General features: G+C 70.6%; 59 protein-coding genes. 42 read left to right on the forward strand and 17 right to left on the reverse strand.

What is annotated here, in order from left to right:
• Positions 1–756: 756 nt before the first annotated feature.
• From ACIRQ7_RS35915 to ACIRQ7_RS35940, 6 genes are all read left to right on the forward strand, one after another.
• A complete protein-coding gene (locus ACIRQ7_RS35915) occupies positions 757–1,518 on the forward strand; it encodes a hypothetical protein (RefSeq protein ID WP_404266702.1) in 762 nt (253 codons plus the stop codon).
• Positions 1,515–1,988, forward strand: coding sequence for a helix-turn-helix domain-containing protein (locus tag ACIRQ7_RS35920; RefSeq protein WP_404266703.1), 474 nt, complete (start codon positions 1,515–1,517; stop codon positions 1,986–1,988). The genes ACIRQ7_RS35915 and ACIRQ7_RS35920 overlap by 4 nt, the downstream gene beginning before the upstream one ends.
• 240 nt (positions 1,989–2,228) lie before the next feature.
• On the forward strand, positions 2,229–2,711 hold the full coding sequence (locus ACIRQ7_RS35925; RefSeq protein WP_404266704.1) for a hypothetical protein: 483 nt from the start codon (positions 2,229–2,231) through the stop codon (positions 2,709–2,711).
• Positions 2,712–2,739: 28 nt separating this feature from the next.
• A complete protein-coding gene (locus ACIRQ7_RS35930) occupies positions 2,740–3,090 on the forward strand; it encodes a hypothetical protein (RefSeq protein ID WP_404266705.1) in 351 nt (116 codons plus the stop codon).
• Positions 3,091–3,138: 48 nt separating this feature from the next.
• The gene (locus ACIRQ7_RS35935) at positions 3,139–3,327 is read left to right on the forward strand and encodes a hypothetical protein (RefSeq protein WP_404266706.1); all 189 of its coding nucleotides are present in this window, start codon (positions 3,139–3,141) and stop codon (positions 3,325–3,327) included.
• A gap of 27 nt (positions 3,328–3,354) precedes the next feature.
• Entirely contained in the window at positions 3,355–3,741 is a 387-nt protein-coding gene (locus ACIRQ7_RS35940; RefSeq protein WP_404266707.1) for a hypothetical protein, read from the forward strand.
• A gap of 264 nt (positions 3,742–4,005) precedes the next feature.
• Here ACIRQ7_RS35940 and ACIRQ7_RS35945 read toward each other — a convergent pair whose 3' ends face one another.
• Both ACIRQ7_RS35945 and ACIRQ7_RS35950 read right to left on the reverse strand, forming a co-directional pair.
• Positions 4,006–4,263 carry a hypothetical protein gene (locus ACIRQ7_RS35945; RefSeq protein ID WP_404266708.1) on the reverse strand — a complete coding sequence of 86 codons (258 nt, stop codon included), beginning with the start codon at positions 4,261–4,263 and terminating at the stop codon, positions 4,006–4,008.
• Positions 4,253–4,489, reverse strand: coding sequence for a hypothetical protein (locus ACIRQ7_RS35950; RefSeq protein WP_328743655.1), 237 nt, complete (start codon positions 4,487–4,489; stop codon positions 4,253–4,255). The genes ACIRQ7_RS35945 and ACIRQ7_RS35950 overlap by 11 nt, the downstream gene beginning before the upstream one ends.
• 405 nt (positions 4,490–4,894) lie before the next feature.
• On the opposite strand from ACIRQ7_RS35950, the gene ACIRQ7_RS35955 reads away from it, so the two are divergent.
• Positions 4,895–5,314 carry a hypothetical protein gene (locus tag ACIRQ7_RS35955; protein WP_404266709.1) on the forward strand — a complete coding sequence of 140 codons (420 nt, stop codon included), beginning with the start codon at positions 4,895–4,897 and terminating at the stop codon, positions 5,312–5,314.
• A gap of 382 nt (positions 5,315–5,696) precedes the next feature.
• Here the strand turns inward: ACIRQ7_RS35955 and ACIRQ7_RS35960 are convergent, their stop codons facing one another.
• The 3 genes from ACIRQ7_RS35960 to tpg (ACIRQ7_RS35970) form a co-directional block, all read right to left on the reverse strand.
• A complete protein-coding gene (locus ACIRQ7_RS35960) occupies positions 5,697–5,966 on the reverse strand; it encodes a hypothetical protein (protein ID WP_404266710.1) in 270 nt (89 codons plus the stop codon).
• Positions 5,963–6,637, reverse strand: a complete 675-nt coding sequence (locus ACIRQ7_RS35965) for a hypothetical protein (RefSeq protein WP_404266711.1) — start codon at positions 6,635–6,637, stop codon at positions 5,963–5,965. Before ACIRQ7_RS35965 ends, ACIRQ7_RS35960 begins: the two co-directional genes overlap by 4 nt.
• Before the next feature lie 208 nt (positions 6,638–6,845).
• Positions 6,846–7,451 carry a telomere-protecting terminal protein Tpg gene (gene tpg / locus ACIRQ7_RS35970; protein WP_404266712.1) on the reverse strand — a complete coding sequence of 202 codons (606 nt, stop codon included), beginning with the start codon at positions 7,449–7,451 and terminating at the stop codon, positions 6,846–6,848.
• A gap of 194 nt (positions 7,452–7,645) precedes the next feature.
• Here tpg (ACIRQ7_RS35970) and ACIRQ7_RS35975 point away from each other — a divergent pair, with 194 nt between their 5' ends.
• Positions 7,646–7,864 carry a hypothetical protein gene (locus ACIRQ7_RS35975; RefSeq protein ID WP_404266713.1) on the forward strand — a complete coding sequence of 73 codons (219 nt, stop codon included), beginning with the start codon at positions 7,646–7,648 and terminating at the stop codon, positions 7,862–7,864.
• 163 nt (positions 7,865–8,027) lie between these two features.
• On the opposite strand, the gene tpg (ACIRQ7_RS35980) is transcribed toward ACIRQ7_RS35975, so the two are convergent.
• From tpg (ACIRQ7_RS35980) to ACIRQ7_RS36000, 5 genes are all read right to left on the reverse strand, one after another.
• Positions 8,028–8,585 (reverse strand): telomere-protecting terminal protein Tpg, encoded by a 558-nt coding sequence (gene tpg / locus ACIRQ7_RS35980; protein ID WP_404266714.1) that lies wholly within the window; start codon positions 8,583–8,585, stop codon positions 8,028–8,030.
• A 6-nt stretch (positions 8,586–8,591) separates the two neighbouring features.
• Complete coding sequence (gene tap / locus ACIRQ7_RS35985) at positions 8,592–10,697, reverse strand: telomere-associated protein Tap (RefSeq protein ID WP_404266715.1); 2,106 nt, start codon at positions 10,695–10,697, stop codon at positions 8,592–8,594.
• 270 nt (positions 10,698–10,967) lie between these two features.
• Positions 10,968–11,831, reverse strand: a complete 864-nt coding sequence (locus tag ACIRQ7_RS35990; protein ID WP_404266716.1) for a DciA family protein — start codon at positions 11,829–11,831, stop codon at positions 10,968–10,970.
• Positions 11,832–11,842: 11 nt separating this feature from the next.
• Positions 11,843–13,348 (reverse strand): transcriptional regulator, encoded by a 1,506-nt coding sequence (locus tag ACIRQ7_RS35995; protein WP_404266717.1) that lies wholly within the window; start codon positions 13,346–13,348, stop codon positions 11,843–11,845.
• Between the two features lie 758 nt (positions 13,349–14,106).
• Positions 14,107–14,415: a helix-turn-helix transcriptional regulator gene (locus ACIRQ7_RS36000; RefSeq protein ID WP_404266718.1), complete on the reverse strand. Its 309-nt coding sequence runs from the start codon at positions 14,413–14,415 to the stop codon at positions 14,107–14,109.
• Between the two features lie 114 nt (positions 14,416–14,529).
• Here ACIRQ7_RS36000 and ACIRQ7_RS36005 point away from each other — a divergent pair, with 114 nt between their 5' ends.
• A complete protein-coding gene (locus ACIRQ7_RS36005; protein ID WP_404266719.1) occupies positions 14,530–15,180 on the forward strand; it encodes an HAD family hydrolase in 651 nt (216 codons plus the stop codon).
• 4 nt (positions 15,181–15,184) lie between these two features.
• Positions 15,185–16,021 carry a DUF1932 domain-containing protein gene (locus ACIRQ7_RS36010; RefSeq protein ID WP_404266720.1) on the forward strand — a complete coding sequence of 279 codons (837 nt, stop codon included), beginning with the start codon at positions 15,185–15,187 and terminating at the stop codon, positions 16,019–16,021.
• 7 nt (positions 16,022–16,028) lie between these two features.
• Here the strand turns inward: ACIRQ7_RS36010 and ACIRQ7_RS36015 are convergent, their stop codons facing one another.
• From ACIRQ7_RS36015 to ACIRQ7_RS36025, 3 genes are all read right to left on the reverse strand, one after another.
• Complete coding sequence (locus tag ACIRQ7_RS36015) at positions 16,029–16,598, reverse strand: guanylate kinase (protein WP_404266721.1); 570 nt, start codon at positions 16,596–16,598, stop codon at positions 16,029–16,031.
• Positions 16,595–17,635 carry an AAA family ATPase gene (locus ACIRQ7_RS36020; RefSeq protein WP_404266722.1) on the reverse strand — a complete coding sequence of 347 codons (1,041 nt, stop codon included), beginning with the start codon at positions 17,633–17,635 and terminating at the stop codon, positions 16,595–16,597. Before ACIRQ7_RS36020 ends, ACIRQ7_RS36015 begins: the two co-directional genes overlap by 4 nt.
• A 185-nt stretch (positions 17,636–17,820) precedes the next feature.
• A complete protein-coding gene (locus ACIRQ7_RS36025) occupies positions 17,821–18,558 on the reverse strand; it encodes a GntR family transcriptional regulator (protein ID WP_404266723.1) in 738 nt (245 codons plus the stop codon).
• Positions 18,559–18,755: 197 nt separating this feature from the next.
• Here ACIRQ7_RS36025 and ACIRQ7_RS36030 point away from each other — a divergent pair, with 197 nt between their 5' ends.
• The 30 genes from ACIRQ7_RS36030 to ACIRQ7_RS36175 all read left to right on the forward strand — a co-directional run bounded on the left by ACIRQ7_RS36030 (position 18,756) and on the right by ACIRQ7_RS36175 (position 38,827).
• The gene (locus ACIRQ7_RS36030) at positions 18,756–19,163 is read left to right on the forward strand and encodes a hypothetical protein (protein WP_404266724.1); all 408 of its coding nucleotides are present in this window, start codon (positions 18,756–18,758) and stop codon (positions 19,161–19,163) included.
• Between the two features lie 699 nt (positions 19,164–19,862).
• Positions 19,863–20,108 (forward strand): hypothetical protein, encoded by a 246-nt coding sequence (locus tag ACIRQ7_RS36035; protein ID WP_404266725.1) that lies wholly within the window; start codon positions 19,863–19,865, stop codon positions 20,106–20,108.
• Between the two features lie 139 nt (positions 20,109–20,247).
• The gene (locus ACIRQ7_RS36040) at positions 20,248–20,454 is read left to right on the forward strand and encodes a hypothetical protein (RefSeq protein ID WP_404266726.1); all 207 of its coding nucleotides are present in this window, start codon (positions 20,248–20,250) and stop codon (positions 20,452–20,454) included.
• Positions 20,455–20,549: 95 nt separating this feature from the next.
• The gene (locus ACIRQ7_RS36045) at positions 20,550–20,741 is read left to right on the forward strand and encodes a hypothetical protein (protein WP_404266727.1); all 192 of its coding nucleotides are present in this window, start codon (positions 20,550–20,552) and stop codon (positions 20,739–20,741) included.
• Between the two features lie 178 nt (positions 20,742–20,919).
• Positions 20,920–21,114, forward strand: a complete 195-nt coding sequence (locus tag ACIRQ7_RS36050; RefSeq protein ID WP_404266728.1) for a hypothetical protein — start codon at positions 20,920–20,922, stop codon at positions 21,112–21,114.
• 112 nt (positions 21,115–21,226) lie between these two features.
• Positions 21,227–21,679, forward strand: coding sequence for a hypothetical protein (locus ACIRQ7_RS36055; protein WP_404266729.1), 453 nt, complete (start codon positions 21,227–21,229; stop codon positions 21,677–21,679).
• 2 nt (positions 21,680–21,681) lie between these two features.
• Positions 21,682–23,862 (forward strand): hypothetical protein, encoded by a 2,181-nt coding sequence (locus tag ACIRQ7_RS36060; protein ID WP_404266730.1) that lies wholly within the window; start codon positions 21,682–21,684, stop codon positions 23,860–23,862.
• A 165-nt stretch (positions 23,863–24,027) separates the two neighbouring features.
• A complete protein-coding gene (locus tag ACIRQ7_RS36065; RefSeq protein WP_404266731.1) occupies positions 24,028–25,509 on the forward strand; it encodes a hypothetical protein in 1,482 nt (493 codons plus the stop codon).
• 32 nt (positions 25,510–25,541) lie between these two features.
• Positions 25,542–25,679: a hypothetical protein gene (locus ACIRQ7_RS36070; RefSeq protein ID WP_404266732.1), complete on the forward strand. Its 138-nt coding sequence runs from the start codon at positions 25,542–25,544 to the stop codon at positions 25,677–25,679.
• 131 nt (positions 25,680–25,810) lie between these two features.
• On the forward strand, positions 25,811–26,308 hold the full coding sequence (locus ACIRQ7_RS36075; protein WP_404266733.1) for a hypothetical protein: 498 nt from the start codon (positions 25,811–25,813) through the stop codon (positions 26,306–26,308).
• Positions 26,295–26,732: an RRQRL motif-containing zinc-binding protein gene (locus ACIRQ7_RS36080; protein ID WP_404266734.1), complete on the forward strand. Its 438-nt coding sequence runs from the start codon at positions 26,295–26,297 to the stop codon at positions 26,730–26,732. The genes ACIRQ7_RS36075 and ACIRQ7_RS36080 overlap by 14 nt, the downstream gene beginning before the upstream one ends.
• Positions 26,733–26,842: 110 nt before the next feature.
• Positions 26,843–27,076 carry a hypothetical protein gene (locus ACIRQ7_RS36085; protein ID WP_404266735.1) on the forward strand — a complete coding sequence of 78 codons (234 nt, stop codon included), beginning with the start codon at positions 26,843–26,845 and terminating at the stop codon, positions 27,074–27,076.
• Complete coding sequence (locus ACIRQ7_RS36090) at positions 27,069–27,638, forward strand: hypothetical protein (protein WP_404266736.1); 570 nt, start codon at positions 27,069–27,071, stop codon at positions 27,636–27,638. Before ACIRQ7_RS36085 ends, ACIRQ7_RS36090 begins: the two co-directional genes overlap by 8 nt.
• Positions 27,639–27,654: 16 nt before the next feature.
• Positions 27,655–28,317: a hypothetical protein gene (locus ACIRQ7_RS36095; RefSeq protein WP_404266737.1), complete on the forward strand. Its 663-nt coding sequence runs from the start codon at positions 27,655–27,657 to the stop codon at positions 28,315–28,317.
• A gap of 96 nt (positions 28,318–28,413) precedes the next feature.
• Entirely contained in the window at positions 28,414–28,830 is a 417-nt protein-coding gene (locus tag ACIRQ7_RS36100) for a hypothetical protein (RefSeq protein ID WP_404266738.1), read from the forward strand.
• A 117-nt stretch (positions 28,831–28,947) separates the two neighbouring features.
• Positions 28,948–29,433, forward strand: a complete 486-nt coding sequence (locus ACIRQ7_RS36105) for a Pycsar system effector family protein (protein WP_404266739.1) — start codon at positions 28,948–28,950, stop codon at positions 29,431–29,433.
• 37 nt (positions 29,434–29,470) lie between these two features.
• Positions 29,471–30,037 carry a hypothetical protein gene (locus tag ACIRQ7_RS36110; protein WP_404266740.1) on the forward strand — a complete coding sequence of 189 codons (567 nt, stop codon included), beginning with the start codon at positions 29,471–29,473 and terminating at the stop codon, positions 30,035–30,037.
• A 50-nt stretch (positions 30,038–30,087) separates the two neighbouring features.
• On the forward strand, positions 30,088–30,756 hold the full coding sequence (locus ACIRQ7_RS36115; RefSeq protein WP_404266741.1) for a hypothetical protein: 669 nt from the start codon (positions 30,088–30,090) through the stop codon (positions 30,754–30,756).
• An 87-nt stretch (positions 30,757–30,843) separates the two neighbouring features.
• Positions 30,844–31,467, forward strand: a complete 624-nt coding sequence (locus ACIRQ7_RS36120; protein ID WP_404266742.1) for a hypothetical protein — start codon at positions 30,844–30,846, stop codon at positions 31,465–31,467.
• Between the two features lie 74 nt (positions 31,468–31,541).
• Complete coding sequence (locus ACIRQ7_RS36125; RefSeq protein WP_404266743.1) at positions 31,542–32,114, forward strand: hypothetical protein; 573 nt, start codon at positions 31,542–31,544, stop codon at positions 32,112–32,114.
• A gap of 44 nt (positions 32,115–32,158) precedes the next feature.
• Positions 32,159–32,956, forward strand: coding sequence for a hypothetical protein (locus ACIRQ7_RS36130; protein WP_404266744.1), 798 nt, complete (start codon positions 32,159–32,161; stop codon positions 32,954–32,956).
• Between the two features lie 14 nt (positions 32,957–32,970).
• Positions 32,971–33,387 (forward strand): NUDIX domain-containing protein, encoded by a 417-nt coding sequence (locus tag ACIRQ7_RS36135; RefSeq protein WP_404266745.1) that lies wholly within the window; start codon positions 32,971–32,973, stop codon positions 33,385–33,387.
• A gap of 387 nt (positions 33,388–33,774) precedes the next feature.
• Positions 33,775–34,455 carry a GGDEF domain-containing protein gene (locus ACIRQ7_RS36140; protein WP_404266746.1) on the forward strand — a complete coding sequence of 227 codons (681 nt, stop codon included), beginning with the start codon at positions 33,775–33,777 and terminating at the stop codon, positions 34,453–34,455.
• The gene (locus ACIRQ7_RS36145; protein ID WP_404266747.1) at positions 34,452–34,913 is read left to right on the forward strand and encodes a hypothetical protein; all 462 of its coding nucleotides are present in this window, start codon (positions 34,452–34,454) and stop codon (positions 34,911–34,913) included. Before ACIRQ7_RS36140 ends, ACIRQ7_RS36145 begins: the two co-directional genes overlap by 4 nt.
• A complete protein-coding gene (locus tag ACIRQ7_RS36150) occupies positions 34,910–35,470 on the forward strand; it encodes a WhiB family transcriptional regulator (RefSeq protein WP_404266748.1) in 561 nt (186 codons plus the stop codon). The genes ACIRQ7_RS36145 and ACIRQ7_RS36150 overlap by 4 nt, the downstream gene beginning before the upstream one ends.
• Before the next feature lie 2 nt (positions 35,471–35,472).
• A complete protein-coding gene (locus ACIRQ7_RS36155; protein WP_404266749.1) occupies positions 35,473–35,877 on the forward strand; it encodes a hypothetical protein in 405 nt (134 codons plus the stop codon).
• Entirely contained in the window at positions 35,859–36,104 is a 246-nt protein-coding gene (locus tag ACIRQ7_RS36160; RefSeq protein WP_404266750.1) for a hypothetical protein, read from the forward strand. The genes ACIRQ7_RS36155 and ACIRQ7_RS36160 overlap by 19 nt, the downstream gene beginning before the upstream one ends.
• 63 nt (positions 36,105–36,167) lie before the next feature.
• Positions 36,168–36,758, forward strand: coding sequence for a hypothetical protein (locus tag ACIRQ7_RS36165; protein WP_404266751.1), 591 nt, complete (start codon positions 36,168–36,170; stop codon positions 36,756–36,758).
• 444 nt (positions 36,759–37,202) lie between these two features.
• Complete coding sequence (locus ACIRQ7_RS36170; protein WP_404266752.1) at positions 37,203–37,979, forward strand: ParA family protein; 777 nt, start codon at positions 37,203–37,205, stop codon at positions 37,977–37,979.
• Complete coding sequence (locus ACIRQ7_RS36175; RefSeq protein ID WP_404266753.1) at positions 37,976–38,827, forward strand: hypothetical protein; 852 nt, start codon at positions 37,976–37,978, stop codon at positions 38,825–38,827. Before ACIRQ7_RS36170 ends, ACIRQ7_RS36175 begins: the two co-directional genes overlap by 4 nt.
• 157 nt (positions 38,828–38,984) lie before the next feature.
• Here ACIRQ7_RS36175 and ACIRQ7_RS36180 read toward each other — a convergent pair whose 3' ends face one another.
• A complete protein-coding gene (locus ACIRQ7_RS36180; RefSeq protein ID WP_404266754.1) occupies positions 38,985–39,416 on the reverse strand; it encodes a hypothetical protein in 432 nt (143 codons plus the stop codon).
• A 422-nt stretch (positions 39,417–39,838) separates the two neighbouring features.
• On the opposite strand from ACIRQ7_RS36180, the gene ACIRQ7_RS36185 reads away from it, so the two are divergent.
• Together ACIRQ7_RS36185 and ACIRQ7_RS36190 are read left to right on the forward strand one after the other, a co-directional pair.
• A complete protein-coding gene (locus ACIRQ7_RS36185; RefSeq protein WP_404266755.1) occupies positions 39,839–41,284 on the forward strand; it encodes a replication-relaxation family protein in 1,446 nt (481 codons plus the stop codon).
• 330 nt (positions 41,285–41,614) lie between these two features.
• Positions 41,615–41,836, forward strand: a complete 222-nt coding sequence (locus tag ACIRQ7_RS36190) for a hypothetical protein (protein WP_404266756.1) — start codon at positions 41,615–41,617, stop codon at positions 41,834–41,836.
• Positions 41,837–42,048: 212 nt separating this feature from the next.
• Here the strand turns inward: ACIRQ7_RS36190 and ACIRQ7_RS36195 are convergent, their stop codons facing one another.
• From ACIRQ7_RS36195 to ACIRQ7_RS36205, 3 genes are all read right to left on the reverse strand, one after another.
• Complete coding sequence (locus ACIRQ7_RS36195; RefSeq protein WP_404266757.1) at positions 42,049–42,267, reverse strand: hypothetical protein; 219 nt, start codon at positions 42,265–42,267, stop codon at positions 42,049–42,051.
• 457 nt (positions 42,268–42,724) lie between these two features.
• Positions 42,725–43,012, reverse strand: a complete 288-nt coding sequence (locus ACIRQ7_RS36200; protein ID WP_404266758.1) for a hypothetical protein — start codon at positions 43,010–43,012, stop codon at positions 42,725–42,727.
• The gene (locus tag ACIRQ7_RS36205) at positions 43,012–45,534 is read right to left on the reverse strand and encodes a Helicase associated domain protein (protein WP_404266759.1); all 2,523 of its coding nucleotides are present in this window, start codon (positions 45,532–45,534) and stop codon (positions 43,012–43,014) included. The genes ACIRQ7_RS36200 and ACIRQ7_RS36205 overlap by 1 nt, the downstream gene beginning before the upstream one ends.
• Positions 45,535–45,897: the final 363 nt, after the last annotated feature.

Below are 45,897 nucleotides of genomic sequence, written 5' to 3' on the forward strand. Positions count from 1 at the left end.
TGAGAGGCCGAACAGAGGTGGGGGAGGGTGAAGGTGGTGAGGTTGGATAGATGCTTCAGTTATAGCGGTAGATTAAGACTGGAATGAGGATGCACCACCTGTGAGGCAGCAAAAGGAAGTGGCGAAAGGATAGAGAGATGCGGGACGCAATCGAAAATGGAGAGGGACGGAATTGGTGAATGACGACTACGAAAATGGTGAAAAAGGGTGGCGTAAAAGCCTCTGAAGCGCAGGAGGAAAGGAGACCGTGGGCGAATGTGCAAGGGGCCCGGAGTAGCGCTGGGGGCCTTCGCAGGGTCGGTGGGAGTCGGAGCGGATCGTCGGTTGACGGCCTGGCTCTTGTTGGTGTTCGAGCTTAGAGGTGTGGGGACGGCCGGCCGTCGGTGGTCAGGGAGGGCTGGCGGAGCCGCAGTTGATGGCGCACAGCGGCCGAAGACGGGTCAGGGGAGGGCCGTTCGCGCGGACCTCAGCCACCTAATACTTACCAAACCAAGAACCTGCTGGTCAGAGGGGTGTGGATGTATCGATCTGTCCCGCCAGCCGGTACACATCGTCGCCGCTATGTATCGACTGAGGGGGCATATCGAGGGCTAAAGGTCAGCCAGGCCGACAGTTTTGAGCGCAAAACGTCAGCGAGGCCGACTTTTCGCAGTCGTTGCGTCGGGCGCTCTGACGCAACGAGCAAGGGGCGTGTTGTGTCCCCCCTGGGAGGACACAACACGCCGGAACGTCAGTGAGACCGACATATATGTCGGCGTGGCTGACATACTTCTGCCGTCCAAGATCAGCGAAGTGGAGAGCAGCCTCGTGCCACCCGAGCCACAGCGCCGCCGTCCCGTACCGAAGCGCGCGCCGCGCCGCCCCCCGCAGCTGCCCCTTGATGATGAGATCCAGGCGTGGTCCAAGCCGGTCAAACCGGTTGAGAATCTCGACTCTTTGACGAAGCGCTACCCGCGGCGCAACATCTCGGTGAGCAGCGAGCGTAAGTCGCTGGAGGTCTACGACACCCCAGAGCGCCCGAAGGCGTTCGCCATGGACTCGCTGGAGTTCTTCTTCCTGATCGCGCAGTACTTCCGCGAGGCCCTGCCACTGCGGGTGATCATTCTGATGATCGCGTGCCAGAAGGCCGGCGGGCAGATCGAGCTGACGCAGGAGGAGATGGCGACGGTGCTGGACGTTCACCGAGGGAAGGTCAACGAGGCGCTGCAGGAGGTGATGAGCCATGGCATCGTCTACAAGGTGCGCCGTGGCGTCTACCAGTTCAACCCGCCCTACTCGTACCGTGTAGCGGAGTTCATCCCGGGCACCGAGCTGGTCGAGGCCGAGTACGTGCAGGTAGATCAGGACAAGACGCTCGAGAAGATCCGCGAGGATGAGAGCCTGCCGGATCTGGTGCGGTTCCCGTCGCTGGAGCACATGCGCGAGGCGATCGAGGAGCTGCGGAAGAAGCGGGCCGAAGCGCGCGCTGCACGCCGGCTGGCCCGTGCGCAGCGCCAGGAGGAGGGATCAGCCCAGTGAGTACCTTGAAGTGGTCGGCGACCAACGCCGACGGCCTTCTCGCCGACCTGGACCTGCCGCCCGCCGCCTACCGGGCTCTGCTCAAGCTGCGAGGGCGCAGCGAGCCGGGAGGCCGCATCGCGATGGACCAGGCCACCCTCGGTGAACTGCTCGGACTGAGCCGCCCCAGCGTGAATGCCGCACTGCGGAGTCTGGAGCTCGCCAAGCTCGTCAAGAAAGTGCGCAACGGCGTCTACCAGATCAACCCGATGCTGGCCGGCTACACCTGCCCCGAGGATGCCGAGGCCGCCGTCAAAGCGATGCCCAAGGCCGATCGTCTGGACAACAGGGGGTACCTGGCGAGTTACCACAAGGCCGTCGCCGCCTACCAGGATCAGCTCGCCGAGCAGCGCAAGAAGCGGGCTGCGCTCGCCGCCGCGAAGAAGGCCGCTGCGGGTAAGCGCCGCGGCTCACTGCACGCTGTCGGTTGACCCGGCCGCCCGCCCGGCCGGGTGCCACGAAATCAGCGGCGCTGACCTCTCGCGGAGGGGGCAGCGCCGCTTTCGTGTGCGGGCGTGGTGTGTCAGCTTCGGGCCACACGATTCCCGCAGGCGGGAAACGCGCAGGTCGGGAGGCGTGCAAAAAGAATCATGAGTGACCCCCTTGCGCGCCCACGGCTGTATGAACTTCAATACGTGTATTGAAGTTCATACAGCTACGGGAGGACTGCCGTGTTACTCGCCCTCGTCACCGCCACCATCGCCGTCGTCGGCACGCTGCTCGGCTCGTTCGTCAGCGGCCGGTTCCAGGAGCGGGCGGCCGAACGGTCCGTGCGCGTCAGCCACGGCGAGACGATGCGGCGGGACCGCCTGGAGGCCGTCACCGCCCTGGCCTGTGCCGCCAGCGACCACCGGCGCACGATGTGGATGCGCGGCGACGCCGTCCTCAAGGGCGCCGATGCCGAGCTGGTGCAGTCGCTGCGCAGGGAGAGCCACCAGACCCGCTCCCAGGTCACCCGGCCGTTGGTCGCGATGCGCGTCCTGATCACGGACCCGGCCGTACGGGCCGCGGCCGACCACATGATCACGCTGACCTACGCGCTGCGCGACGCGTACGGCACCACCGAGCAGCTGAGCGCCGCCCGCGAGGCCGCGATGGTGGCCCACGACCAGTTCGTGGACGTCGCTGCCGGCTACCTCGCCCGTACCGCCTGAGCCCCGCCAGCCGAGAGGAGCACCCGTCATGGAGAGCACGTCGTCCACGGAGGTCGTGAAGGCCGCCGACATCACCGCCATCGAGACCAGCGCCGACCGGGGCGCCGTCAACAGCGAACTCGCCTACCTGGCGCCGGCGGCGGCCGCCGCACTCGGGTTGCTCGCCGACGCCATCAAGCGGGGCACCGCCGACCGCGAGAGCGTCGTGCAGGCCCTGAAGGAGGCGGCCGTCCACGAGCGGTTCGCCGACGTCCTGGACGCCGCGTCCGAGGACGTCATGGACGAGACCGAGGACCCGTACGACTTCGACGCACGCTTGGACGCCGACAACTTCTCGGGCGCGGCCTCCGAGGTCCGCGACCTCTTCCGCTGGCTGTAGCCGCCCCACCGCCCGCCACCCCACCCGCCACGACGAGGAGACAACACCTTGTTCGCCGGAACCGCCGAAGAACTCCGCGCCCGCCAGGCGCAGGCCCGCGAGCTCGCGATGCAGGCCGCCGCGCTGCTGGACCAGATCGACGCCCTGGGCGTGGGCGAGGGCGCCGGGCAGTTGCACACTGCTGGCGGCGTCATCCGCAACCGGCCCGGCCAGGGCTGGACCGTCGCCGACCGCTGACCGATCTGCCCGAGGAAGGAGACCGCGGTGAACGAACCCGCGCACCCCGACCACCACCAGGAGCAGCTCCTGGTCCCGCTCGCCGCCGAGGACGTCGCCGTGCTCGGCGGCGACGGGGAGCAGCTGGCCGCGCTGTTCGCCGCCGCACTGCACGGGCTGGCGCTGCTGCGCACGGGCCGCGCGAGCGCCGCCGAACTCGAGGCCGCCATCGAGGGCACCACCGGGCTGCTGGAGCGGCTGGAGGCCGTACGGGACGCCTCCCTGCGCCAGCCTGCCGCCAAGGACATCTCGCACGCCGCCCTGGCGAAGGCGATGCACGTGGAGAGCCGCGCGACCGCGCAGTCCCGCCGGCGCACGCTGCTGAGGAAGCCGGTGGGCGAGCTGGAGCGGTGGGCCACCGGGAGCGCCGACTGACCGCATGCAGCGGCGCCGTGCAGCAGACGAACGACCGTTTGCTGCACGGCTCCGCTGCTTGTGCAGCATCGGCCGCTACCCGAGCAGCACCCGTGTGGTGAGTGGGGCCGGCCTTCGCGTGTCATCGCTCTCCAGCACCCCAACAACCCGCGCCCAGCCGCCGAGCAGCACCACCCACCAACCCCGCCCCCACACCCCGCTGCACCCGCAGCAGACACAGCAGCGCCCCGGACCGCGCAGATCCGGGGCGCTGCTTTTCAGTGCTCAGGCTTCGACGTACGCCACGATCGTGATCGTGCGCAGGGCGGTCACGTAGTAGATCACCCGCACCCCGTCGATCTCGTCCGCGTAGTCGCGCAGCAGGGTGCCGGGCACCTCGGTGCCCAACTTCGGGTTGACGCTGATCGCGACGATGGCGCGGTCCAGGCGGTGCGTCTCGCTCGCGGTGAGCTTCGCGAGCTGGGTGAGCGCGGGCTCCACCATGACGACCTGGGAGCGGCGCGCGCCGTGGTCAGGCGACACGCGGCTGCTCGTCCGCGAGGCGGGCGAGGTGGGCGTCCCGGGCGGTTTCCCACGGCACGCCGGACTCGGGCGAGGGGTAGCCGTTGGCGGCGATGTCCTCCAGCACCGAGGCGAGGACGTCGACCCGCGCGCGCTGGTCGGCCGCGTACGCACGGACGGACTCGGCGGCGTGCTCGTCGAGGGGCTGACGGTCGGGCACGGGCGCGGTGGCCGGCTGCTGGCTCATCCGGGGCTCCTGGGCTGTCATCTGGCGTGTGCCACCACGGTATCGCCGCGGTGGGGCCCAGGAGCCGGGTACGGACGAACCGAGGGGCTGGACCCAGGACCCAGCTGGGTCCTGGAGTGCTCTGCCAGGGAAAACGGGCGACCCAGGACCCAGCTGGCTGGGTCCTGGGTCGCCGGCGACGTATCGCCCAGCCCGGGGACAGGGGAGCAGCCCGGAAGGGCCGCCGGTACACAGGTACACAGGTACACAAGTGCAGCGGCGCAGCTCGTTCACCAGGGAAAACAAGGCTTCGATTACACAGGTCGGACTCCCACGGCCGGGCGGGTGCCAGGGGCGGGGCGCTCCGGGACTGGTACGGAGGAGCCTGGCCCGGCGACCGCGGTCTGCGGGGAGCACCCTGGAGATATGCGCACCAAGGACGTCCAGGTGGGCGAGACCTACCGCTGCGAGGTGCCGTTCGCGCTTCCGCTGCGGCGATACCGGCCGGAGACGATGGGCGACTCCTGGTGGCGCCTGAACTGGCTGCGCGGGACGTACTTCTCGCTGTCCGTCGTCGACGTCGACACGACTGCCCGGACCGTGCAGGGCCTGGTGATGGGGGCGAGCACCCGGGTCACGGTGGAGCTCACCGAGGACCAGGCGCAGGAGGTCGGCCTCCCGGCCGGAGGCGGCTACCAGATCTGGGGGATGCTGCTGGACGCTGAGGGCGAGCCCGTTGAACTCCCTCGAATCAGCACGCTCACCGTGCCGATCCGCTGGTTGCACCCGGTGGACACGCCCGTTTCGACCAGCCACCAGGACGCCTCGTTTCGGGGCATCCACTGACCCGCCCGCCCACACGGAGCGTGGCGACCGCAGGAGAGCTGGAGTGTCACGAGCGAACAGCCCTGGAGGGGGTTTCGAGGGGTGTTCCGCCCACAGAACACGATCAATTCGGACATTCGCTCGGCGGTTTCCGCCCGGTCCGCGATGAGCGTGACAGGCGGCCCGGGAGGAGAGTGACACCTCGAATATGACGCTCGGTGAGCGTGACACCGGTGAGAGGCGCGCCGCCTCACAGCCTCACAGCCTCACTCCCAGGGGCGCGTTCACCAGGGGATTCGCGGGTCCAACCTCCCAGACAGACCGGACAGAAGGGTTGATTTCCGGCTCTGGCCCCCAGTTTGCCTCACAGGGTGCTGGGGGACTGGGGGGTTGCCCTTGGTGATCAGCCTCGGCGTGGGGGCCAGACGTGCGGGCCGGCGCATTGCCCGCAGATGACGCAGCCGGCGCACCCCAGGCAGAACTGCTGCGGGGTCCATGGGCAGTTGCAGATCGGGTTGTGGTCGGGGTCGTCGTCGCCGGGGTGGACGGTTTCGCCGAACGGCGGTTCGGTCCAGGAGATGACCCGGCCGTCGGCGAGCAGGTCCTCGTAGTGGTGGCCGATCTCGCTGTGCTCGCTCCAGGTGGCCACAACCGTCTCTTCCGCCGCGCTCATGCCTTGCCGCTCTTCCTCGCGGCCGCGTCGGCGGCGAAGGCGGTGTCGAGCCATGCGGCGAGCGCGGTCGTGGCGGCCGGGTCGGCGACGGCGAGGCGGCCGACGAAGTCCAGCTGCTTGTCGACGGCCGGGATGCCGGTGCGGGAGAGGGCGGCCAGCAGGGCGGCGCGGGCCCTGACCGGGACCGGCAGCGACGCGACGGCGGCTGTGCGGGCGGCGGGGTCGGCGTAGTGGCCGGCGCGGTCGGCGAGGGCCTGGGCGAGCCAGCTGTTCACGTGCGGCACGCGGTAGTCGACCTTCTCCAGGTGGTCGCGCACGGCTTCGTCCCCGGCCTGCGTCGGCACGGTGGAGTCCAGCTCGCCGGCTCCGACCAGACGCATCAGCTCGTCGGCGCGCGCTGCCACGCGCTCGGCCTCCGCGCGTCGTGCGGCTTCCGCCTTCTCCCATGTCTCCTTGCGCTCGGCTTCCGCGCGCTGCTCGTCCTGGACGACGGCGTCGCCCTGCGGGTCGTAGACCTCGCCGGTGCCCGCGAGCAGGCTGGTGATGCGCTCCCACTCCGCGAGCTCGGCTTCACCGCGGCCGCCGTCTCCGGCCGACTCCTCGTGCCGCAGGGCCTGGCGGCGGTCGAACTGCGCGTACTCCAGCGCGGCTTCGGCCTCGGCATGTGTCATGCCGGTGGCGCGGCGGCGTACCGAGCTCCGGCCGATCTGAGCTCGGTCGACCGGCAGCCGGCCGGCTGCCGGCGGGGACGGGGCGAACCGAGAGCGCCGACGGGGCGGGATGGTGGTCACCGGGCCTCACATTTCATTTCGGAATTGGGGCGGGCCACGCGCTGGAATTCCAGAGTGTGGCCCGCCCCTTTTTACACCTGGGGACGCGTCACGACGCGTTGAACGCGAAATCTATGTAGTCGACATCCTCGAATTTGACGCTGACTCCGCCCCGGAAATAGGACTCCGCGAGGGCCTGTGCGACCAGGGGGTGCAGCTCTTCATCCGTCGCTCCATCGGCCTGGGCGGCAAGGATACGAGCGGTCGCCGAGGCCGAGGCGCGGACGGAGATCTGGCGTGTACGACCGCAATCGGAGCTGCCGCGGGGCCCGCTGAATCCGAACACGGCGCGGGTCTCGATCCGCAGGCCGCCCATCGTGGCCGCATGCGCTCTGACCTGCGCACGAACCTGCGGCTGCCACTCCTGGACGGTCTCGGTCTCCAGGGCTTCCTGGAGGCGCTTGTGGGGCCTAGAGGAGGCGCCCTGGCGGTAGCGCTGGACAGTGCGCTGCGAGACGCCCAGGCGCTCCGCCACGGCCTTCGTCGAACCCTTGGCGCGCGTGTAGAGGAATTTCATCCGTGCCTGCGCGGATTTCGGCACGGGGCGGGTGAACACGGCGTGCTCGGCGCGCTGGAGCGCCTCACGGAACCGTCCTTGACGACCGGGGGGTCGATCGCCGCCGGCGGGCTGCTGCGGGGTGGTGGTGTCGTCCATCCGGCCATGGAAACCCGGGCGCCCTGTGGATAGATCCGGCGAACGGGCAGACCCGCGGGCCGTTGCCCGGCGCCCCAACTCCCGGCCACAGCAGCCGTGATGGACGTCACACGTGGCTCGTACTGTAAAAGGCGGTGCGAGACGCGGGAAGGGGTGGCCGGGGACTCCGGCCGCCCACCGATTGAAGGATCACCATGTTCCTCCTGATCATTCTTCTCGCGGCGCTGGCCGTGCTCGCCTCCCTCGGGCTGTACGCATTGCGCCGGTCCCGTCCCGCCGACGTGCCAGCTGTCCTGACCACCGAAGCCAGCCTGGTCGTGCTGCTCGCCCTGGGCGCCCTCGCGCTGCTGCTGGTGGACCCGGCGGACGTGCCCGAACTGCTGCGGATGGCTCTGAGGGCCTTGGGTCGCTGACCGAGGAGGTGAGCTGCCCTCCCAGCCGGCGCCCGGCGGTTACGTAACCTCCCCGGCCTGGGCACCGTTGGGAGGGTGCGTGTAGGCCCGCCCCCACGGATGCACGTATGAGGGCCTGGAACCGTCGGTCGTCTGGTTCCAGGCCCTCACGCATGCCGCCGTGTCAGAAGTCGAGCTCCACGTAGTCGATGTCGGTGAACTCGACCAGGAGGCCGCCAGCGCGGCGGCCGCGGTCCTTGAAGTAGATCTCCTGCAAGCCCTCGGCGGCGATCTCCTGCAGCCGCTGCTCAGTGGCGCCCGATGCCTGGGCGTCGAAGAGCCGGGCGGCGTAGGCCGGGGGGAGGTGCTGGGTGATCAGCCTGATCCGGCCGTCATCGGTCGTGCCGGGCGCGGCGGTGAAGCCGAACCGTGCCCGGGTCTCGATGACGATCCCGCCGGTGGAGGCGGCGCGCTGCTGGGCCTTTTGACGCACCTTCGGCTGCCACCGCTTGCGGACCTCGCGCTCTATGCGGGCGGCCAGGTCGCGGCGGGGACGGCGGATCTGGGCTTTGACGTACCGCTCCACGGTGCGCTGTGAGACGCCCAGGAGCTGAGCGACGGCCTTGGTGGAGCCCTTCTCCTGCTTGACCAGGTACCGCATCTGCGCGCCGGCGCTCTTGGGGATTGGGCGGGTGGCGGTGTTCGCGGCGGCCTTGTCGAGGCTGTCTCCGAAGATGCCCATCAGTGCCTACTCCCCCTCGTTGAGGATGCCGGGGCCCTTGATCTCGCGGGCGGGGTTGGCGTGCTGGTTTTCGATCATGTCGGCCAGCCATAGGAAGCTCTGGGTGCCTTCGTGCTTGACCATCCCGGGGCTGACGCCGAGCCGGAACCCGCCGGGGAGCGGCTTGCCCTCGTCGGTGTGCGGGAGGAAGTCCAGCGGGCTGGGCCCGTGGGAGAGGTAGACGACGCAGTCGTGGTTGATCGCCACGGGGTAGAGGCCGACGGCGGCCAGGCGGCTCATCTTGCGGTGCATGTTGGTGCGGGTCTTGGCGATGACCTCGGCCCGGATGTGCGGGCTCCAGGCCACGCGCTTGAGGGCCGGCCACGGCTCGCCGCGCTTGTGGCGGATGTGGCGCGGCCGCTCCTGGAGCTTGCCGATGCCGCCCTTCGCGGTGGCCTTGATCGCCGCCAGCACCGCGACGGTCTGCGGGTCGGCGGACTTGTAGCCGGCCATCGCGGCGAGGAACTCGGCCTCGGACATGCCGGTGGTGACGCCGAGGTCGGCCATAGTGGCCACGTAGGCGTCGCGCAGGCGCTGGTACCAAGGATCCAGGTAGTAGCCCGACTCGTCGCGCACGAACGCCTCGATCGGCTCGACGCGGGCGCCGAGCTCGGTGGCGTAGGCGACGGTGGTCGTCGAGTACCAGCCGGGCCCGTCCGGGCGCTCGCCGTCCGGAGTGAATGGGCTGGGCAGGCGCGGATCGGTCTCGATGCCGGAGAGGTCGACGAGCCAGGAGCCGGGCAGCTTCGGATCGAATTCGGGCGCGGTGACCTCCCGCGCGGGGCCCAGGCCGACGTTGAGGCGGTTGGCGGCCGCGGCGAAGGCCATGTTCACGTCGATGCCCACCGCGTGGGTGTAGCCCTCGGCCACCTCCTGGTCGGTCAGCGGCCGGAACCAGGTCAAGGACTCCTCATTGATCGTCTCGGCCGGGGTCCGGGTGTAGTGCTCGGGGAACCGCCCGGCCAGGACGGGGTGTTCGTCGGGGGCCTCCGGCCACGCCGGGTCGATGGGCCGGTTCAGTGAGCCGGGCAGCGGCCCCGGCACGAACGCCCCGGTGGTCTCGTCCTTGACTGCGCGGGTCGGCGGGCGCAGCGCGGTCATCAGCTCCAGGCCGCACACCGCGGTGGTGCCGCGCGGGGTCAGGACGCGTGTGGCGTAGGTGCCGAGCACCGCCGCGACGTCCGGTGCCGGCAGCTGGCCGGTGTCGCCCCAGGAGCGGACGTCGAGGGCGTCCCAGGGCAGGATGACCAGCTGCACGCAGCGCCGCTTGCCCTTAAGCATGGGCCGGTAAATCCTGGCCCAGGGGCCAAAGCCGCGGCCGCTGAGCTGCCACTCGGCCTTCGTGAGCTGCTTGATGACCTTGTGGTCGTCGGGCAGGCGCAGCCCGCGCCGGTCCTCCAACGTCGCTGGCAGCCCGAGGCGTTCGGCGGCCGCGTCGGTCAGCACGATCAGCGGATCGCCGTCGTTGCCGTAACGGTGCAGCCGCGGCGAGCCCAGACGGGCCTCGGCCAGGGTCCACTCGACCAGTGCCGGGACGGTCTTGGCCGGGCAGTCCAGCACCAGGCCGCCGACGCAGTACAGCGAGCCGTCGCCGTCCAGGACGCCGAGCGGGCCGTTGGCGAACCGCTCATCGGTCCCGGCCGCGACGGCCGAAGAGACCGCCGGCCTCTTCGGCGCGGCCTTGCGCGCAGCGGGCCGCCGCGAGGTCGACGCCGCCTTCTTCACCGCCGGTCCCTCCGCCTCGGCTGCCGGGGCCAGCGGGGCTGGCGCCGGTTCGGTGGGCGTGCCGGAGAACGCGGCCGGCACCGCTGGGGCGGTGGAGGGGAAGCGGGCGGCCAGCCCCTCCAGCAGACGGGCGTAGGCGGCGCGCTTCGGCGGCCGCGGCTCGGTCCGGCCCGCCTCCCAGTTCCCCACGGCCTCACGCCGCGCACCCAGCGCGGTGGCGATCTGGGCTTGGCTCAGGCCAGCCGCCTCCCTCAGCCTCTTGCGCTCGGCAGGCGGCGGCAGGTCGTCCTGCGCGACCTGCTCCAGCAGCGCATCGACGGCGCTGAACAGCTCGTTCTCAGTGGACACAGAGGTCACCTCCACCAGACATCCTACCCGAATCGCGCATCGAATACCTCATCTATTCGCGCATGAATCGCTCGCTGGGGGGGGGTGCAACGCGCGGTCGGGTCACCGGCGCAGCGGCTGTTCGCGCAGGTCAGGTCCGCAACAGGGGCGCGTTGCAAACCTCTGTTGCACCACATTGCGCGCACAGCGACGGCACCAAGGCGGCATGGCGGCGTCGCAGGACCGGGGTCGACTGCCAGGCTGCGCACGCGGCGTATCGCTCGATCGTGGTCATGCCGTATTCCGCAAGGTGGTGCTCGCCGACGTGACGGTGCTCTGCTGCCGGGCTCGTTCGGTCCGGGCCCGGCGCAGCACGGCCGCGCGGTTGCTGGCGGCCTCGAGTCGGCGCTGCGCCAGGGCCGCCTCGATGGGCTGCAGTTGGCTGTCCGACTGCGGCTCGGCCTCGGGGAAGGCAGCCGCAGACATGCGGCGCAGCGCCAGCGTCTGCTGATCGATGGCCTCCCTGAGCGACGGGTCGACGGGTCGTCCCGACCATGCGGCCCGGTGGGCGGCAAGCGCCTGGCGGAAGCCCTCGGACGGCTCGGCCGGCTCGGGCCGCCGGTGGTGCTCCGTTGGCGTGTCGACGGCGGTCGGGGCGTGGTCCGTGGGGGCGGCGCCGACGGGCAGGACGCGCACGCGGCGGACCGTAGTGGTGCCGGCTACGTCGTTCGCCGCGGTGATGATGCGCGGGGTGATCAGCCGGAGCTGGGTGGCGTAGGCGGGCGAGTCGGGGCGCAGGTCAAGCTGCCCGGTCTCCGCATGGAACGCCACGGCGGTGACGTGGTGGGGCAGTTGCGGGGCGATGGTGGCCGCGATGTCGGGCCAGCGGTCCAGGATGCTGCCGCCGGCCGCCGGGAGGTCCCAGGCCCGGTCCGCCATTAGCCGCTGCAGGACCGCACCGAAGCCCTGCGGGTCCCGGCCCTCGCCGCGCCGGGAGGCGGCTTTCCCGCGGCGGGCGCGGGGTGTGGCGCTTTCGCCGCCGTGCTTCTTCGCGTTCTCCCGTGCGGCGTGCAGTGCGACCCGGGCCAGGTCGACGCCGGACACTGCTCGGTCGTCGTTGTCGGGCTGTGTGGTGGGCGTGGTCACCTCGGTCATCTGCCTGCCTCCTACCGGTATCCGAGGGTCATGTGCGTGCTGCGGAAGCCTGTGGCCAGCTGCTTGGCGCGGCGCAGCAGCTTGGGGCCGTAGAGCTGTTCGGCGGCTTCGGGGCCCATGGCGGCGATGGCTACCTCGATCGGCTCGGTGTCGCCGAGGGCCAGGTGCTGGCTGGCTTCTGCACGGGCCCGTGCGATCTCGTCCTCGTCCAGGCCGGCCAGGCCGCTCTGCACCTCGGGCTGCTCCTCGCCGAAGTCCTCGTCCCGGGCGGAGCCGGAGCGGCCGGCGACGATGTCCCGGACGGCGGCGAACGCGTCATCGACCTGTCGCTGGACGGCGGGGCTGTCCGGGCGCTCCCAGTCGCCCTCGAACCGCTCCTGCCGGGCACGGACTTGCTGGATGCGCTCACGGCGGGCGGCTTCCTGACCGGCGCGCCACTGCTCGCGGGCCAAGTCGCGCTTCTCAACGGTGTCGAGGATCTTCTCGGCGTCCTTGAGCAGGGTGGCCAGCAGGCCGGAGGCCCGGCGCACCCGTGCCGCCTCACCACGGAACGCCAGCCAGGCGTGGACGTCGGCGGTGGTCCAGCCGGCATCCGCGATGTTCCGGGCGACCCAGGCGATCCGGGGCACCGAGCAGCCGCGCAGCCAGTCCAGCTCCTCGGTCAGCTCGCGGGCCAGCTGGTAGCGGCGACCGACCCGGTTCAGCGTCCGGCGGCCGCTGGTGGACTTCTTCGGTGTGGGGGACTTGCGCTCCCCGCTTGCGAGCTTGCTCTCAGGGGGGGAGTAAGTAGTACCCGCAGTAGAAACACTTGAGGAACTACCCCCCATTGGGGTGCAACGGGACCCGCCCGAAACAGCCGCCACAGGCACCCCGCCAGCGCCCCTACGGGCAGCCTTCGAGGGGGCCGTGGAGGACGTCTTCGACCGCGGCCGCCGCACCCTCCGGGACGCCTTCTTCGCCAGCCGAGCCATCAGCTCCCGGCCCGCCTCCGCGATCCCGGTCATCCGGCGCGCGGTGCCCTCACCCGCCGTACGAATACCCAGTGCGACGTCGAACTCGGGCGGCAGCATCCTGACGTACACCGACGCCTGCGCCTGCTCCCCGGAAACCCGCGTCCCGCGCAGCTCCCACGCCAACAGGCCGGTCTCCCGGAGCATCTGCAGGTGGTACTCCACCGCCCGCTCCGACAGCCCGCTCCGCCGCATCAGGTACTCGATGCCCGGACGGCACGGCGACAGCTCCGCGAGCAGCTGCGCGATGAACACAGTCGTCGGACCGAACGACCGCGGGCCGTGCGACCGGTGCCGCCGCGGCTCGTACAGCCCCGAACCCGCCACCCAGTGGACCGCCTGCATCCAGCTGTAGCCCTCGGGCGCGACCCGGCCGGACGACGTCGACAGCCACTGCCGAGCCTCCGGCACATACAGGCCGGGCAGCACGGAGACCGCGCCCCCGTCTTCGGCCGACGGACGTGGAGCGGGAACCATCACGGCGGCCGGTGCCGCCACGGCGCTCACCGCGCCACCCGCGGAGAAGCCGGAACGGGAGGAGTCGAGAGGGCAGGAGATGGGGCCACATACAGAGAGGGGACGGCGCGAGAGGCAGATGTGACAGGCGCCGAAAAAATCTTCATCCGGCACCCTGACCCGGATGCCCTGTGGACAGAGTTCCCACGGGCGAGCACTCCCGCCCGGCGGGAACGGACCGGCAGGTTCCTACGAATGAATCCCGCCACGCGGAACGCAAAAACATACCGCCGGGGGTCATTCTCAAAGCGGCGAATCGGATATATGGGGGTGAACCAGGCGGATACCACCTGGCAATGAGGACGCTGGTCGTGCACTATGACGAAGACCGACCTTCCATATAGCTAGCGCTGTGGGTGGGAAGGGACCGCCCCCTCCGTGAGGAGCAGGCGGACACCGATCGGTGGGGGAGATTTCTCCTCTCCTCCTGATCTCGGTGAACCGCAGGGCCCCTGTCACAGGGCCCCGCGGATCGGTAGGGGTCGGCCGTTGTCAGCGGCCGGGTCGTGCTGGGCATCGGCCGTTGTTAGCGGCCAGGTGTTGCTGGTGGCCCTTGTCAGGGGCCGACCCGCTTGTCGAAGGCGGGGTTTTGCAGAGATGAACTGGCTCGATGAGCCGAAGCTCAGGACCGGCGTCAACCGGGACTGAGCAGCCGAACTGAGGTGTCACGCCCAGTCGGTGCGAAGGGCCGCGCTGGCCGAAGCGGATTGTCAGTCCGCAAGGTGGCCGCGCGGCCGGTGGCGGCTACGTCACCCCGACCCCCTTGAATCCGAGGCTGGCGTCGGCGTGCCCTCATCCAGCTCAGCGGCGCTGGGGAATCGCTCCGCGAGTCGCTTGAGCAGGTGGATGTAGGCAGTGCGCTGCGGGCGCCGGGGGTTGCTCTTTCCCAGCTCCCACCGCACTACGGCGAGGCGCTTCACGCCGACTGCGTCCGCGACGTCCTGCTGCGTGAGGTTCGCGGCGAGGCGCAGCTGAGCGCGTACGCGCGGCGGCGGCAGGACGTCGTCCAGGCCGTCGAGCAGGGCATCAACCCGCTTCAGGCGGTCCGGGTCGGACATAGCGCAGGCTCCCATGATCGATTGATCTCTGAAACATACACCATTTGATCTCCGGTGGGGGTGCGCTGCTGCCGTGAACGGGCCTGCGCCCGACGCCCGGTAGGGTCCGGGACCGTGCACCGACTCGCGCTCTTCGATCTGGACGGCACGCTGGCCGACCGGCAGTCGGCGCTCAGCGACGCGTTGACGTGCCTGTGCCGCTCCCGCAGTCTCTCCCCAGATGCCGAACAGTGGCTGCGCATCGAGCTGGCCGACCGCGCGACCGCCACCGACTTCGCCCGGCTGCGGGACGCCTTCGGCCTGGAGGCGTCGGCCGCCGACCTGTGGCAGGAGTACGTCGACCTCATGGCGGCCGCCGTCAACTGCCGCCCCGAGGTCCTCGAGGGCCTGGCCCGACTGCGCGCGGCCGCGTGGACGATCGGCATCATCACCAACGGGGCCGGCGACATCCAGCGCTCCAAACTCGCCGGGACCGGCCTCGCCCCCCTGGTCGACGGCGTCGCTGCCTCGGGCGACCTGGAGATCCGCAAGCCGGACCTGCGCCTCTTCGAACTCGCGGCCACCCGGTGCGGCGTCAGCCTCGCGGACGGCGGCTGGATGATCGGCGACAACCCGGCCGGAGACATCGGCGGCGGCCACCAGGCCGGCCTGCGCACCATCTGGCTGCGCGGCCGCCCATGGCCCGAAGGACTGCCCGCCGCGCACCACGTCGTCGACGACGTCATGGACGCCATCGCCATCCTGCTCAACGAGACCTGGGAGTAGCCCCGTGGACCAGCCGACCGTCGGCATCCTCCACCCCGGCAGCATGGGCGCCGCCGTCGCCGCCTGCGCCGAGACCAACGCGGCCGCGGTCCTGTGGTGCGCGACCGGGCGCAGCACCGCGTCCATGGAGCGCGCCGCCCAGTTCGGGCTGACGCCCGTGGCCACGATGGCCGAGCTGCTGGACCGCAGCGACATCGTCATCAGCCTCTGCCCGCCTGCCGCCGCCGAGGACCTCGCCCGCGACGTCGCCGGGCACCGCTTCACCGGGGTGTACGTGGAGGCGAACGCCATCAACCCCGAGCGGGCGCAGCGGATCGCCGCGCTGTTCGGGCCGGACGCGACCGTCGTGGACGGCGGCGTCGTCGGCTCCCCGCCGGTCGGCGGCAAAACACCGACCTTGTACCTGTCCGGCCCGGCCGCCGAGACTGCGCGCATCGAGGCGCTGTTCGCGGGCACCGCCGTCCGCACGGCGGTACTGGGCAGGGAGGTCGGGAAGGCATCCGCGCTGAAGCTGGCGTACGCCAGCTTCCAGAAGACCTCGCGGGTCCTGGTGGCGCTCGCGGTCGGCATGGCGCGCGAGCACGGCGTCGACCTGGAGCTCATCGAGGTCGCCTCCCGGCGGACCGACTCGTACCTCGCCGAGCCCGAGTACGTCGCCAAGACCGCGGCGCGCGCCTGGCGCTGGGGCCCGGAGCTGGAGGAGGCCGCCGACGCGCTCGAGGCCGCCGGCCTCCCACCGGAGATGCTGCGCGGCGCTGCGTCCACGCTGGCACGGTGGAACGACGCCAAGGACAGCGAGCTCACGCTCACCGACGCCCTGGACCGACTCGCCCAGCCGTAGCCCGCGCTCATGCCGTCGCCGCTCCCGCCCGCCGCATCAGCAGCTGGTCGATGAGCCGTGCCGCTTCCTGCGGTGCCGCCACCGTGGTGTCCACGGTCAGGTCCCAGGCCATGTCCGGGTGGGCGTCCAGGTCCTCGCGGGTCGCGTCCCAGGCCGCCAGGCGCGCCGTGGTGTCGGCGTCTCCGCGCCCCGTGGATCGCTGTGCGGTCACCTCACGCGGGCACCACAGCAGCACCACCGACCAGTCGGCCGTGTAGCCGTCGACCAGCGCTCGGATGCCGTCGACCTGCCCGAGATGCACCACCGGCACCCCGGCCGCGAATGTGTCGTCCAGGCCGGGTGCGTCGATGACGTAGGTGTTGCCGTACCGGCTGTTCGCGTAGACGACGGCGCCCGCGGCCTCCAGCTGGCGCAGCTGCTCAGCAGTGCCCATCCGATAGCCGGCGCTCTTGCCCGACCCGACCTTGAGCCGCGCGAACTGCGCGTACCTCGGGCTCAACTCGGCGAGCGCCGCGGTGACGGTGTCCTTGCCTGACGCCGGCGGGCCGTACAGGATCACGCCCTGCTTCGAGCTCATGCGTACATCGCCCCCATCGCCTGCCGGGCCTGGTCCGCGAGCGTGACCGCGGTGCCCAGCCGGTTGTCGACGACCAGGTGCGGCACAGCCGGGCGCAGGTCTAGGTCGATGGTCGCCATGTACTCGTCCCATCGCTGGAGCTTCCAGGCGTCCCGAGCGGCGGACCGGAAGGAGATGTACTCCTGCATCGACTGCTCATCGCAGCGCACCCACACCGGGAAGACGTCGACACCCATAGCGGCCGCCCTATTGGCCAGCCGCTGCATCCAGGCCGGATCCGTCATCTCCGCGATGAACGGCGCCGAGAGCACGGTGCTGATCCCGCACTTGATATTCGCCAGCGCACTCTGCATCAAGCAGTCGTACTCCACCGGCCGGACGCGTTCTCGGTAGAGATCGGTATGCCTGTCGTTCGGGTCGCCACCGAGTGCGACCAGCAATTTCTCCACCAGGGGCCTGGTGAGCGGATCTTTGTCGAGGAGCGGCCAACCGGTGAGCTGAACAAAGAAACGGGCCAGCTCGGTTTTCCCGCTGCCGGCGAACCCGCCGACCAGGATCAAGACCGGGCGGTGGGGGTCCCCGCCTGTGTGCCTCCGCTTCCAGGCATCGATGATGCGCTGTTGCAGTCCTAGGTGATCGGCTTCCTCGCTGCCCGGCGCGATGCGGTGAACCGCCCGCTCAACAGCCAGAACATGCGCACCGGTGAGGCGATCGTCCATCGGCGTCAGCTTGAACGACGTCTCCTCGCCCGGCAGCGCACTCCGGAACCCCAGGTCGGGCTCGGTTGCCCGGTACAGCAGACAGTAGGCACGCCGGTAATGCGGACCCGGGTAGACCTCGCCCTGCTCGTGCTGCCACAGAGTCTGCGGATTCGCGGCGGGGATCCCCTTCAGTTTGGCCTGCTCGGCGACCTGCCGAAGCTGCTCACCCGCCCTCTCCAGAGTCAAGCCGTGGGCCTCCCGCTGCTCGCGCAGCCGGTCCGGTCTCCAGCCTGCTCGGTTGAGCTTCCCCACCCTGTTCCCCTCCGTCATCGTCATGGCCGCGAGCCTAGGTCTCGGACCTGGAATCCCATGTGTACGTGGATGTTGAAAACCCGTGAAGCCGGATGGCCATGGGCTTCGACAAGGCGCTGTGATGTTGCGATCGGGCTCCCACGAGTGTGATTGCCCCCACGAAGTGAGCGTCGAGGGGGCACACGATGGAACGAGCAAGCGGGGCCGAGCTAGCCCGGGATGGGCATGTGCGTACCGGGGGCGTAGACATCCTCCCAATAGGCGAGCGGACCGCTCTCGTCATGGAATGTCTGCGATGTGACGAGCACGGCGACAGACACGTGTTGGGGGGCATCGATCCCCAGGGCGTCCAGCTCGTCCTGCGACGCCTGCCGTGCTCGCGCCGTGCGTTGGCCCGTCACTACCTCCCGGCCGGTTCGTTCGGTGTAGATGTCTCCCCAGTACCGCTCCATCCGGCCCTCATCCGCGAGTTCGGGGACCTCGTTGGTCGCCTGCACGGAATAGACCGAAACCGCAACCGACGTGGCCTTTTCTCCCTGACGGAAAGTCCGGATCCGGATGACGACCTCGTCGCCGGGCTCGAGGTCCAGCGCCTCACATACCTGGGGGTCGACTACCGACCTGCGCATCACCTGGTGGCCTGCCGAGGTCTCGCCGGGGGCGTAGCGCAGACCGTTCCTTGCAATGCGGTCGATGCGGTCGGCGCCGGTGATCACCATGGGCGACGTCGCCACGACAGTCCCCAGGGCGCCTCGGGCCACGACGAGGCCCTCGCTTTTCAGAAGGGCGAGGGCGCGGCTGACCGTCTTAGCTGCGACGTCGAATTCGGCGCGGATGTCCGCGACCGAAGGAAGCGTGTCCCCGGGAGCGAGCTCGCCGCTCTGAATCTGCTGGCGGAAGTGGCTCGCAACATCCGCGTACCCCTTGCCCGGTCCTTTGTACGGCATGTCCGCGTCTCCCTCTCGATCGCTCGGACCCTACCTCATGAAGGTACATCGCTCGCTTGTGAAGGTACAACACTTGCCGCGACGAGAGATTGAATGTACCTTCGTTCTCGCCGAAAGGTACACCGAGTACCTCGGCGGGGGTGACCTGTACCTACGTGCGCCCTGCCTGCTGTCCGCTACCCGGAAGGAGTCCCACCGTGAAGATCACCCGCCGCCCCACTGCCGGCCTCGCCACCGAGGTGTTCGACACCGAGACGCTCGCCCTCTTGGACGCCGCTGATGTGGCGTTGCCGGAATTTGGCCCCGTTGACCTGGACATCGCGTTCGGTACCCCCCTCGACATGTACGAGCCCGCGGGCACACAACGCGAGATGACCCGGTACGCAGCTGCCGTGGTGGCGTGCGACCCCGCCCTGCGCATGCAGCAGTCGGTAGACGCCGGCGCCGAGATTGCGGCTCGGCGGGACGCCGCCCGGGACATCGCCGCCGACGACCCGACCATCGCCGAGCTGGTGCGCGAGCGCCTGGTCGACGTGCTCCTCCCCTACACCGCGCAGCTGCGCATCACGCTGCCGACCACCGAGCCCCTGCCGCTCACGGCATAGCTCTGCCGGGTCCTCACGGACCCGGCTCCCCCACCCGGAACCGCCCACGGGCGGCGCCGGATGAGGGAGCCGGACCCTCGGCCCCTGATATCGCCCGGACCTGAACGCGAGAGCGGGACGGAAAGGAAGCGGCCGTTGTTTGAGAACTCCATAGCGATCATGCGGGGCTGACGCGAGAGCGAAGCGCCGGGCAGGTGCCTAATCCGAGACGGATGGACGAGGGCGGGCCACCCGGAGAGCTGAACTCTCCCCCTACGCACGGCACGCCGTTCCCGGTCACCGGGGACGAGGGGAAGGACCGGGAGCTGACCAGCGCGATGCACCACCGGCTGGATGGCAAGCGGATCGACCAGCGTGGCCCCACCGCATGTGGCGAGATGAGACAGATCGCCCCCGAGACAAGCCGGGTGAAGCCTTGTCCCCCAGCGGCCCGACCTTGCCAGTCGCACCCACCAATTCGGTGACGTGACGCCGCAGCTGATGCGCCGTACAAAACACGGTGCGCGTCACAGCTCGACATGACGCACCGGGATCCGACCCGGCAACGCCTGCAGAAGGCGCCAGGCGCGTTACCCGCGCCTCTTTGCTCCAGCAGCCCCGCGCTGCCCAGTCGCTCACCGACCCGCCCTCGGGCGGTCCGGTGAGCGGTGGAGAGCGCGGAGGACTACCGGCTCCACCACCCACCTCGCAAGGAGGCCCATGGATTCCCTGATCACCCACCAGTTCTTCGGCCCGACTCCCGCCACCCGTTACACGGTCGACGGGCTGAAGTCGGAGGAGGCGTACCGGCTGATCGGCGCCAACACGGTGGCTGGCTTCGAGCCGGTCGTGCACACCCAGACCCCGCAGGGCGACCGGCTCACGACCCCCGACGGCAACCTCCTCACCGTCATCGCGCTGCACAGCACGCAGGTGATGAGCGCGATCGTTTTCGAGCAGGTCTGACGGCTCCCCGTCACCTCCCGCTCCGCCTAGGCCGGAGCGGGAGGTGACGGGGAGCCGGGCAGCCCGCCCGAGCCCCAACGGCGACAGCCCCCGGGTGCGACCGGGGGCTGTCAGTACCAGGACCTATTGGGAGGCCCTGATGCGGATCAGCATCACACACGCCCTCACCGCCGTAACCGGCGGCGTCCTCGACGACACCATCGACGACATCGAGTCGCAGGAGGCGGGCCACGACTACGAGGCCGAGGACACCGTCCGGCGCCTGGAGGACTGGAAGGCCCGGCGCGCCCGGGTCACCACCACGCAGGCCGCCCGCGCCGCGGCCGGGATGCGAGGTGCGGCATGAGCGGGATGACGGACGCCGAGCGCGAAGCGATGCGGCAGAAGGTCGCGGAAGACAACCGCCGCTCCTCCGGCTCCAACAGCGGAAAGAACGGCTGATTGAAGAACACCCCGATAGGCCGAGCCCGCGCCGCGTACCTCCTCGCGGCGCGGGTCCTCGACCGCCACGGTGTGGGGCACCCGCTGGCCCGCGCGCTGCTCGCCCGCGCCGACCGGACAGCGCAGGCGGCGTTCAAGGTCGGCCACCACGTCCACGACATCCACGCCTCCTCGCCTGAAAGGACCTCATGAGGAAGCCGTTCTACGCCCTCGTCTTCATCGCCCACGTCGCCGTCTTCATCTACGGCGTCACCCACTGACCGATCTGCTAGCTGCCTGCTCCGCCCGTCCCGGCCTCCGGGACGGGCGGAGTCGCAAGGGAGCCGGACAGCCCGGACAGACCGAACCTCACCGATCAACGGAGGACACAGTGATCGCTCTCCCCCTGTTCCTGCTCGCCGGCGGCGCCACCTGGCTTTGCTGGCGCTCCGACATGCGCGCAGGCGTCCTGATCTGCGCCCTCATCTGTGGCTACGCCCTGGCTAGCTCCCCGCTCACCGGGGTGATCGACGGCATCGGCCGCGGCATCGGGACCGCGATGCAGAGCGCCAACTCCGGCAAGTAACTGCCGCTTGCCCGTGGCCGCGCACCGCTCGGTGCGCGACCGCAGGGAGGTGACAGAGCCCCCGCCCGCACAACCCAGTCCCCAGTCGTCTTGAGAAAGGAACACACACACCATGAGCGACGGCGACAAGGTCGGCTCGAACCTCGGACAGCTCATCAAGCAGCTGGACGCCATTGAGTTCCGCACCGACCGCGACCTCTACAACTACGCCCGCATCCTGCGTGCCATCGGCTTCGAGCTGTACATGCGGATCGGGATGGACGCCGACATGGTCACCGCGATCCTGTCCCAGTACAAGGGCAAGTGGTGGACGTTCGGCGCCCAGAGCAAGATCCGCGCGAAGCTGGTCGGCGGCCACCTGAAGGCCGGCGCCACCGCCGCGAAGGTCTTCGGCCTCTCCGGCGTGAAGATGTACGCCTCCTTCGTCAAGCACTTCATCCGCCCCGAGCAGGAGGCCGAGGCCGAGGCCCGCAAGGGCAAGGGCAAGGCGAAGCCCGGGTTCTCCATCGGTGACAAGCCGTCCGATTCCGCCGGGAAGCCCGGCGAAGGTGGAAGGGCCGCCTGACCATGGCACGTCGCATCTCGAAGTCGAAGACGATCGACACCCGCACCGAGGAAGAGCAGCAGCAGGACCGCTCCCGGCGGCTCCGCTTCATCGCGCCCTGGGCGGTCACCGCCCTCGGGCCCGTGCTGGTGGAGGGCGCCCACATCACGGTCGCCGGGAACCCGGCCGCGCTCGCCCTGGCCTCCCTGGGCATCGCGGGCACCGGCGCCTCGCTGTGCAAGTTCCTCAGCCACCTGGACAGCAAGGCCAAGCGGGACAAGGACACCGTGAGGCTGCACCAGGTCAACAGCGTCGCGGTCACCGCGGCCGCGACGCTGGGCACCATCACCGGCATCGCCACGCCCCAGACCGCGAGCGCCTGGGCGCTCGGCGGCATCGGCCTGTCGCTGGCCAACAACCTCTGGTCCAGCTTCCACAAGAAGGGGTCCGAGAAGAGCGCCAGCAAGTGGGAGAAGCTGGAGAGCGAGATCGGCCTGGCCAAGCACGAGCTGAAGGAAGCGCATTCCAACGGCAAGGGCACGGTGATCGCCAAGATCGAGGCCAAGGACGGCGCGACCGTCGATGACCTCGCCCGGCGCATCCCCGCCATGGCCTCCGCCATGAAGCTGGGCAAGGGGCGCATCACCCACACCGTGGACGATGACGACTCCTCCGACATCACCATGCGCATCCAGGTCGCCGACCGGCTGAAGATGGGCTTCCCCTGGCGCGGCCCCTCCGCCTTCGGCGCGTCCATCGGCGACGTCCCGATCCGCACCGGCTGCTACGAAGACGGCGAGGACCTGCTCCTCAATCTCACCGGCCAGCTGCGGTGCCTCAACCTCACCGGGCAGCCGCTGGAGGAGGAGCCGCTGTCGAACGGGAACGTGGAGCACTGCATCGCCATGGGCGTCAACGGCGCCGGTAAGACGCAGGGCAACCAGCTGATCATCACCGAGTGCGGCACCCGCACCGAGGTCTCCACGATCGTCATCGACTGCTCGAAGTTCCAGCAGGACTTCGGACATTTGAGGCACGGAATCGAGTGGCCGATCGACAAGAAGGACGCCGCCCGGCGGTTCTTCAAGCTCCTGCCCAACGCGATCGAGAAGCGGACCGATCACCTCGCCGCGAAGGGCATGTCGAAGTGGGAGCCCGGCTGCGGCCTCAACTTCATCGTCATCATCGGCGAGGAAGCCGCCGACTTCGCCGCCGACAACGAGCACTACCAGAAGATCCTGCGCACGGCCCGCGCCGCCGGCATCTGGATCCTGACCTCCATCCAGCGCGCCACGCACAACAACATGGACACCGACTCCCGCGCCAACAGCCCGGCCGGGCTGTGTTTCGGTCTCCGTGACGGCGCCGACGCCCAGTACTGCCTCCCGGACGAGGCGACCGACGCCGGCGCCTGGCCGCAGTGGGGCAACCGCAAGCCCGGCTACCACTACGCGGCGGGCCTGGGCATCCCGGAGGAGCGCTGGCACATCACCGCCCGCACCGAACTGGCAAGCAAGCACGACCAGGCCGACGCCGTCACCGCCGGAGCCGCGGTCCGCACCCCGCTGGACACGGTCACCGCCGAGGCGTTCGGCGACCTGTACACCAACCGCACCACGTACGACGCCCCCCTGCTGCCCAAGGAGGAGGGAGAGGACAGCACCCCGCAGCAGGCGGCCCCGTCCCCGGCCCCCGCCACCGCGTCGGCCGCCCCGGCCGCCCCGGCGGCGCCGGCCTACTCCGGACCGCCGGACGAGGAGATGGACGACGTGGACGAGGACACGATGGCGGCCGAGGTCGAGGAGCTCAACGAGATGCTCAAGCACGTGCTGGACGAGGACCCCGAGCCCGGTCAGTACGAGCACCTGCGCATCGAGGACGACATCGACCCCCCGGCCGAGGACACCCCGGTGCTCAGCCTGGGCGGCGACGTCGACGACGCCGACAAGCTGACCAGCGAGCAGGGCCGCCAGGAGCTGTACGAGCGGCTCGACAAGTGGGTTCGCGAAGGCAAAAACAGCTTCGCTCCCCGGGACGTCACGGACATCCTCATGCGGCTCGGCCTCTCGGACAGCAAGCGGTGGTTCTACCGCGAGCGCGACCGGCTGATCAAGGCTGAGGTGATCTCCGTGGACGAGTCGGACGACGGCTTCGGCCTGTACGACATCCTCCGCTCCCCCCTCTCCGGCAACAACGGAGAGTGACGTAAGTCGGGTGCGCATGGTGCGCAGCGTCGCGCACCATGCGCACCCGTCCCCGCCCCAGGTAGAGGGCCCGCACCTTAGCCGCGCACCACCCGATGCATACCCATTTGTCCCACGCGCACGGTGCGCACCGCACCCTCGCGCACCTTACGGAAAGTAGTCAACATGAGCGCCCCGAACGCTCCCCGGCCGAAGGATGCCGGCCCACCCCGACCCCTCCCTCCCGCCACCGCCGACGACGCCGCCAAGGCCCGGAAGTCCATCACCAAGCTGGACTCGGTCCTGGCTACGGTCACCAAGGCGCTGCTCGCCCTCGGAGGCGGCGCCCTGGTCTTCACTTGTGTGAACGTAACCCGGTTTGGCGTCTCTCACGAGATCCCCTGGTACATCGCCTGGATGCTGGACCCGCTGGCCAGCCTCGCCCTGATCACCGTCCTCTACGTCGACGGTGTCCTGGCCGAGCACGGCGGTGACTACAAGCCCGGCGGCTGGCCGTTCCTGCTGCGCTGGACCGCGGGCCTGTCCACCTGGGTCATGAACTGCTGGACCAGCCTCTACCCCGACGGACGCTTCCACGTCATCCCGCAGAAGCCGGACGCCGGCGGCATCCTGCTCCACTCCGTCGCCCCCGCGCTGCTGATCCTGCTCGCGGAAGCGGCCACCGGCTACCGCAAGTACGCCACCCGGCGCCGCGGCGAACTCACCGCGATCATCACGCAGTTCGAGACCAGGCAGGCCGCGGAGCGCGCGGCGGCCCAAAAGCGAGCCCGCGAGGACTCCGAACGCGAGGCCGCCGAAAAGCGTGAGGCCGCACAACGCGAGGAACAACGCCAGCGCGACCGCGAAGAACGCGAGGCCGCCCGGCTGGAACGCGAGGAAAACGCGAGGCTCGAAAACGAGCGGCGCCAGGTAGAAATCGAGGCGACCGCTCGCGCCCGCCGCGACGAAATCGAGGCAGAGCGCGAGCGGGTCGCACTGGCCGAGCGCACCGCAGAAATCGAGGCATCGCGGCGCAAGACCGACGCCGAGATCGAAGGCAAGCAGCGCCGCACACGGTGGGAGCTGGAGCAGGCCGAGCAAGACCGTCAGGCCAAGCGCCAGGCCGAGATCACCACGGCGGAAGCCCAGGCAGAGGCGCTGCGCAAGGAGGCCGACGCCGCTGCGGAGGCCGAGCGGATCAAGGCCCAGGCCGCCGCACGCGCCCTGGAGGAGGCCGAGCGGGCCAAGCGGCAGCGCGCCGTGGAACGGGCCGCCGCACGCACCCGCAGCACCTCGGAAACCGGCGGCGCCCGCTCCTCGATTTCTGCGGGCCGCCCCTCGGAAAGCGCCTCGGAGAACGGGGCCGCGCTCGTCGCGGTGCCCGCACTGACCGCCTCGGAAAGTGAAGGTCGCGTCCCTCGCGAAGTGCGCGCGGCGCAGCGCGACGAGGCCGAGCGGTACATCGCGAAGTGTGAACTGTCCGGCCTCACGCCGGATCTGGACGGCCTCGCGAAGCACTACGACAAGGGCGAGACGTGGGTCGGAGACCGCGTCCGCACCGCCAAGCGCCGCCTCGCGGAAGAGCCCGGGTTCGAGGACTCGGTGATCGAGGACGCACTGGACACCTTCACCGACGACAACAGCGACGACGCCGCGGGCGCGGCATGAGCGGCGGCCCGGCAGAAGAGGAGGACACCACCGTGGAGTTCACGTTCGACTTCACCGAGCAGCAGGCCGACCCGATCGAGTTGCTGCCGGAGGCCGGCGCCGAGCGCCCGCCGCTGATCCTGGCGCGCAGCGAGCGGCTGATGCCGATCCGCTACCAGCCCCTCGCCTGACCGCTTCGACGGCTCCACTGGCCCCCGAGATGTTGAAGCCACCTCGGGGGCCGGTGAAGAGGCCGAAGCCTCCCCGGACCTCACACGCCAGCGATCCGTCCGGGCTCCCCACGGATGAGGAGAACACCATCATGCCGTCCCACGGCGAGCAGCCCCAGACCTACTACCCGACGCCGATGCCGCCGCCGTACGCGCAGGCACCCGCCCCCGCGTACGGACAGCACATCGTCCCGCTCCCCCAGAACACGGTCGTCTACCCGCCGACCGCCGGCATCGACGGCGTGGTCGTCGTCCCCGGCCCGGCCGGACAGCCCGTCGCCTACTACACCGCGCCGCCCGCCCCCGCCCCGCAGCCGCTCGTCTCCCCGCTCCTGGTCAAGGCCGCGCTCGTCGCGTTCATCCTCGGCGTCGGCGGCCTCGGCATCTGGTTCCTGGCCACCGTCCTCGTACAGCTGGTCCATGCGCTCATCACCCTCGGGCTGATCGCGCTGGCGGGCCTGGGCGGCATCGTGCTGATCAAGCTGTTCGGCACCAGCTCCAGCGGCAGCCCGATCACCGTCAACGCCCGCGGCCGCGCCCGGGTCCAGGTCCACACCGGCCGCGGACACAACCGCCGTGGCCGCCGCTGAAACCGTCCCCGCCGACGAGCCGGCCGTGCGGGACATCGAGATCTACGCCCCACAGTCCGGCTCACTGACTGTCTACGGCTGGCGTCAGGCCCCCAAAGGACTGGCCACCCGGCGCCAGCTGCGCGAGATGCGGCTGCGGCCCGGGGGCCAGGACCCGGTAGCTGTCATCGAATGCCGAGGCGGCAAGCGCCGGGCCTGGCTCTACGAGATCGCCCGCGCCCTGCCGGTCCGGCCGATGACCCTCGCCAAGGAAGCCGCGCTGGACAAGGCGATGTCCAAGCGCCAGACCTGCCCCTCCTGCTCTCGGCGGTACTACCACTGCCTCCCCCTGCGCAGCCTCGGCTGCTGCCTGGAGTGCCACGACGGCACCCCCGCCTCGCCCGGCACCTACATCAGCCCGCCGGCCGCACGGCACGCCGCCTGACATCTGCCGGTTGCCTGATCCATCCGACCTCACGGGGACGGGTGGTGACGGGAGCCGGACAGCCCGGCCCACGCACATGCCCTGTCCCCTGTGCCTGGAGAGCCCACCTGATGGCGAAACCGCCGCCTGCCGTGATCGGCGTCCTGACAGAGCCCGCACCGCCCACCTGGTGGAAGGCCCACCGCCACCAAGTCCTGCTGATCGTCGGAGTGTTCCTCGGCTGGCAGCTGTGCGCGGCGTCCCACGGCGGCACCGCCGCACACGACCAGCACACCCCGCACCGCCCCACGCACAGCACCGCACCGTCCCCCACACCGCCCAGCCACAAGGAGAACCGTGACTGACCCCACCGGCCCCGGCCGCCCCGACGCCGTGCCGCCGATGAACACCATCCCGGACGGACAGCGGGTGCCGCCGCCGCGCCGCCCGGCGCCGCCCCGGCCGCAGCCGATCCGCACGGTCGATGATCTGCCCATCGGGGTCATCGTCGCGCTCGGCGCCGTCATCCTGGTGGTGCTCGCCGTACTGCTGAAGTCGACGGTCCCCGCGGTATTCGACTGGTTCGGCCGGCAGGACTGGCACCAGCTCACCCAGTGGCTGCAGACCATCGACCAGCCTGTCCGCGACTACCTCGCAGCCCACACCGTCGGCCTGCCGCTCACCGCCACCACCGCCTATGTCCTGTGGCAGTGCATCGGGCTTGGCTCCCTCGGGCTCGGCTTCCTCACCGGTGCGGTCGGCGCCCGGCTGACCTGGATCGCCTACGGCGCCGCCACCACCGTCATGGTCTGGTCCCAGGCCCCGGCCGCCGGCCGCGCCGTCGCCACCGGCCTGACCGTCCTGGCTTGGACTGCCGCCTCCACCCTCGCCCTGCGCGGTCTGAGCCTGCGCCCCGTCATCCGCTGACCCGGAAGGAATTGCCGTGCCCAGGATCATCAGCACACACCGCCTCGCCGAACTCGACTCCCTCGCCGGCGCCTTACCGTTCGCCCGGTCCAAGGCCGAGCGCCTGGAGAAGGAACTGGATACCGAGCGCGACCGCACCCGGCGCCTGCAGAGCGAACTGGAGAAGGCCAGGAACCAGTACCTCGAGCGGGGAGCGGCCACCTCCCGTACGCACGAGGAGCGGCTTACCGCGGCCAAGCGCTCCACGCAGCTCAGCGACCATCTGCTCGCCCAGGAGCAGACGCGGGCGAACCGGATCGAGCGCATGGCCGACCAGCGGGTGCGGGAGCTCAGGGCCGAGATCGAGCGGCTGAAGTCCGAGTTGGCCGCCAACCCGGCACCGAAAGCCCCGGAGGGCGTTGTCGCCCGGTACCGCAACCTCGTCGGCGCGGACATCGACCTGACCCTCTACGCCAAGGACCACGGCGCCTACAGCAGCACGTCGATGACGCTGCTGCTGGTCAGCCTCTGCTCCGGCTGTGGCCACCGCGAGGAAGAGGACCGCATCGTCTACGACAACGACGAGAGCCGGATCGACTTCATGGAGAACCAGTTCCAGGGCGGCAAGCTCAAGCGCTGGGCCCAGGAGCACGCGGAGACCTGCCGGGCCGTCGCGCTGCCCGCCCAGGCCACCGCCTGACCGGACTGACGGCTGCCTGATCCACCCGTACCGCCCAGCGCGGCCGGGTGGTGAAGGGGAGCCGGACAGCCCGGTCCACTGACCGAAAGGGACTCCATGACCCTGTCGATCCCCACCTCCGCAGCGCTGGAAGCGCAGACCGAGGCCCTGCTCTCCCGGGCCGCAGAGTTCGAAGCCGCCTGGTACACGGGTCCTCGGATGTGGTTCGGCACCAGCGGCGAACCCGTTACCGGCCCGCAGGTCGCCACGCATCTAGAGACAGCCCTGGCCCTGCTGGAGAGGGAGGGCTGGGAGCCCGGCGAGTTCGGCCTGCGGGAGGTACTGGACGGCCCGCTGGACGTGAAGGGCGTGTCAGGCAGCGTGCTGGAGCTGGTCATCTGCGCCCACACCGGCGCCAGCGCGGCTGCGCCGCGGCTGTGGGACACGGTGCCGGGCCGGACCATCGACCAGGTCCGCGCCCTGCTGCTGGCCGGCTCCGCCTACGCCCGCCGTCACGGCCCTGCCCAGCACTGACCACCCGCTGAACGCAGACCTGGTCTGTCGACTGCCTGATCCACCCGTACCGCCCAGTGCGGGCCGGGTGGTGAAGGGGAGCCGGACAGCCCGGCCCAGACGACCTGGGAGCCGCCCGTGACCACCGCCCTGCCCGCCACGACCGACCAGAACTTGAACACCACACTCGCCAGGGTGGCCACCGAGATCGGCCGCACCGATTCCAAGGCGTCGCTGTTGCTCGCCTTCGACGGCGCTGCCCTGGCCGGCATCGCCGGCCTCGCGGACAAGCCGCTGCCGCTCGCCACCAAGGTGATCGGCGGTCTGGCCGCCCTCACCCTCGCTGCGGCTGCGGTCTTACTCCTCTTGGTGGTCCGCCCCCGCCTCGGGGGCACTACGCCCGCCCCGGGCAGCTTCCCGCACCTCGCGCAGCTCTCCGAGACCGAGATCCCCGACGTGATGGCCCAGGACTACCGCGCCGCCAACCTCCGCGTCTTGTCCGCCCTGACCGTCCGCAAGTTCACCGCGCTCGCCTCGGCGGTCGACCTCATCCTCGCCGCCCTGGGCCTCCTGGTCCTCGCGGCCGCCGCGGCGCCGGCCTCCACCGTGCTCGCGTCCCTGTAGCTCGCACCAGCCGTCCACCACAGTCAAAGGAGTCCCGATGCCGACCCTGTTCTCCCGCACCTCTGAAACGCCGACCACTTCCGAGTCGAGCCAGCCGACGCCGGAGACCTGGACGCCCGAGGGAGTCACCGTCGCCCAGCGATACCTCGGCCTCGCCGGCGCCGTTGTCCTCGTCTACACCACGGACTCCAGCTGGAGCGGCGAGTACTACGCCGTGGCGTGCCTGGGTTGCACCTACATCACCGCCCGGCACAAGGACCGCCCCGGCAGCGACTTCCTGACCCAGCAACGGGCCGCCGAGCTCGCCAACATCCACGCGGGAACCTGCCGGGCACTGCGCCGGCCGCTGCCTGACCGCCCGGACGACGCCACTGCCCGCGACATCATCCGCCGCCACCTGCACAACGCGCGCCGCTCCGTGAACGACCGCCCGCTCCTCCTTTCCGACCTCCACCCGCAGCGCCTGGTTCTTCAGCGCACCACGAGCTGGATCGAGACCGAGCTGCTGGCCGTCGCTGACGAGCACCCCGACGTGCTGACCGCCAAGCCCCGCGCCTACGGCACCGGCTACGAGTTCACTCTCCACCCCTTCCCCCGGTCCTGACCCGCGCCCGTACCTGCCGTCCCGCCAGCCGCCGAACGAAGGAGCACACCATGAAGCAGACCACCTTGCTGACCGTCGCCGAAACCGCCACGGAGGCCGTCGACATGTCCACCATGCTGATCGGCGGCGCCCTCGGCGCCTGGGTCGGCTACACCTGCTACCCCGACACCTGGTCGGGCGACTGGCGACTGGCGGCCACCGGCGCCATCGCGGTCATCGCGGCCGTCGCCATCAGCGACGTCGCCGACCTGATCCTCACGCCCGTGCGGCGCCTGCTGGCACAGGCCCGTGGCGCCCAGCCCCGCGTCCAGGCCGCGAACACCCTGGAGGAGGGCCTGGAGCAGGTCGTCGATGCCACCGAGAACGACGCCGCCTCCCGCGCCGCCTCCGACGCGTGGGGGATCGACCAGGGTGACGGCTTCCTGCGGACCGAGGACCGGTGGCGCGGCTACGAGGACGCCACGGCGTCCTTCTTCCTCGCCCCCGGTGTCTGGCTGCACTACTGCACCGAGAAGAACGAGTACGGCCGCGACGCGGCGCGCTTCACGCTGCTGACCGGCGACAGCGAGGCCCCGGTGACCATCACCGGCATGGAGCAGATCCGCCACCACCTCGCCGCCCGCGCCGCCGGCCTCCCCGTCGCCCCGGCCGCCACCGAGGGCCACGTCCAGGACGACGTCCTGGACGACGACCTCACCGGCCTGCACGCCACCGCCTGACGGGCTACCCGTTCCGCCCCGGCCCTTCGTGGCCGGGGCGGTGCGGTGGCCAATCAGCAACTTCCCCGAGCCGGAAGGCCCTCCCGCATGAAGCCCGCCCAGATCACCGTCATCCGCGACGGCCTGTTCACCTCCCGCCGCCTGACCGCCGACATCACCGACACCGTGCCCACCGCACAGCGCCTGGTGAAGGAGCACTTCGGACGCCGCCCGCTGACCGCCGTGGAGGTCGTGGTCACCTCCACCAACCGGATCGCGATGCTTGCCACGACGGCGCAGGGCGCGGCGGCCGGGCTGAAGCCGGAGGCATGGGACGGCAAGACGCTCACCCTGACCTCCCGCCCGACCGACCTGTACTCGGTCGCGGTGATCGCACCGAACAACACGGTCCGCGTCCTGGTCAACGCCACGCGGCTGCGCCGCCGCCAGCGCGAGATCGGCGCGACGCTCGTGTGGGCGTTCGTGGAGGTAGACCAGCTGTGCCGCAAGGGCGCCTGGGACCACCGCATCGCCCTGACCCGCCACGAACTGGGCGCCAACGTCCTGCCCAAGCACAAGGCCCGCGCGCTGTACCGGGTCGAGGCGGACTGGGAGGCCGAGGCAGAGAAAGCCACCGGCCAGATCGTCGGCAAGGTGATCCGGCAGAGCCGGCAGGCCGAGGCCACCGCCGAACGCGAAGCCGCGGCCACCGCCGCGCAGGGCGCTGCCTGACCCGGCACCGTGCCGTCCCGGCCCACCGGCCGGGACGGCGCGGTGCCCCGTCAGCCCGCCCGCAGGAGGACCTGTTGCCCAGCACCGCCACCGAGGCCCCGGCCGCTCGCCTCGCCGCCGTCGTCGCCGATGTCCTCGGCACCGACTGGACGCCGCCGAACGAACTGGACTGGCCCGTCGTCTTCACCAGCGAGGCCGCCGACCGTGACCTCACCTTCTACCCCGACCGGAAGAACAGCCGGCTCATCTTCGAGCTGTCCCCGGCGGGGGCCGCCTCGGGCGACTTCGACCGCCGCCTGTTCGCGAAGTACACCCCCGACCTGACCGGCCACGACAGCATCGACGGCTGGCTCGCCGACGGCGCCCTGGCCACCGTCGCCGACGCCCTGGCCGTGATCCTGGAGCGGCTGATCAAACTCCCCCTCCCCGAGCGCGTCGCCCTCGCCGACCCGCTGCAGACCGAGCGCGAGCGCCTGGCCGAGCAGGCCAGGGAACTGGCCGCGAACGCCTCCTACTTCGCCGCCGGCCTCATCTGGTCCCAGCCCGTCGCCGACGACGCTCAGCGACTCTGCACCCTCGCCCGCGACCTCGCGCACACTGCGACCCGCGTGGACGAGCTGCGAGGCCACAAGAACCCCCGCCGCTGACCCGACCACCCGTCACCAGCACGTTCCCGACCACGGAGGAACCCATGGCACGCAGCACCCGGCCCGTCATCCACTACATGGCGACCCGGCCCGACGGCACCGTCCCGCCCACCTGCGAGCACCTCGCCCGGTACGCCCGCGCGCACGGCGAGCCGGTCCCGACCGTCAACCTCGCCAACCACGTCGGCCAGGTCATCGACCACCCCAGCCCCGGCCAGAAGTGGTACACCGACCGGCCCTTCAGCTACTTCCACATGTACACGCGGCCCGGCGAGATCCTGGAGCGCATCACGGAGGGCTGGCCGATCCGGCTGTTCGTCGTGCAGCCGCTCGGTGAGACCGGCAACTGGGGCGGCCGCCACTACCCGTACTGGCTGATGTCCCAGCAGATCCGCGTCGTAGAGGAGACCGAGGCGTGGCAGGCGTTCGGGCACCGCGGTGAGCAGGTCCTGGCCGCCCTCGCGCAGCTTCCTGACCTCGCCCGGCAGTGGGCCACCGAGTGGGCCGCCGACCCCGAGGGCACGCGCCGCACGTACAAGGCGTGGGAGAAGCGGGTGGACGACACTCACGCGCTGACGCAGTGGGCGTACTGGCGGGCGCAGTACGCCCGCCGTTCGGCCAGCCTCGCCACGGCCAACCAGCTCGCCGGGGACGCCGCCGGGCAGGCCGCCACCGATGCTGGCGCCGAACCCCACGCCGTCGCCCTGATCCGGCTGCGGGCCCGCTGCCTGGCCGCCGGTCAGCTCATGCACGACCGCATCCGAAACGGCGAGTACGAGCAGTCAATCCGCGCCCTGCTGCTCGGTGCCGGACTCGACACCCCCGCCCCCGTCCCGGCCTGAGCAGGAGGCATCTCATGAGTACCGACACCACGGACGAGACGATCCGCTACACCGCCGACGTCGTCCTGCTCGCTGCCGGTCACGTCCTGCTGATCGAGCGAGGCTGGGACCCGTTCAAGGGCCAGTGGGCGCTGCCGGGCGGCCATGTGGACACGAGGGAGACCAGCCTGGACGCCTCCGTGCGCGAGCTGGAGGAGGAGACCGGCATCACGGTCCCGGCCTCCGGCCTGCGGCAGGTGGGCGCCTTCGACGCCCCCGACCGTGACCCGCGCGGCCGGTACGTCAGCGTCGCCTACACGGCCACCCTGCCCGCGCTGGTCCAGCCGACGGCCGGGGACGACGCCACCGCCGCCCGCTGGTGGCCCCTCACCACGCTCCCGGACCTGGCGTTCGACCATGCCGACATCCTGGCGAGCGCGACGGCCGGCTGACCTTCCTCGATGGACGCGGCGTTTCCTCCGTGCCGCCCCGGCCGGGGCGGCACGGTGTTCCGCCACGAAGAGCAGGAAGAGATGGGCGTCATGCCGCAGCCGGAGTTCTACGAGGTAGGCGTCCCGATACACGACAGCACCTGCTCGGTGAGCGGGCTGCACGTCTTCACCGGCCAGGGCCACCTCGCCCAGCGTGGCCCTGGCCCGCGCCCATCAGGTCTACGACGCGGCGCTCGCCGCGCGGAAGGCCGGTCGCTGGTCCAACCCGTTCAGCTGGACCGGCAAGAACAGCTTCGAGCTGTAGATACGCCCCGAGGCAGACGCTCACGGCCTGGTAACCGACGCCTGCCTCGGGCCACCCATCCCGTACGAGAGGGAGAGACCAGTATGGCCTCCACCGTGCGCGTACACGCCCCTTCGGGCAATCGCGCCCTGATCATCACCAGTCTCGCGGTGCCGCTGACCGGCTGGGCTGTCCACGCCGTCAGCCTCCACCGCAAGCTCGCCGCCGCCCGCCGCGACCCGCTCACCGGCCTGCTCGGACGCGACGGTTACACCACCCGGGCCCGGCAGATCACCGGCCGGTACGGCGACCACGCCCTGGTCGGCATCGTGGACCTGGACCACTTCAAGGAGATCAACGACGGCCCCGGCGGGCACGCCGCCGGCGACCGCGTCCTGGCCATCACCGCACAGCGCCTCACCGCGTGGGCGGGTAGCCGAGGTGCGGTCGGCCGGCTCGGAGGAGACGAGCTCGCCTTCGCCGTACGGATCGGCGCCGCCCGCCGCGAGCTCCGTCTCGCGCAACTGGTCACCCTGCTCGCGCAGCCCGTGGAGATCGAAGGCGGCGCCCTGGTCGACGTCGCCGCGTCGGTCGGCGCCGCCTCCCCCGGCGTCCTCGGCACCACGGACCTGTCCGCGCTTCAGCGGGCCGCCGACGCCGCGATGTACGCGGGCAAGCACACCGGCCGCCCGGTCCTTGCCGGACCGCAGCACGCCGCGGTGCCCTCCATCAACGGCCGCCGCGCCGGACGGCAAGGCACCAGCAAACTGGGGTGCGCGGCATGAGCGAGACCCCCACCGCCGCCGACCCGGGCACCTGGATCCGGGGCATCACGATCCGCCAGCCCTGGACGACCTGCATCCTCGCCGGGAAGGGCGTGGAGAACCGTCCGCAGCCCTGGTCCTGGCGCGGCCTGGTGCTGCTGCACGCCGGTGCGGCCACCGAGCGGGCCCCGCTGCGCGACCCGCTGGTCGCCACCGCGATCCGCGGCCGCGCCCTGCACACCCGGGCCGTCATCGGCGTCGCCCGCCTCACCGACTGCCACCAGGACGCCGCCGGCGCCGACCCGTGCTCGCCGTGGGCGCAGCCCGGCGCGTTCCACTTGGTCCTCGCCGACGTCCAGGAGCTCGCGCTCCCCATCCCGTGGCTGCATGGCCAGCTCGGACCATGGCGCCCCACGCAGGACCTTGTGGAACAAGTCCTCTTTCAGCTCCCCCACCTCGCTCCGGAGGGCACCTCATGAGCGGCAACCGCACCGGCGTTCCGCAGCCGCCGACGTTCATCGCGGCCGACGACCGCATTTCCTTCCCCACCACCGACCAGGTCCTGCGCTGCCGTACGGAACCCGGCCTGTTCTCGATCGAGGACATTCACAACACTGACGAAGGCCCACGCGCCCGGGAGAAAGCTCTCGTCAAGGCCAAGCACGCCTGCTCCGGCTGCCCGATCGTCAAGGGCTGCCTGAAGTGGGCGCTCGCCAACCCCGGCCTGACAAAGACCGGGGTGTGGGCGGCGACCACAGTCCGCGACCGCAAGCAGCTGCGCAAGCAGCTCGTGGCGCGGCTCGGAGAGGACTGGATCGGCGTGGTGGCCGAACAGGACCGGCTCCGCCGTGAGCGGAAGCGCGCGGCGCGCACCGTTCCGCCCACCGTCCACGAACTGGCCCTCGCTCGGCTGGAACTGGAGGCCATTCCCACCCGGCCCGCCCCGTACAACCGCTGGAAGCAGCCGATCACCCCTCAGCAGGGGGCGTCCAACCGGCGCGTGCTGGAGCTGGTCGCCAGCGGCAAGGCGGCCTGACCGTGGCCGACGACGCGATAGCCCTGGACGGCTTCCTGGACGAAGAGACCGTGCCCGGCGACGTGCACGGGTCGACGGCGCGGTTCCGCCTCACCGTCTCCCCGACGGACGAGCGCGCGGACGAGATGATCCTGCCCTGCAGCGTCGCCGACCCGTCGCTGGCCCACGCGGTCATCCACGACCTGGTCCCCGGCGACAAGCTCCGCGTCACCGGCTACCTCCGGCTCCCCCGCACACCGGACGAGCCGGTGTGGCTGGTCGTCACCACCCTCGCCGTGCTGGAGACCGCGCCGCTGTTGTCCGACCCGCCGCGCCCCACCCGCAGCCGCGCCCCGCGGCCGAACTCCACCAGCTGCCCTTGCCCGAACCCGACCAGGAGACGAAGCCCATGGCGCGCATCAGCGTGAAGATCGCCCCGCTCCACCCCGACGGAACCGAGTGCACCCACGCGGTCCGGTCCTCCGGCAAGCCCCGCGACCCCGACTCCGGATGCGCCGGCCGCCGCAACTACGCCGTGGTGTGCAGCACCTGCGGCCGGGTTGGCGAACCGCACGGCCTCCGCGTCCTTGCCGAACCGGCGCAGAGCGCGCACCGCGACAGCCACAAGACCGCGCCCGTCCCGGCCACCCGCTGACCCCCACCCGCATGGCCGCCGGGATCACCACGGTCCCGGCGGCCCCGTCGAATATGAGGGCCGATGCCCACCACCGTCTTCGACCAGTTCACCCGCCGCACCGCCAACGTCACCGCCCAGCTCACCACCCTGGATATCCCGCTCACCGCGCCGGCCGCACCGCCCGCCGACCCCGCCGACCCGTGGGCCAGCAGCGACACCATCCCGGTCGACCGCTCCACCCTCGCCTGGTGCACCGCCGTGACGATGCTCGCCGACCACCACCACACCGGCATCGACCGCCAGGTCCTCGCCGCCGACGCCCTGCTGCGCGAACTCGGAGTCCGCGGCCTAACCCAGCTCCACTCCGACCTCCACCACGGCGCCCCCATCGACTACTGCTTCACCCGCTGCCCGTACTGCTCCGGCATCGGCGAGGACCCCACCCGGCCGGACTGCCAGGACGTCGGCTGCGCGCCGTGGCACGAGTTCGCCGGACACGATCACCTGTGCCCGGTCTGCCAGGGCGACGACTACCAACCCCAGTGGTTCGCCGAAGAGCACATGGCCGAGCTGGAGCAGCTGCTCGCCGACGCCATCGAGGTGCGCGAAGAGCGCGCCTCGCTCCGCTACCGGATTCGGACGCTGCTGCGCCGCCGGACGCTGCGCACGTGACGGCCCTCTTCCGCTGCTGCGGACACGGCACCCCCCTGCACCCCGGCGACCGCAAAGAGGTCGCGGAGTTCACCGCCATGCTCACCGCGCGCCAGAGTCTGGCCCCCTGGACCGGACGTGAATCCACGGCGCCTGGACCGAGCCCTACCGACTCCTCACCCATGCCCTCGCCGGGCGCGACCTCCCGCCCGACATCGACCTGAGCACCTGAGCAGACACGAAGCGGCCCTCGCCGTCCGGACCTCGATCCGGGCGGCGAGGGCCGCTTTTTTGCGTTCTACGGTGAGGAACCGGGCCCTGGGATGAACATCGCACGAGCGTCCCGGAGTTCTGATCCCTGGTCTCCTCGTTCGGGTTGTCCCGTGCCACGACGCCCGCCGCTGCTCCTGCCAACACCATGCGCGGGGGGCTTGGCGTCCGCGGAGCAGCGCTATCGTGCCCGTCATGACCGAACCATTCCCGTCCGAAGAGGATGCCCCGGTGCCTGCCGAGCCCGTGGGTAACCTGCCCATCCCTAACACCCACCCCGACGGCGGCCCGCGCAGCATCGTCTTCGTCAACGAGAAGCCCGGCACCGCGAAGAGCACCTCCGCAGTCCTCACGGCGCTCGCCCTGCACGAGGACGGCCAGGACGTCGTCCTCATTGACGGCGACGTCAACGGCAAGTCCGTCATGGGCTGGCACAACGCGATCGACGGCTTCCCGTTCCGTGTCTTCCAGATGCCGTCGGTGACCCTGCACCAGGACATCCCGAAGACCTTCAGCGACCCCAAGACCCGCATCGTGATCGACGCCCCGCCGCTGGAGAACCAGCCCGGCATCGCGCGCTCTGCCATGCGGTACGCAGACCTCAGCATCATCCCGGTCGCTCCGTCGTCCATGGAGACCGAGCGGATGGGTGACATCCGTGACGAGATCAACGACCTGGGACCGCTGACCCTCAACGGCATCTGCGCCCGAATCCTGCTCAACCGCTGCATCCCCCAGGCCAAGCGGCACAACAGGCTCTACCGGAACATCCTGGTCTCCGGAGGGTGGAACGTCTTCGACACTGCCATCCCTATGGTCACCGAGTTCCAGGGAGCCTGGGGCAAGGCCATCGAAGCCGGAGGCGGCGAGTACGACCAGCTCCTGGTCGAACTCGGCATCCGACAGACCCGTGACGCCACCTACGACGAACTGGTGTCGTACCTGACGAAGGCGCGGGAGAGCAACGCATGACTGAGAAGGACACTGCCGCACCCTCCGCGCGGCGCGGTAGTCGCCGACGTCGGCGCGATTACAAGGCCGACGAGGCCGCGGCGAAGAAGGCCGTGGCCACCCATCGCCCAGGCGGCCGTCCCAAGAGCCATCAGAACCCGGTCTTCCTCTCACCTGAGTACGACCAGGGCACCCCGGCGGAGCGGCTGGCCAAGCTCGAAGCGCTCATCTCCGCAGCGCAGTCTGCGGCCGAGACCAGCCTGATCGTCGCTCACAACGAGTTCGTCATGCAGGCCGGCCCCGCACTCATCAAGATCAAGGAAGACGATCTGTGGCAGGCGGGCGGGTACACCAGCTTCAAGGACTACTTCGAGAAGAAGTGGAAGTACACCGAGCAGCGGGCGTACCAGCTCATCAGGGCTGTGCCAGTGATAGCGGCCCTCAAGGGTGTCGCCACCGTGAAGATCAATGAGGGGCAGTGCCGCGAGCTCGCGCCGGTCGCTCGCGATCACGACGCCGCCACGGTCCAGAAGATCTGGCGCGCGGCTGAAGCCAAGGGCAAGGTCACGGCGAAGTCGCTGGCCGCTGCTCGCGATGAGCTCAACATCAAGGTCGTCGTCGACGACGCTGAGCGGCTGGTGCCTCGCAGCAGGAAGGCTCCAGCACCTGCGCCGGTCGACCCTGTCCAGCAGTTGGCCGGGTACGTCGGCCACGTCGAGGCTTTCGCCCAGCAGATGCAGGGGCTCGCCGACACATACGCCGACGCGGTGAAGAAGGACGCTCCGGCAGCCGAGAAGCTCCTCGCGGAGATCCGGGGACACATGGCCGCCGCCGCTGCCGCGTTCCCCCAGCAACCCCCGAGCGACTAAACAATTGTTCAGTCGCAACGGCCCCGCATCGAGGAAGGATGCGGGGCCGTTGCGTTGAGGGTACGGCTAGTCGGGGATCTGAGCGCTTCCGGCTCTGTCCTGGAACCCCGTCCCGGGACGCCGCCAGGGTCCTGGGACGGGACGGTGAACTCCGGCGCTACGGGTGCACACACGCCTCGGGGTGCGCCTCGCCTGCGGCCCGCGCCATGCGTTCGTCCCGCATGGCCTCCAGGGTGCGGGTGACGTCCTGGGGATTGTCGGCGAGGATCTGGGCGGTGAAGTGCGCGATGCAGCGGGCGATGCCCGGCAGCGCGGTTCCGGGGCAGGCGGCGTTCCAGCCGCGTATCGCCATGAGGAAGACGACGCCGAGCTCGTCCAGGACGAAGGAGTCGGCGGTGACGTCGTCCATGTCGTCGGACAGCGCCGTCACCGGGAAGACGATCTCCTGTGCCACCGCGCCCAGCAGACCGGGGTAGGGGATGAGCTTGGTCATGAGGTCGGCCACGGTGTTGTCGTCACTGGCGTCGATGGCCAGCACGTAGTCGAAAGCCAGCTGAACCTGCTCGGGAGTCAGCGAAGCGTGCAGCATGGTGGTGCTCCTGTCGTAGGCCGCCGTGCTGGTTACGGCGGCGGCTACGGACAGGTTCGAGCACCGAGCCTGTGGACAGATTTCCAGAGTTCGGCATGCCCAGCCTGTGACCGCAGCGGTAAGCACCGCGCTGCTGAGGGGCGTTGAGGGCTGCCCGCCCGGCATGCCCCCTGCTGCGTGTCCTACCGTTTCCCCTACCGACCCCCCTACGCCGCGCCCCCGAGACTCAGGGGATAAAGTCGCAGGTCAGAGTGCATGGGTAAGCGGTTCCGGGCACTTCGACAACCCTCCTTCCCCTCTTCATGTCAGTGGTTGGTGTTAGTGATTGGGGGTGGGGCGTCGGGTCCGGGCCGGGCTCGTGGCCGCAAGGCCGAGCGGACGCACCGGCCACGGCCGGAGCGGTGGAGAAGGGGTGGTGGGCAGTGGGCGGGACGAAGCGCCGGCCGTACGGGTCGACGGCCAAGACGCGGCAGATGGTGCTCGCCGCACTGGGTGTGGTGAAGGTGGCGACCGCCGAGCAGATCCGCCAGCTGATGTGTCCAGGCACGGCCAGCGCGCAGACCGTCCGCAACGGCTGTCTCGACCTCGGCCGCGACGGCCTGGTGGAATCTCTCGGCTCGGCCGGCCGCACCAATGCCGCGGGCAACCTGGTCAGCGAGAAGTTGTGGAACCTGACCGGCCCCGGTCTGGAGGCTGCGGCCGCGGTGCTGGACCGGCCGGTGCGGGAGATGGGCGGCACCGCCCGTGGCGCCGCACGCGCGGGAGCCAAGCACGCGGTGAAGGTCACCGACACCATCACCGCGTTCCTGCAGACCCCACCCGAGCCGACCCGCCCCATACCCCGCAAACGGCCTCACCCCGCCACCAGCACCCCGACCGGCGACCCGGCGGGCAATGACACCTCCGCTGCCCCAGCGGCCGCTCCAGAGCGCCCCCAGGGTCTGGGACCGATCAGCTCCTGGGCAACGGAGGTTGTGCTCCCGGTCTCCGGCACGCTCACCACCCCCGGCAAGAACAGCCCCCGCGCCGACGCGGTGCTCACCGCTCCGGAGGCCGGGCTGCCGGTGATGTTCGTGGAGGTCGACAACGGCACCGAGAGCCCCGTCGTCCTCTCTTCCAAGGCCGCCCGCTACCGCGAGTTCTTCCGCCGGACCGTGAAGCCAGCCACCCGCTCAGGCAAGCCGACGCCGATGTGGGAGGCGCTCTACGGTCCCCTGGAGGGTGAGGGGTATCCACCGCTGGCGATCGTGTTCACCAAGCAGGTCGGCCGCGTCGCGATGAACAACCGGATCGACAGCGTCAGGCGGCTGACCGAAGAGCACTGGGCCGGCCGCTACCACCGGTTCGCCGTCAGCTACGGCTCCGCCGAATACGACAGCTACACCGACTACGCGGACGCCGTGCCGATCCTCGTCACCACCCTGGACCGGCTGCGCGTGCACGGACCCCTGGGCCCGGTCTGGTTCCGCTTCGGCCACCCCACCTGGCAGACCCTCACCGAAGCCCTGGATAACCCAGACGACGAACGCGCCTATAAACGCCGTCAACGCCGTCGTGATCAGCTCCGTGACCAGCAACGCGAGCAGCAGGAACAGCAGCGCGAGCGCGAGCGCCAGGAAGCGAGGGAGCAGTGGGCGGCACAGGAAGCCGCCGCCGAGGCCGCCAGGGAGCCCGACCCGGTGTGCCAGGAGTGCCACGGGCCGCTGGAGAGCAGCCCCTTCGAATACGACCCACGGGAAGAGGCCGCACCGCCGGCCGACGGCGTGCACTGCGCGGGCTGCCGTATCCAGATGGCCGAACCCACCACCCGACGCTTCGGCCGTGTGTTCCGCCGCCTGGTGAACGGCGACGAGTACCCCCGCCGGTAGCGGCCCGCCCAGGGCGAGGGCGGACCGGATACCAAGATGCTTACCCGGCCTGTGACCTGCGGGGTAAGCGGCAGCCGACGACTTACGTGGTGGCCGACCCGGGGCGGAGTCCGATGACCGGTCTCGGAAACACTCCCGGTGGCTGGTGGCTGGTGGCTGGTGGCTGGTGGCTGGTGGCTGGTGGCTGGTGGCCGGTGGCCGATGGCCGATGGGTGGTGGCCGGTGGCCGATGGTTGGCCGAACCGTGTAGACCCCCCGGCCGGGCGCGCGAGATCCCCTGAGCGGGCCTGCCCGCGCGCGGCATGCCCTGGAGCTCGGCAGGCTGAAGGCATGCCCAAAAGCATGCCCCGCATCGTGGTCCACCCACCAGCGCCCACTGGCGGTCGTCGCGTCCACATCGATGCCGAGATCCTCGGCGTCGCCTACAACATGGCCGACCTGCTGGAGTTCCTGCGCCGGGCCGGTCTGGATCCCGACGAGGTGCGTCTGAACGATCCGATGATCGACTGGCGCGGCGGTGGTCCGGACGTCTGGAGCCTCCCTCCCAACTGACGCTCCGTCCGACGCATCGGGTGCACGCCGCTCCTTCGGATGACCGCCCCGACCGAGGGGAAGCCCAGCCTGTGTCGGGCAAGCCGGCCTGCCCTCCTGCGGTGCCCGCTTCGGTGGGCACTTGGGAACCCCCTTTGGGGATCGACACCCCGGGCTTCGGAAAGGCGATGGCAACCCCGGCCGGGCAGGTCCGTCCTGCCCGGCCGGGGCGGCTACTCCCAGGGCTTCGGTAGCGCGTGCCACAGGGCTCTGAGCCAGTCGGGCGGGTTGGCGAGGAACTTGTCCACCAGCCGGTCGGTGATGGAGCGGGCGGCGCCCTGAACGGCGCCGTGGCCTATCGCGGCGGTCAGGCCGGCACCGACAGCGGGCTGCTGTGGGGCGGGCGCGGGGTCGGGCGGCTGGACGGGCGCGGGAACGTTGTCCCGGGTCATGATGCCGCTCCCTTGAGCAGAGGGATCGAGGACAGCGGACACCTGTGGTGGTGTCGTCCGCGTGGGGGTGGTGCGCGCCTCGCGGTCGGCGGTCCTGCTGCGGCTCTCTGCCTGAGAGCGTCCCTGTGGGGTCTCGGCCCTGGCCCAGGGTGGCGTGTTCAGCGTAGCGGCGATCGGCGCGGGTGTTGCCCCGGCTGTCTGGCGGGTGGTCATCGGTACTGCCTCCGGCGTGAGTTCGACATGGCGGGCGGGACAGTGACAGGACTCAGGTGCTTGCGTCTCGTCCTGCCTGGCACGGCTCCTTCACCCCGTAGGGCCGGAAACCGGGACCCGGACAGCAGCGGCCGGGAAGAAAGATCCCGGGCACGACGAAGGCCCGGACGCCTGGTCCGGGCCTTGCGCTGTCGAAGGTCGTCTAGTGAGTCGACTGCCAGTAAGGGAGTCGGAGACCTTCCGTCTACTCGTGCTCTCCCCGGGAGCGGTTGGCGACCCAGTCCGGATCGCGTACGGGCGTCGGTGCTCGGGTCTCGGTGGCCGGGGCGCGCATGATGCGCCAGCTGGTGCGCGGCGTGGTGACGACGTGGACCAGGACGACGACGGCCTGGCGGCCAGCACCGCCCCGGACCCACGCCCCGGTGAAGCGGACCTGATCGGCCACCCAGTCGCCCAGTCGCTGCCACGGGCGCAGTCGCCCGAGCAGATAGCCGGCCGCGAGCGCGGCGGCCGCGGTGACGGCGATGCCCATCACGACCACCGCATCCCGATCGCGGACAGCTGCTCCACCCGCTCCGGCGTCAGCGTCGCGGCCCTGCTCCGCTGATTCCCGATCCAGGCTCCCAGCTTGTGCTCCCGCTCCTGCTGGTCCTTGCCGACGGTCCGCTCGATGTGCTTCCTCGGGACCTGAAGGTGCCCCTCACGCTCGTAGAACTGCTTGGCGGCCTCGTAGTTCATGGCCCACTTGTCGGCCTGCGTACGGCGCGGCGGCGGCTTCTCGTCCTCGCTGGCGGGCTCGATACCGAGGACCTGCTCGCACATCCACTGCTGCACGGTCGTGAGCTGGTCCCACCCGAGCCGCACCGACGTCACCCACCGCCCCAGATCCTCGCCCTGGCGCAGGACTTCGCCCGCCGTGGTGGGCAGCGCCTCACCGGCGTCCAGGTGCATCCGGACCAGGTGGAAGCAGCGCTGCCAGGTGACAGGCCAGCTCGGGCACCAGGACGCGTCGATCTCCTCCAGCTGCTCGCGCCGCTCAGCCGACAGCGCCCCGGCCGACGACTCCACCGCCAGCCCCTCCGCACGACGCCGCTCGTTCTCCGCGGCCTTCCGGGCCGCGGCCCGCGCGTTCTTCAACCAGATGCCCACCGCCGCGCCCTGGAACGTGGCGTCCAACGGGGCCAAGAGGTGGCCAGCCTCGGCCGCCCACCCGCGCGCGGCGGACAGGCCCTCCTCCCACGCGACATCGAAGTGGCTCCAGATCATGCCCAACTTCTCCAACTGGGCGACGCGGTCCTCGTCCATGTCACCGCGGGCGTAGAACCGCCTGGCGTCGGCGGTCCACTGCCCCAGCGGGAACCCGGCGAGCGAGGCCGGCCACCCCCCGGCCTGCGCCTCCTGGTCGTCGACGGCAGGCACGCGGAACGTGAACGGCACCTTCAAGTCGCCGTGCTCGCGGGCGAAGATGACGGCGGCCTCCACGCCGCGCCGCCAGTGCTCGTGCTCCGGGTTGAGGACGCGCAGGTTGATGAACGCGGCGAGGGCGGCTGGGTCGCGGGGCGTGGAGAACTTCAGCAGGGCCTTGGCGGGGCCGCTGACGCCTCCGGAGCCCTCGCCGCTCCCGCCGGTGCTCTTGCCGCTCTCGTCCTTGCTGACGGGCTTGTAGCGGCTCGGAGCCTGCTGCTCCGCGAGGCTCTCCACGATCCGCGCGTCATGCGCCCGCAGCGCCTCCAACAGCTTGGCCAACCCGCCGAATGCCCGGGACGTGAGCATGTTGTCCGCCGTCTCTCCTGGCCCGAGCAGCACCGGCACCACGAGCGAGGCCACCTTGCCCTCGCCCGGCTGCATCCGCAGCGCCCGCCCTACGGCCTGGACCAGGTCGGGCATGGAGCCGCGCACGTCCGCCCAGTAGACGGAGTCGCAGTGTTTGGTGTCGACGCCCTCGCCCAGCACCTTCACCGAGCACAGGAAGCACTTCTCCACCACGGTGCCGTCCGTGGCGATCCCGGCCGCGAACTCGCCCAGCAGACGCCGCCGGTGCAGAGGCTTGTGTTCCCCGCACAGCCAATCCGCCCAGATCGTCCTGGGGTACAGCTCGGGATCGGATGCGTGCAGCTGCGCGGCGACGTCGGGAAGGCCGGCCGCGAACGCCTCGGCTTCGCGGATCTGATGGTGGAACACCAGTGTGCGGCGGAAGCCCTCCTCGGCTGACGCCTTGACCAGCGCGGTCTGTAGAGCGGCGAGCCGTGCACCGCGGACCTCTGCCGAGCGGCCTTCGGCGCCCAGGAGCTGCGCGGCCTGGAGCGCGGTGTCGGTGACGTCCACGCATACGACCTGGTAGGGGGCACAAATTCCCCGGTCGATGGCCTCCGAGAGCGTCAAGGTGAACGCCCTGCTGCCGAAGGGGCCCTCAGGGTCGTCTTCCATGCTCGCGACCAGCTCGCCCGGTGCGCCGGCCTCGTCGTCCTCCCCGAGCTGCCACAGCCGGGGCGTGGCCGTCATGTACAGGCGACGCAGGGCCGGGATCTTCTGGTTGTCGTGGACGACCGCCCACGGCTTCCCGATCCGGCCCGAAACGCGGTGGGCTTCGTCCACGACGATCAGGTCCCAGGCCGCGAGGCCCCCGGCGTGCGCCCGCTCCAGCGTGCCCAGCCCGAGGCTGGCGTACGTGGCGTACACGGTCACCTTGTCCAGGCCCCGCGTCCACTCCACCAGCTCGTCCACGTCCGTGGTGTTGGGGAAGGACACCTCCTCGCCCCGCAGCGAGGACACCCCGATCATCGGCCCCCGGCGGCCCCCCTCGCGCCACGCGGCCTCGGTCTGGGCGAGCAGGTCCAGCGAGGGCACGAGCACCAGCACACGGCCCGCGTGGAGCTCCTCCGCGCTGCGGACCGCCACCCGGGTCTTCCCGGACCCGGTCGCCATGATCACCTGCGTTCGAATCCCTCGTTCGGGCACAAGCGATCTTGCAGGCAATTCGAGGGCGCGCACGACCGCGTCAATGGCTTCTCGCTGGGCCGCCTCGCGCTGGTCAATGCGATCTGTGCTCGACATATTCGCCTGCCTTATCCTGGGGTGCCGTCCGGTCGATTCGAGCGGCGGGAAACGGGAAACCTGCATGTAGAGGAGCCGCAAGGGCTACGGTTGGACTGGTGCGATCGGCTGGTTGCTCTGCCTCACCGGAGCACCGGAAAGGCCGTGGGATGGATCTTGATATCCCTTCGGAGTGGTCCGGGGTGGCGTGCTCTGAGTCCATAGCTTATCTCGGCTCCAAAAATGAAGCACACGGAATCGCGAGATCCCCTCTAACGTGGCCGAAAGCTGCTAGTCTTGCCTTATCGCAAGCCACTCCAAAGCCTTGACGCCCCCTCAATCGGCCCCACCCGCCTCTGGGGCCGGCCTCCGCGCTTCCCGCTC

Origin of the sequence: Streptomyces sp. NPDC101393 (assembly GCF_044767385.1) — a bacterium.
Lineage (GTDB): Bacteria > Actinomycetota > Actinomycetes > Streptomycetales > Streptomycetaceae > Streptomyces.

What these genes read in the sequence shown, in the direction of transcription:
- ACIRQ7_RS35930 (WP_404266705.1), top strand. Translation starts at nt 2,740, where the DNA reads ATGGAGAGCACGTCGTCCACGGAGGTCGTGAAGGCCGCCGACATCACC.
- ACIRQ7_RS35950 (WP_328743655.1), bottom strand. Translation starts at nt 4,489, where the DNA reads ATGAGCCAGCAGCCGGCCACCGCGCCCGTGCCCGACCGTCAGCCCCTC.
- ACIRQ7_RS35955 (WP_404266709.1), top strand. Translation starts at nt 4,895, where the DNA reads ATGCGCACCAAGGACGTCCAGGTGGGCGAGACCTACCGCTGCGAGGTG.
- ACIRQ7_RS35960 (WP_404266710.1), bottom strand. Translation starts at nt 5,966, where the DNA reads ATGAGCGCGGCGGAAGAGACGGTTGTGGCCACCTGGAGCGAGCACAGC.
- ACIRQ7_RS35965 (WP_404266711.1), bottom strand. Translation starts at nt 6,637, where the DNA reads ATGACACATGCCGAGGCCGAAGCCGCGCTGGAGTACGCGCAGTTCGAC.
- tpg (WP_404266712.1), bottom strand. Translation starts at nt 7,451, where the DNA reads ATGGACGACACCACCACCCCGCAGCAGCCCGCCGGCGGCGATCGACCC.
- ACIRQ7_RS35975 (WP_404266713.1), top strand. Translation starts at nt 7,646, where the DNA reads ATGTTCCTCCTGATCATTCTTCTCGCGGCGCTGGCCGTGCTCGCCTCC.
- tpg (WP_404266714.1), bottom strand. Translation starts at nt 8,585, where the DNA reads ATGGGCATCTTCGGAGACAGCCTCGACAAGGCCGCCGCGAACACCGCC.
- ACIRQ7_RS35990 (WP_404266716.1), bottom strand. Translation starts at nt 11,831, where the DNA reads ATGACCGAGGTGACCACGCCCACCACACAGCCCGACAACGACGACCGA.
- ACIRQ7_RS36000 (WP_404266718.1), bottom strand. Translation starts at nt 14,415, where the DNA reads ATGTCCGACCCGGACCGCCTGAAGCGGGTTGATGCCCTGCTCGACGGC.
- ACIRQ7_RS36015 (WP_404266721.1), bottom strand. Translation starts at nt 16,598, where the DNA reads ATGAGCTCGAAGCAGGGCGTGATCCTGTACGGCCCGCCGGCGTCAGGC.
- ACIRQ7_RS36020 (WP_404266722.1), bottom strand. Translation starts at nt 17,635, where the DNA reads ATGACGATGACGGAGGGGAACAGGGTGGGGAAGCTCAACCGAGCAGGC.
- ACIRQ7_RS36025 (WP_404266723.1), bottom strand. Translation starts at nt 18,558, where the DNA reads ATGCCGTACAAAGGACCGGGCAAGGGGTACGCGGATGTTGCGAGCCAC.
- ACIRQ7_RS36035 (WP_404266725.1), top strand. Translation starts at nt 19,863, where the DNA reads ATGGATTCCCTGATCACCCACCAGTTCTTCGGCCCGACTCCCGCCACC.
- ACIRQ7_RS36040 (WP_404266726.1), top strand. Translation starts at nt 20,248, where the DNA reads ATGCGGATCAGCATCACACACGCCCTCACCGCCGTAACCGGCGGCGTC.
- ACIRQ7_RS36055 (WP_404266729.1), top strand. Translation starts at nt 21,227, where the DNA reads ATGAGCGACGGCGACAAGGTCGGCTCGAACCTCGGACAGCTCATCAAG.
- ACIRQ7_RS36060 (WP_404266730.1), top strand. Translation starts at nt 21,682, where the DNA reads ATGGCACGTCGCATCTCGAAGTCGAAGACGATCGACACCCGCACCGAG.
- ACIRQ7_RS36065 (WP_404266731.1), top strand. Translation starts at nt 24,028, where the DNA reads ATGAGCGCCCCGAACGCTCCCCGGCCGAAGGATGCCGGCCCACCCCGA.
- ACIRQ7_RS36075 (WP_404266733.1), top strand. Translation starts at nt 25,811, where the DNA reads ATGCCGTCCCACGGCGAGCAGCCCCAGACCTACTACCCGACGCCGATG.
- ACIRQ7_RS36085 (WP_404266735.1), top strand. Translation starts at nt 26,843, where the DNA reads ATGGCGAAACCGCCGCCTGCCGTGATCGGCGTCCTGACAGAGCCCGCA.
- ACIRQ7_RS36100 (WP_404266738.1), top strand. Translation starts at nt 28,414, where the DNA reads ATGACCCTGTCGATCCCCACCTCCGCAGCGCTGGAAGCGCAGACCGAG.
- ACIRQ7_RS36110 (WP_404266740.1), top strand. Translation starts at nt 29,471, where the DNA reads ATGCCGACCCTGTTCTCCCGCACCTCTGAAACGCCGACCACTTCCGAG.
- ACIRQ7_RS36115 (WP_404266741.1), top strand. Translation starts at nt 30,088, where the DNA reads ATGAAGCAGACCACCTTGCTGACCGTCGCCGAAACCGCCACGGAGGCC.
- ACIRQ7_RS36120 (WP_404266742.1), top strand. Translation starts at nt 30,844, where the DNA reads ATGAAGCCCGCCCAGATCACCGTCATCCGCGACGGCCTGTTCACCTCC.
- ACIRQ7_RS36130 (WP_404266744.1), top strand. Translation starts at nt 32,159, where the DNA reads ATGGCACGCAGCACCCGGCCCGTCATCCACTACATGGCGACCCGGCCC.
- ACIRQ7_RS36135 (WP_404266745.1), top strand. Translation starts at nt 32,971, where the DNA reads ATGAGTACCGACACCACGGACGAGACGATCCGCTACACCGCCGACGTC.
- ACIRQ7_RS36140 (WP_404266746.1), top strand. Translation starts at nt 33,775, where the DNA reads ATGGCCTCCACCGTGCGCGTACACGCCCCTTCGGGCAATCGCGCCCTG.
- ACIRQ7_RS36145 (WP_404266747.1), top strand. Translation starts at nt 34,452, where the DNA reads ATGAGCGAGACCCCCACCGCCGCCGACCCGGGCACCTGGATCCGGGGC.
- ACIRQ7_RS36150 (WP_404266748.1), top strand. Translation starts at nt 34,910, where the DNA reads ATGAGCGGCAACCGCACCGGCGTTCCGCAGCCGCCGACGTTCATCGCG.
- ACIRQ7_RS36160 (WP_404266750.1), top strand. Translation starts at nt 35,859, where the DNA reads ATGGCGCGCATCAGCGTGAAGATCGCCCCGCTCCACCCCGACGGAACC.
- ACIRQ7_RS36165 (WP_404266751.1), top strand. Translation starts at nt 36,168, where the DNA reads ATGCCCACCACCGTCTTCGACCAGTTCACCCGCCGCACCGCCAACGTC.
- ACIRQ7_RS36170 (WP_404266752.1), top strand. Translation starts at nt 37,203, where the DNA reads ATGACCGAACCATTCCCGTCCGAAGAGGATGCCCCGGTGCCTGCCGAG.
- ACIRQ7_RS36175 (WP_404266753.1), top strand. Translation starts at nt 37,976, where the DNA reads ATGACTGAGAAGGACACTGCCGCACCCTCCGCGCGGCGCGGTAGTCGC.
- ACIRQ7_RS36180 (WP_404266754.1), bottom strand. Translation starts at nt 39,416, where the DNA reads ATGCTGCACGCTTCGCTGACTCCCGAGCAGGTTCAGCTGGCTTTCGAC.
- ACIRQ7_RS36190 (WP_404266756.1), top strand. Translation starts at nt 41,615, where the DNA reads ATGCCCAAAAGCATGCCCCGCATCGTGGTCCACCCACCAGCGCCCACT.
- ACIRQ7_RS36195 (WP_404266757.1), bottom strand. Translation starts at nt 42,267, where the DNA reads ATGACCCGGGACAACGTTCCCGCGCCCGTCCAGCCGCCCGACCCCGCG.
- ACIRQ7_RS36200 (WP_404266758.1), bottom strand. Translation starts at nt 43,012, where the DNA reads ATGGGCATCGCCGTCACCGCGGCCGCCGCGCTCGCGGCCGGCTATCTG.
- ACIRQ7_RS36205 (WP_404266759.1), bottom strand. Translation starts at nt 45,534, where the DNA reads ATGTCGAGCACAGATCGCATTGACCAGCGCGAGGCGGCCCAGCGAGAA.